Annotated in this window: 52 protein-coding genes, 2 tRNA genes, 2 pseudogenes and 2 riboswitches (2 of these 58 only partly in view); of the genes and pseudogenes, 33 read left to right on the top strand and 23 right to left on the bottom strand. The window is 73.6% G+C overall.

The window, feature by feature from the left end; translation table 11 throughout:
- On the bottom strand, positions 1-77 hold the 5' portion of the coding sequence (locus ET471_RS03050) for a DUF2530 domain-containing protein (RefSeq protein WP_242496494.1). It extends 136 nt beyond the left edge of the window; only the first 77 of its 213 coding nucleotides appear in the window; the start codon lies at positions 75-77; its stop codon lies beyond the left edge, outside the window.
- A gap of 321 nt (positions 78-398) precedes the next feature.
- On the opposite strand from ET471_RS03050, the gene ET471_RS03045 reads away from it, so the two are divergent.
- The 3 genes from ET471_RS03045 to ET471_RS03035 all read left to right on the top strand — a co-directional run bounded on the left by ET471_RS03045 (position 399) and on the right by ET471_RS03035 (position 4,836).
- Positions 399-1,904: a sugar transferase gene (locus tag ET471_RS03045; RefSeq protein ID WP_129186546.1), complete on the top strand. Its 1,506-nt coding sequence runs from the start codon at positions 399-401 to the stop codon at positions 1,902-1,904.
- Positions 1,905-2,001: 97 nt separating this feature from the next.
- Positions 2,002-3,480 (top strand): NCS2 family permease, encoded by a 1,479-nt coding sequence (locus ET471_RS03040; protein ID WP_129186545.1) that lies wholly within the window; start codon positions 2,002-2,004, stop codon positions 3,478-3,480.
- A 369-nt stretch (positions 3,481-3,849) separates the two neighbouring features.
- Positions 3,850-4,836 (top strand): type IV toxin-antitoxin system AbiEi family antitoxin domain-containing protein, encoded by a 987-nt coding sequence (locus ET471_RS03035; protein WP_129186544.1) that lies wholly within the window; start codon positions 3,850-3,852, stop codon positions 4,834-4,836.
- A 6-nt stretch (positions 4,837-4,842) separates the two neighbouring features.
- Here ET471_RS03035 and ET471_RS03030 read toward each other — a convergent pair whose 3' ends face one another.
- Together ET471_RS03030 and ET471_RS03025 are read right to left on the bottom strand one after the other, a co-directional pair.
- Complete coding sequence (locus ET471_RS03030) at positions 4,843-5,265, bottom strand: type II toxin-antitoxin system VapC family toxin (protein ID WP_129186543.1); 423 nt, start codon at positions 5,263-5,265, stop codon at positions 4,843-4,845.
- A complete protein-coding gene (locus ET471_RS03025) occupies positions 5,265-5,516 on the bottom strand; it encodes a type II toxin-antitoxin system Phd/YefM family antitoxin (protein WP_129186542.1) in 252 nt (83 codons plus the stop codon). Before ET471_RS03025 ends, ET471_RS03030 begins: the two co-directional genes overlap by 1 nt.
- Before the next feature lie 93 nt (positions 5,517-5,609).
- On the opposite strand from ET471_RS03025, the gene ET471_RS03020 reads away from it, so the two are divergent.
- The 10 genes from ET471_RS03020 to ET471_RS02975 all read left to right on the top strand — a co-directional run bounded on the left by ET471_RS03020 (position 5,610) and on the right by ET471_RS02975 (position 16,643).
- Positions 5,610-6,125: a mycothiol transferase gene (locus tag ET471_RS03020; protein WP_129186541.1), complete on the top strand. Its 516-nt coding sequence runs from the start codon at positions 5,610-5,612 to the stop codon at positions 6,123-6,125.
- 345 nt (positions 6,126-6,470) lie between these two features.
- Positions 6,471-7,847: a hypothetical protein gene (locus ET471_RS03015; protein ID WP_129186540.1), complete on the top strand. Its 1,377-nt coding sequence runs from the start codon at positions 6,471-6,473 to the stop codon at positions 7,845-7,847.
- Positions 7,848-7,969: 122 nt separating this feature from the next.
- Positions 7,970-8,596 carry a class F sortase gene (locus ET471_RS03010; protein ID WP_165350388.1) on the top strand — a complete coding sequence of 209 codons (627 nt, stop codon included), beginning with the start codon at positions 7,970-7,972 and terminating at the stop codon, positions 8,594-8,596.
- 481 nt (positions 8,597-9,077) lie between these two features.
- A complete protein-coding gene (locus ET471_RS17865) occupies positions 9,078-10,235 on the top strand; it encodes a hypothetical protein (protein WP_165350387.1) in 1,158 nt (385 codons plus the stop codon).
- Positions 10,236-10,270: 35 nt separating this feature from the next.
- Entirely contained in the window at positions 10,271-10,942 is a 672-nt protein-coding gene (locus ET471_RS03000; RefSeq protein WP_165350386.1) for a class F sortase, read from the top strand.
- Between the two features lie 82 nt (positions 10,943-11,024).
- Complete coding sequence (locus ET471_RS02995; protein ID WP_129186536.1) at positions 11,025-12,191, top strand: nucleotide sugar dehydrogenase; 1,167 nt, start codon at positions 11,025-11,027, stop codon at positions 12,189-12,191.
- A 159-nt stretch (positions 12,192-12,350) separates the two neighbouring features.
- Positions 12,351-13,274, top strand: a complete 924-nt coding sequence (locus tag ET471_RS02990; protein ID WP_129186535.1) for a hypothetical protein — start codon at positions 12,351-12,353, stop codon at positions 13,272-13,274.
- A 157-nt stretch (positions 13,275-13,431) separates the two neighbouring features.
- Positions 13,432-13,854, top strand: coding sequence for a MarR family winged helix-turn-helix transcriptional regulator (locus tag ET471_RS02985; RefSeq protein WP_129186534.1), 423 nt, complete (start codon positions 13,432-13,434; stop codon positions 13,852-13,854).
- 74 nt (positions 13,855-13,928) lie between these two features.
- Positions 13,929-15,224, top strand: a complete 1,296-nt coding sequence (locus ET471_RS02980) for an MFS transporter (RefSeq protein ID WP_129186533.1) — start codon at positions 13,929-13,931, stop codon at positions 15,222-15,224.
- A gap of 135 nt (positions 15,225-15,359) precedes the next feature.
- Positions 15,360-16,643, top strand: a complete 1,284-nt coding sequence (locus ET471_RS02975) for an MFS transporter (RefSeq protein WP_129186532.1) — start codon at positions 15,360-15,362, stop codon at positions 16,641-16,643.
- Here the strand turns inward: ET471_RS02975 and serC are convergent.
- Entirely contained in the window at positions 16,640-17,779 is a 1,140-nt protein-coding gene (gene serC, locus ET471_RS02970) for a phosphoserine transaminase (protein ID WP_242496405.1), read from the bottom strand. The genes ET471_RS02975 and serC overlap by 4 nt on opposite strands.
- A 91-nt stretch (positions 17,780-17,870) precedes the next feature.
- Here serC and ET471_RS02965 point away from each other — a divergent pair, with 91 nt between their 5' ends.
- The 5 genes from ET471_RS02965 to ET471_RS02945 all read left to right on the top strand — a co-directional run bounded on the left by ET471_RS02965 (position 17,871) and on the right by ET471_RS02945 (position 23,340).
- Positions 17,871-18,593, top strand: coding sequence for an iron-dependent transcriptional repressor DtxR (locus tag ET471_RS02965; RefSeq protein ID WP_129186530.1), 723 nt, complete (start codon positions 17,871-17,873; stop codon positions 18,591-18,593).
- A gap of 128 nt (positions 18,594-18,721) precedes the next feature.
- Positions 18,722-18,869, top strand: a riboswitch (cyclic di-AMP (ydaO/yuaA leader).
- Positions 18,870-18,917: 48 nt separating this feature from the next.
- Positions 18,918-19,634, top strand: coding sequence for a C40 family peptidase (locus tag ET471_RS02960; RefSeq protein ID WP_242496404.1), 717 nt, complete (start codon positions 18,918-18,920; stop codon positions 19,632-19,634).
- A gap of 250 nt (positions 19,635-19,884) precedes the next feature.
- A riboswitch (cyclic di-AMP (ydaO/yuaA leader) is annotated at positions 19,885-20,042 on the top strand.
- Positions 20,043-20,804 (top strand): C40 family peptidase, encoded by a 762-nt coding sequence (locus tag ET471_RS02955; protein WP_129186528.1) that lies wholly within the window; start codon positions 20,043-20,045, stop codon positions 20,802-20,804.
- Between the two features lie 274 nt (positions 20,805-21,078).
- On the top strand, positions 21,079-22,014 hold the full coding sequence (locus ET471_RS02950; RefSeq protein WP_129186527.1) for a universal stress protein: 936 nt from the start codon (positions 21,079-21,081) through the stop codon (positions 22,012-22,014).
- Positions 22,015-22,062: 48 nt separating this feature from the next.
- Positions 22,063-23,340, top strand: coding sequence for an aspartate aminotransferase type Ic (locus tag ET471_RS02945; protein ID WP_129186526.1), 1,278 nt, complete (start codon positions 22,063-22,065; stop codon positions 23,338-23,340).
- Positions 23,341-23,401: 61 nt separating this feature from the next.
- Here the strand turns inward: ET471_RS02945 and ET471_RS02940 are convergent, their stop codons facing one another.
- Entirely contained in the window at positions 23,402-24,352 is a 951-nt protein-coding gene (locus tag ET471_RS02940; protein ID WP_242496403.1) for a hypothetical protein, read from the bottom strand.
- 2 nt (positions 24,353-24,354) lie between these two features.
- Positions 24,355-24,840 carry an OsmC family protein gene (locus ET471_RS02935; protein ID WP_129186525.1) on the bottom strand — a complete coding sequence of 162 codons (486 nt, stop codon included), beginning with the start codon at positions 24,838-24,840 and terminating at the stop codon, positions 24,355-24,357.
- A 225-nt stretch (positions 24,841-25,065) separates the two neighbouring features.
- Here ET471_RS02935 and ET471_RS02930 point away from each other — a divergent pair, with 225 nt between their 5' ends.
- The 5 genes from ET471_RS02930 to ET471_RS02910 all read left to right on the top strand — a co-directional run bounded on the left by ET471_RS02930 (position 25,066) and on the right by ET471_RS02910 (position 28,511).
- The gene (locus tag ET471_RS02930) at positions 25,066-25,659 is read left to right on the top strand and encodes a hypothetical protein (protein ID WP_129186524.1); all 594 of its coding nucleotides are present in this window, start codon (positions 25,066-25,068) and stop codon (positions 25,657-25,659) included.
- A gap of 49 nt (positions 25,660-25,708) precedes the next feature.
- Entirely contained in the window at positions 25,709-26,512 is an 804-nt protein-coding gene (locus ET471_RS02925) for a thymidylate synthase (protein ID WP_129186523.1), read from the top strand.
- Positions 26,512-27,027 carry a dihydrofolate reductase gene (locus ET471_RS02920; protein WP_129186522.1) on the top strand — a complete coding sequence of 172 codons (516 nt, stop codon included), beginning with the start codon at positions 26,512-26,514 and terminating at the stop codon, positions 27,025-27,027. Before ET471_RS02925 ends, ET471_RS02920 begins: the two co-directional genes overlap by 1 nt.
- Positions 27,028-27,259: 232 nt before the next feature.
- Entirely contained in the window at positions 27,260-27,826 is a 567-nt protein-coding gene (locus ET471_RS02915) for a signal peptidase I (protein WP_129186521.1), read from the top strand.
- A 4-nt stretch (positions 27,827-27,830) separates the two neighbouring features.
- The gene (locus ET471_RS02910; protein ID WP_129186520.1) at positions 27,831-28,511 is read left to right on the top strand and encodes a class F sortase; all 681 of its coding nucleotides are present in this window, start codon (positions 27,831-27,833) and stop codon (positions 28,509-28,511) included.
- A 105-nt stretch (positions 28,512-28,616) separates the two neighbouring features.
- Here ET471_RS02910 and ET471_RS02905 read toward each other — a convergent pair whose 3' ends face one another.
- Positions 28,617-30,098 (bottom strand): xylulokinase, encoded by a 1,482-nt coding sequence (locus tag ET471_RS02905; protein ID WP_129186519.1) that lies wholly within the window; start codon positions 30,096-30,098, stop codon positions 28,617-28,619.
- Positions 30,099-30,249: 151 nt separating this feature from the next.
- On the bottom strand, positions 30,250-31,404 hold the full coding sequence (gene xylA, locus ET471_RS02900) for a xylose isomerase (protein WP_129186518.1): 1,155 nt from the start codon (positions 31,402-31,404) through the stop codon (positions 30,250-30,252).
- 93 nt (positions 31,405-31,497) lie between these two features.
- Between xylA and ET471_RS02895 the strand changes: the two genes are divergently transcribed.
- Together ET471_RS02895 and ET471_RS02890 are read left to right on the top strand one after the other, a co-directional pair.
- Positions 31,498-32,688, top strand: coding sequence for an ROK family transcriptional regulator (locus tag ET471_RS02895; RefSeq protein ID WP_129186517.1), 1,191 nt, complete (start codon positions 31,498-31,500; stop codon positions 32,686-32,688).
- 37 nt (positions 32,689-32,725) lie between these two features.
- A tRNA-Arg gene (locus ET471_RS02890) sits at positions 32,726-32,798 on the top strand.
- A gap of 82 nt (positions 32,799-32,880) precedes the next feature.
- On the opposite strand, the gene ET471_RS02885 is transcribed toward ET471_RS02890, so the two are convergent.
- The 4 genes from ET471_RS02885 to ET471_RS02870 form a co-directional block, all read right to left on the bottom strand.
- The gene (locus ET471_RS02885) at positions 32,881-33,954 is read right to left on the bottom strand and encodes a patatin-like phospholipase family protein (RefSeq protein WP_129186516.1); all 1,074 of its coding nucleotides are present in this window, start codon (positions 33,952-33,954) and stop codon (positions 32,881-32,883) included.
- 88 nt (positions 33,955-34,042) lie between these two features.
- On the bottom strand, positions 34,043-35,401 hold the full coding sequence (locus ET471_RS02880) for an FtsX-like permease family protein (RefSeq protein WP_242496401.1): 1,359 nt from the start codon (positions 35,399-35,401) through the stop codon (positions 34,043-34,045).
- Positions 35,398-36,105: an ABC transporter ATP-binding protein gene (locus ET471_RS02875; RefSeq protein WP_129186515.1), complete on the bottom strand. Its 708-nt coding sequence runs from the start codon at positions 36,103-36,105 to the stop codon at positions 35,398-35,400. The genes ET471_RS02880 and ET471_RS02875 overlap by 4 nt, the downstream gene beginning before the upstream one ends.
- A gap of 150 nt (positions 36,106-36,255) precedes the next feature.
- Positions 36,256-37,521, bottom strand: coding sequence for an MFS transporter (locus ET471_RS02870; protein WP_129186514.1), 1,266 nt, complete (start codon positions 37,519-37,521; stop codon positions 36,256-36,258).
- Positions 37,522-37,808: 287 nt separating this feature from the next.
- Between ET471_RS02870 and ET471_RS02865 the strand changes: the two genes are divergently transcribed.
- Positions 37,809-42,431 (top strand): hypothetical protein, encoded by a 4,623-nt coding sequence (locus tag ET471_RS02865; protein WP_242496400.1) that lies wholly within the window; start codon positions 37,809-37,811, stop codon positions 42,429-42,431.
- The gene (locus ET471_RS02860) at positions 42,412-42,600 is read left to right on the top strand and encodes a transcriptional regulator (RefSeq protein WP_129186513.1); all 189 of its coding nucleotides are present in this window, start codon (positions 42,412-42,414) and stop codon (positions 42,598-42,600) included. The genes ET471_RS02865 and ET471_RS02860 overlap by 20 nt, the downstream gene beginning before the upstream one ends.
- 155 nt (positions 42,601-42,755) lie before the next feature.
- Here the strand turns inward: ET471_RS02860 and mscL are convergent, their stop codons facing one another.
- From mscL to ET471_RS02845, 3 genes are all read right to left on the bottom strand, one after another.
- On the bottom strand, positions 42,756-43,154 hold the full coding sequence (mscL, locus tag ET471_RS02855; RefSeq protein ID WP_129186512.1) for a large conductance mechanosensitive channel protein MscL: 399 nt from the start codon (positions 43,152-43,154) through the stop codon (positions 42,756-42,758).
- A 321-nt stretch (positions 43,155-43,475) separates the two neighbouring features.
- A complete protein-coding gene (locus tag ET471_RS02850; protein ID WP_242496399.1) occupies positions 43,476-44,066 on the bottom strand; it encodes an SAF domain-containing protein in 591 nt (196 codons plus the stop codon).
- Between the two features lie 285 nt (positions 44,067-44,351).
- Complete coding sequence (locus tag ET471_RS02845; RefSeq protein ID WP_129186510.1) at positions 44,352-44,591, bottom strand: FmdB family zinc ribbon protein; 240 nt, start codon at positions 44,589-44,591, stop codon at positions 44,352-44,354.
- A gap of 83 nt (positions 44,592-44,674) precedes the next feature.
- Between ET471_RS02845 and ET471_RS02840 the strand changes: the two genes are divergently transcribed.
- Positions 44,675-47,383 (top strand): penicillin acylase family protein, encoded by a 2,709-nt coding sequence (locus ET471_RS02840; protein ID WP_165350384.1) that lies wholly within the window; start codon positions 44,675-44,677, stop codon positions 47,381-47,383.
- A 7-nt stretch (positions 47,384-47,390) separates the two neighbouring features.
- On the opposite strand, the gene ET471_RS02835 is transcribed toward ET471_RS02840, so the two are convergent.
- Positions 47,391-48,071, bottom strand: coding sequence for a 5-formyltetrahydrofolate cyclo-ligase (locus tag ET471_RS02835; RefSeq protein ID WP_129186509.1), 681 nt, complete (start codon positions 48,069-48,071; stop codon positions 47,391-47,393).
- A gap of 98 nt (positions 48,072-48,169) precedes the next feature.
- Between ET471_RS02835 and ET471_RS02830 the strand changes: the two genes are divergently transcribed.
- Positions 48,170-48,781, top strand: coding sequence for a GNAT family N-acetyltransferase (locus tag ET471_RS02830; RefSeq protein WP_165350383.1), 612 nt, complete (start codon positions 48,170-48,172; stop codon positions 48,779-48,781).
- Positions 48,782-48,851: 70 nt separating this feature from the next.
- Positions 48,852-50,399 (top strand): hypothetical protein, encoded by a 1,548-nt coding sequence (locus ET471_RS02825; RefSeq protein WP_129186507.1) that lies wholly within the window; start codon positions 48,852-48,854, stop codon positions 50,397-50,399.
- A gap of 138 nt (positions 50,400-50,537) precedes the next feature.
- On the opposite strand, the pseudogene ET471_RS02820 reads toward ET471_RS02825, so the two are convergent.
- The 6 genes and pseudogenes from ET471_RS02820 to ET471_RS02800 all read right to left on the bottom strand — a co-directional run bounded on the left by ET471_RS02820 (position 50,538) and on the right by ET471_RS02800 (position 54,894).
- Positions 50,538-51,604, bottom strand: a pseudogene (locus ET471_RS02820) (sulfate/molybdate ABC transporter ATP-binding protein).
- A gap of 249 nt (positions 51,605-51,853) precedes the next feature.
- Positions 51,854-51,985, bottom strand: a pseudogene (locus tag ET471_RS18330) (ATP-binding cassette domain-containing protein); the annotation flags it as partial.
- A complete protein-coding gene (locus ET471_RS02815) occupies positions 51,982-52,788 on the bottom strand; it encodes an ABC transporter permease (protein ID WP_129186506.1) in 807 nt (268 codons plus the stop codon). The pseudogene ET471_RS18330 and the gene ET471_RS02815, both read right to left, overlap by 4 nt.
- On the bottom strand, positions 52,785-53,549 hold the full coding sequence (gene modA / locus ET471_RS02810) for a molybdate ABC transporter substrate-binding protein (protein WP_129186505.1): 765 nt from the start codon (positions 53,547-53,549) through the stop codon (positions 52,785-52,787). Before modA ends, ET471_RS02815 begins: the two co-directional genes overlap by 4 nt.
- Positions 53,546-53,959 carry a TOBE domain-containing protein gene (locus ET471_RS02805; RefSeq protein ID WP_129186504.1) on the bottom strand — a complete coding sequence of 138 codons (414 nt, stop codon included), beginning with the start codon at positions 53,957-53,959 and terminating at the stop codon, positions 53,546-53,548. The genes modA and ET471_RS02805 overlap by 4 nt, the downstream gene beginning before the upstream one ends.
- Positions 53,960-53,988: 29 nt before the next feature.
- Positions 53,989-54,894 (bottom strand): aminoglycoside phosphotransferase family protein, encoded by a 906-nt coding sequence (locus ET471_RS02800; RefSeq protein WP_242496397.1) that lies wholly within the window; start codon positions 54,892-54,894, stop codon positions 53,989-53,991.
- A 125-nt stretch (positions 54,895-55,019) separates the two neighbouring features.
- Between ET471_RS02800 and ET471_RS02795 the strand changes: the two genes are divergently transcribed.
- The 3 genes from ET471_RS02795 (at position 55,020) to ET471_RS02785 (ending at position 55,888) form a co-directional block, all read left to right on the top strand.
- On the top strand, positions 55,020-55,211 hold the full coding sequence (locus ET471_RS02795; RefSeq protein WP_129186502.1) for a hypothetical protein: 192 nt from the start codon (positions 55,020-55,022) through the stop codon (positions 55,209-55,211).
- Positions 55,198-55,743, top strand: a complete 546-nt coding sequence (locus tag ET471_RS02790) for a GNAT family N-acetyltransferase (RefSeq protein ID WP_242496396.1) — start codon at positions 55,198-55,200, stop codon at positions 55,741-55,743. The genes ET471_RS02795 and ET471_RS02790 overlap by 14 nt, the downstream gene beginning before the upstream one ends.
- A gap of 72 nt (positions 55,744-55,815) precedes the next feature.
- Positions 55,816-55,888: transfer RNA gene (locus ET471_RS02785), tRNA-Ala, on the top strand.
- A 143-nt stretch (positions 55,889-56,031) separates the two neighbouring features.
- On the opposite strand, the gene ET471_RS02780 is transcribed toward ET471_RS02785, so the two are convergent.
- A protein-coding gene (locus ET471_RS02780; protein WP_129186501.1) for an OmpL47-type beta-barrel domain-containing protein crosses the window boundary here: on the bottom strand, positions 56,032-57,000 show its end. The gene runs 1,557 nt beyond the window's last position; only the last 969 of its 2,526 coding nucleotides appear in the window; the start codon falls outside the window, past its right edge — the gene reads right to left on this strand; the stop codon is at positions 56,032-56,034.

The raw sequence follows: 57,000 nt of genomic DNA, 5'->3' as shown, positions 1-57,000 counted from the left end.
GCGATCCCGACCAGGACGATGCGCCGCAGGTCGACGCGCTGCGGAGGCGGCGTCGGGCGCCGCGTCTCGGGACGCATCAGGATCTGGAGGAGGGACGGCACGCGCCCATTGTAGGAAGCCGCCACCCGGCGGCGAACGGACGGCACCGAGCGGTCCCGGGGGCGACGCGCCCCGAGGGGACCGGCCGCCCGAGACGGGCGCTTCGCACCGTGCGGACGGGTCGTCCCGGGTCGTGCCATCGACGTCGGGTGACACGCCGGGACGTGCCGGGTGAAGTCTGGGTGACCGCCGGGGTGAAAGGCCTCCTCCAGCCCCTCTCCACCGTTTCTCCACTCCTACAGTCGACGACGACGGGCGCATGCGGCGCCCGTCGCCATCGTCGACGAGGAGGCCCCGCCGTGACCACCACGACCCAGCGCGCCTTCGTCCCCACCCGCCCTGCGCTGCGCGTCCAGGGCCTGACGGCCACGCGGGACGCCTTCCGCGGCGTGCGGTGGCACCTCGACTACCGGCACCGGATCGCCGTGACGGACACGCTCGTGGTCTCGGCGGCGATCACGCTCGCGTCGTTCGTCCGCGCGCTCGAGCTCGGGCCGGCGGCGACGCCAGGCGGCATCGCGGCCCGCGTGACGATGTCGGTGGGCCTGGCGTCCCTGTGGATGCTGGCGCTCGCGCTGGGCAAGGCGTACGACCCGCGCACGTACGGGTCGGGGCCGCTCGAGTACCACCGGGTGTTCGACGCGTCCTGGAAGCTGTTCAGCATCGTCACCGTGACGGCCTTCCTGGTCTCGGCGCCGGCCGCCCGCACGTACATCATCGTCGCGCTGCCGGTGGGGCTCGCGGGCCTGCTCGCCGCGCGCTTCCTGTGGCGGCGGTGGCTGCACCGGCACCGCACCGAGCGGGACATGACGACGGCGGTGCTGGCGATCGGCCTGCGCGACCAGGCGGAGCGCCTCATCCGCGAGCTCAACGGGCGGCCGTCGTCGGGGTACCGCGTCGTCGGGGTGTGCGTGCCCACGGGCACCGTCCTCGCGGGCGAGAAGATCCTGGGCGTCCCCGTGCTGGGCGACCTGAGTGCGCCGGGCACGGTCGCCGCGTCCGTGGGCGCGGACTGCGTCGCGGTCTCCGGCTCGGACGCGATCACCGCCGACGTCGTGCGCCGGCTGGGCTGGGAGCTCGAGCCCGTCGGCGTCGACCTCATGCTCACGGCCGAGCTCGCGGACGTCGCCGGGCCGCGCATCACGGTCACCCCGGCGGCGGGCGTGAGCCTGCTGCACGTGGACGCCCCGCAGTTCGCGGGCCCGAAGTTCTGGGCGAAGGCCGTCATGGACTGGACCGGCGCGGCGCTGCTCACCGTGCTGCTGTCCCCGGTGCTCGCCGTCGTCGCGGTCGCCGTGAAGGTCACGAGCCCCGGCCCGGTGTTCTTCCGCCAGTCGCGCGTGGGGCGCGGGGGCCGCGCGTTCCCCATGCTCAAGTTCCGCAGCATGGTGGTCGACGCCGAGGCACACGTCGCCGCCCTCGCGCAGCAGGGCAACGACGGTGCCGGCGTGCTGTTCAAGCAGCGCAACGACCCGCGCGTCACGGGCGTGGGCCGCATGCTGCGCCGGTACTCGCTCGACGAGCTGCCGCAGCTCTTCAACGTGCTGGCCGGCCAGATGAGCCTGGTGGGCCCGCGTCCGCCGCTCCCGGCGGAGGTCAGCCGGTACGAGGCGCGGATGCGGCGCCGGCTGCTGGTCAAGCCCGGCCTGACGGGGCTGTGGCAGGTGGGCGGCCGCTCGGACCTGTCCTGGGAGGAGACGGTGCGGCTCGACGTGTACTACGCCGAGAACTGGACTCCGTTCGGGGACCTGATGATCCTGGCACGCACCGCGAAGGCCGTGTTCGGCGGGGCCGGGGCGTACTGAGCCGGGTGGTGGCGTCGGTCACCTTTGCGGGCGAAGTCCTCGCATCTTTCCACGCCGCCGGTTACAGGGCCTTCACAGGACTGGCACGATACGGCCCATGGCCAACACGACCACGGCGCCGGCGAAGACCCTGAGCGCCCTCGATCGCTACTTCAAGATCACCGAGCGTGGCTCCACCGTCGGGACCGAGATCCGCGGTGGCCTGGTGACCTTCTTCACGATGGCGTACATCATCGTGCTCAACCCCATCATCCTGGGCGGTGTCCCGGACGGCACCGGCAGCTTCCTCGGCGCGGCGGGCGACGCGACCGCGACCAGCGGCGACTTCGCCCAGATCGCCGCCGTGACGGCCCTCGTCGCCGGTGTGCTGACGATCCTCATGGGCGTCGTCGCGAACTTCCCGCTCGCGCTCGCCGCGGGCATGGGCCTCAACGCCGTCGTCGCCTTCTCCATCGCGACCATCCCGGGCATGACCTGGGCCGACGCGATGGGCATCATCGTGCTCGAAGGCCTGATCATCCTCGTGCTGGTGCTCACCGGCTTCCGCGAGGCCGTGTTCAAGGCCGTGCCGCACGAGATCAAGGTCGCGATCTCGGTGGGCATCGGCCTGTTCATCGCCTTCATCGGGTTCGTCGACTCGGGCTTCGTGCGCATCGGCTCCGGCACGCCCGTGCAGCTCGGCATCAACGGCTCGCTGAGCTCGTGGCCGATCCTCGTCTTCGTCGTCGGCCTGCTCGCCGCCATCATCATGATGATCAAGAAGGTCCGCGGCGCGATCCTCATCGCCATCGTCGGCTCGACCATCCTCGCGATCATCGTCGAGGCCATCGGCGACCTGGGCTCGCAGGGCGCCGGGGACAACCCCGGCGGCTGGGCGCTCAACGTGCCGAGCCTGACAGCCGACTGGGGCCTGCCGAACCTCGGCATCCTCGGCAACTTCTCGCTGCTCGGCTCGTTCCGCAACATCGGCGTCATCGCCGTGATCCTGCTGGTCTTCACCCTCATGCTCGCCGACTTCTTCGACACGATGGGCACCATGGTGGCCGTCGGCGGCGAGGCCGGCCTGCTCGAGGAGGACGGCAACCCGCCGAAGACCCGCCAGATCCTCATCGTCGACTCCATCGCCGCCGCCGCCGGTGGCATGGGCTCGGTCTCCTCGAACACCTCCTACGTCGAGTCGGCCGCCGGCGTCGGCGACGGCGCCCGCACGGGCCTCGCGTCCGTCGTCACGGGCATCGCGTTCCTGCTGGCCATCTTCATCACGCCCGTCGTCACGATGGTGCCGCACGAGGCCGCGACCCCGGCCCTCGTCGTCGTCGGCTTCCTCATGCTCACGCAGGTCACGGGCATCGACTGGAAGAACTTCGAGGTCGCCATCCCGGCGTTCCTCACCATCGTGCTCATGCCGTTCACCTACTCGATCACCGCGGGCATCGGCGCGGGCGTCATCGCGTTCGTGGTCATCAAGCTCGCGGTCGGCAAGGCCCGCGTGGTGCACCCGCTGCTCTACGGCACGGCCGTGATGTTCGTCCTGTACTTCCTCCAGGGGCCGCTGCGGAACTGGATCGGGTTCTGACGCACTCCTCTGCCAGGCCGTCGGCGGCCCGCCCTCTTGGTTGGGGCGGGCCGCCGACGGCGTTCCGGCCGGGGTGCCGGCCGGCGGGGGCGCCGGGGTGCCGGGGTGCCGGGGCGCCGGGTGAGCGTCCCGGTTCGTTCCGTCATCCGGCCTTTGCCGTGACGTACCGGGCCGCTCGACCTCCTCTCCCGGCGGCTGGTGGTGGCGAGCGTCCCAGGTCGTTCTGTTGAGGCGGGTGGTTGCGTGACGTTCCGGGACGCTCCCGCGTCGGCCCGACGTCGGTGGGCCGGCGTCGGTGGGCCGGTGTCGTGAGGAGCTCGTCCTGTGGACAAGCTCTGTCGGGGGTTCCTCGTGGTGTGGAGTCTGGGCGTGAGCCGTCCCCGCCTGCCCTTGCCCGCCGACCTGCTCGAGACCGTCCGCGGTCAGGACGGTCTGGTCAGCACTGCGCAGTGCGTCGCGGCGGGCGTCAGCCGGCAGCGAGTCGGTCGGCTGGTCGCCGGCGGCGCGCTGGTCCGACGACGTCGCCGGGTCTACGAGGTGGTCGGCGCGCTCCCGCCCCCGGCGTCGGACGGCGCAGCCATGGACCGCGCCCGCCTTCAGCGAGCCATCGAGGGCCCGCTGGCCCACGGCCCGACGGCGGTGGCCACCGGCCTGGCCGCCCTCGTCCTGGCGGGCGTCCAGGGCGCTCCGCGGGACTTCGCCCCTGAGGTCGCGTTCCTGCGCGGCAGCTCCAGCTCTGCGACGACGACGGGCGTGCGCATCCGGCGGACTCCGGTGGGCGCCGTCATGAGCCGCCACGGCATCCGCTACATCACCCCGGAGGTCGCGCTTGCGCAGGTGGTCCCCGAGGTGGAGCGGTGGCGGGCGGTCGCCCTGATGGACTCGGCCCGGAGCCAGAAGATCCTGAGCGAGCGGCAGCTCGAACGCGCCCGAGCCAGCACCGCCGGCCGCCGGGGTGCGGCACGGACCCGGGCCTGGTGGGACGAGTGCGACCCGCGCTCGGAGTCGCCGGCGGAGACCAAGGCGCGCCTGGACTGCACAGCGGCGGGCATCCCGCCAGATGTGCTCCAGCTGATGATCCGACCCGGCCCGGCACGCGTCGACCTCGCCTGGCACCTGCCCGACGGCACGTGGCTCCTCGTCGAGATCGACGGCATCCAGTGGCACCAGGACCGCCGCGACGTGCTCCGCGACCTGACCCGTCAGAACCGCATCGTCACGAGCCGCACGCTCCTGCGCCGCTACACGGGCACCGAGGCGATGAACGGCACGCTCGTCCGGGAGGTCGCGGAGATCCTGACCGCCCGCGGGTGGCGGCCCTGCCCTGACGCTCCCGCCGCGTTGGTGGTGGCGTGACTCCCGTCAGGTCTCGAACGGGTTGACGACCGCGACTCCGGTGCGCTCGACGTCGGCGACGTTGCGGGTGACCAGCGTGAGCCCGTGGACCAGAGCCGTCGCCGCCATGAGCCCGTCGATGACGGGTGGCCGATCGGGGGCGGCGTTGAGTCGCCCCCACGTCTCGGCGACGTCCGCGGTGACGGGCAGCACGTGGTCGCCGTAGCCATGAACCAGCCCGGTGAGCCAGGAGTCCAGCGCCTCTGCCTGAGCATGGTCGTTGCGGCCTCGAAGCCGTTCGACACCCAGGCGGATCTCGCCCACCACCAGCGCGCTGATGTACGCGTCGTCTCTGCGCCGTGCGTCCCACCAGGCGACGACGCGGGGATCCGGGCGCGCCTTGCGCAGCTCCGACACGACGTTCGTGTCGAGCAGGAGACCGGCCCCCATTAGGTGGTCAGGTCGATCTCGCGCGGCAGGTCGCGGGCGCGCTCGATCTCGAAGTCGTCAGCCATCGTCCCGTGGGACCCGACGTAGTCGAGGAACGACACCGTCGTCCCGCGGAGCTGTTCGTACACGGCGTAGTCGATCACGACGGCAACCGCCTCCCCATGCTTGGTCACGATCTGCGGCTCGCCCGTGGCGGTCGCACGCAGGAGCTCGCTGAACCGCTGCTTGGCTTCTTGGACTTGCCAACGCATGGACGACACCTCCTGTCTAGTCTGTCCAGATATTACGCCTCACCGTTTCGACTCGGCCGCGCTGCTGGCGGGTCTCCCCGCCAGACTGAGCCCATGAACGCCACGGAGATCCTCCTCGACTCGTACGGGCGTCTGCCCCGCCTCGTCCACGCCGTCGTCGACGACGCCGACAACGCCCTGCTCACGTACCGCGTGGACCCCGGCGCGAACACGGTCGCCTGGCTGGTGTGGCACCTGACGCGGGCGATGTCGGCGCAGCTCGCGGACGTCGCCGGGACCGAGGACGTCTGGACGGCGGAGGGGTGGTCCGAGCGGTTCGCGCTGCCGTTCGCGGCCCGCGCGACCGGGTACGGGATGAGCGCCGACGAGGTCGGGGCCGTCCGGGCGAGCGCCGAGCTGCTGGGTGGGTACTTCGATGCCGCGCACGCCGCGGGTGTCGCGTACGTCGGGTCGCTGGCGGACGGCGACCTCGACCGTGTCGTCGACACCCGGTGGGACCCGCCGGTCACGCTCGGTGTGCGGCTGGTGAGCATCGTCGACGACTGCCTCCAGCACGTCGGGCAGGCCGCGTACGTGCGCGGGGTGTTCCTGCGGCGGGCGGGCGTCTGAGCCCACGGTGCCAGCCATCGGTGCACAGCGCTTCCCGATCATGTTTGCGCAGGTCAGGTGCGCTGGGCCAGGAGGACGGCAGGTGCGGTGGAGGCGGAGTCTGGTTGCCCGCGCCCATCGGCCGGAGGGACGGCCAGCGCCATCTCGGCGTGCATCGAGCGCTGGCCTAGGTCATCGCGCGCCAGCTGTCCGTAGTTTGGTGGGTGCGCGTTCCGACGACGCTTGGTGACGCGACGGTGCACAACCGTGCTGCCATTCCGCGGCGGCCAGCCCTGCGGTGTCTACGGGGCAGGACTTCCTGCCTAGTCACCGCGAGGGATCAACCTACCCAGGAGCTGATGCCCCATGTTCCGACCCCGTCGGATACTCGCCGCCACCGCGGCGGCCGCCGTCCTCTCGGTCGGCGCTGTCGCGCCCGCCGTCGCGGCAAACCAGTATGACCAGAACCCTGGTATCCCTGCCAGCCACGCGTGGGGGGCGACCGGCGCCGCTCGGGCCGGTCTCGACCAGGACGGTCGCGGGTTCGTGCTCGGCCAGAACAGCGACGTGATCCACGTGCTCGCCAACCCGGTGCTGCTGAGCAGTGTCTGGGGCCTGGGGTACGAGGTCCTCGACTCGACTGGTTGGGCGCCGTCCCTCCAGCTCATCGTGACAGACCCGGACAACAATGTCCGCGACGCGCGTCTCGTCTGGGAGCCGTACCAGCAGAACCCTGTGCAGGGTCCCAACAACGGTACGTTTACTGGACTTGAGGGCGGCCGCTGGTGGCACGCCAACGTCTGGGGCAGCAACCCCAGCGGGAACATTCTTCCGCAGAACCAGACGCCGCGAGACCTCAAGGACTTCTGGAGCGCTGGGATCACAGCGACCACCGGCGGGCAGGCGATTTTCGGGGCCAACACCAAGGTCGTTGGCATCGCCCTCCGCCAGGGCTCGACCACCAACGCGACGTCGGTGGTCCCTTGGGTCACCATCAACGGAACCCGTCATGACTTCCGCCCCGGCGGCACCGCGAAGCCCGCCCCGGCGACGGTCTTGGGTGACTGGACGGTCCAGCCCGCTCCCTCGACCGAGCGTGAGACCACGCGGACCCGTGACGTGATGGTCTTCGACCACGTGATCGACTTCTCGACGTGGACCTGGGTGCACGCGGCCACGCCGCTCACCACCACTCCGGAGACCGAGACGGTTGCTAACCCCGCCTGGGTTGAGCCGACGCCGGAGCCCCAGCCCACTCCCGCCCCGCCCGCCCGTGAGGCCGCCGCTCCGCCCGTCGCTGACCTGACGACCGAGCTGCGTTCCGGGACGCTGGTTCCGGCGGGTCAGAACGTCACCGCCGGTGCCGGGCTGAACGTCTACGTCGGTACTCACCTGGCCGGGACGTGGGTTGACGTCTTCCTCTTCTCCGACCCCGTGTTCCTGGGTCGGTTCCTGGTCGCCGCTGACGGCACTGTCGACGTGAAGGTGCCCGCGACGCTCGCTGGGGACCACCGTCTCACCGTGGCGGACGCCGCGACCGGCGAGGTTGTCGCCTGGACGGAGGTCGCGATCGCCGCGGCCCCGGGCACGACTGCTACGGGTGGCGCGGCCAACGCGGTGCCGCGCGGCGCCACCGGATGGGCCGAGGGTGGCGTGGAGCCGCTGCACGTCGCACTTGCAACCCTCGCGGGCCTTGCTGTCGTGTCGCTGGGGACGCTCGTCGTCCGTCGCGTCCGCGCCTGAGCCGATCGTTATCTAGGAGACTGACCGTGCCGGAGACTCTGCCTTCTGTTCCGTGGCGGGGTCCCCGGCACGGTCGTCGTGTCGGGACCGACCCGCGACGGGGCCCTCAGCGCCGCCGCTTCGTGACCCTGGCGGCGTTGCTCGCGTTGACGGTATCGGCCCTCAGCGCGAGCGCGCCGTTCGATCTGGCTTCCTCGGGTAGCGATGTAGCGGTCGAGGTGCCGGATCCGGCGCCTGTCGCCACGCCCGAGCCGGAACCGGAGGTCGAGGCGCCACTCGTGGTCCCCGCAGCAACACCAGTCCGTGTGCTCATCCCCGCCATCGGGGTCGATGCGCCCATCGAGGTCTACACCGACGCCATGGTGGCAGCGGCGGACGGCTGGATCGACCCGACCACGCACGACGTCGTCTCCTGGTGGCAGGGGGGCGGGACACCGTCATCCGACCCCGACAACACGGTGTACCTCTACGGGCACGTCTCGCGGCTCGAGGCGGTCTTCAACTATCTCCATAGCGTTGTGCCTGGCACCGAGGTCACCGTCGTGACGGAAGCCGGGGAGATCGTTTACGTCGTGCAGGAGGTTCTCGAACCCGTCGGCAAGGAAGCGCTGCCCGACGATCCCCGGATCAACGCGCAGGTTCCCGGGCGTCTCGTCCTCATCGGCTGCTACCGCGAGCCCGACCAGGGTCGCCGGCGGACGACGCACAACATCGTGGTTATCGCCCATCAGGTTGATTCCGCGAAGTGATCAGATGCTGAAGAAAGCGCGACGCTGCAGGGTGCGTCGCGCTTTCTCTGTCTGATACCCGATACGTCGACGTGGGTACCCGACGTGCGCGAAGCAAAGCGCCACCTGCGCGAGGGTCGTCGTCATGACCAGACCGAACGTCGAAGCCGCGCCGGCTGTTGAGCTGGCGGGTGGATCGGTCTGTATGGGTGGACCATTCGGTTGGAGCGAACAGACACGATGACGTGGGTTCGATCTGGCAACCAGAACCGGCCGCGCTCCCCGCTCACTGCCTGAGGCGCCGAGAAGAGTTTGCCTCAGAAACCACGCGCAGATCAAGATCGAGTCCATACAAGGCATCGAAGGGTAAACCTGTTAGTGCAGGCAACGATCACTGCGTGCCAGAGCAGCGGACGCTGGGCTATCTCTCCTAGGGTCGGCGCATCAGAAAACCACTGCTTCGACGACCTTCTGAGAAGTCGGGCAATGAAGGAGACTGACTATGAAGACGATCAACCGCCGAGTAGGCGCACTCGTAGCACTTGCTGCTGCGGGTGCAACGGCGCTCGCTGTCGCTGCACCCGCACAGGCAGCATCTACCGTTCACACCACCGATATGAGCACTTGGAACACTGCCGACACGCGGGCGAACGGGCACTACGAGCTTCTGGAAGGTAGCGGACTTCGCATCTGGACCGACGACAACTCGAGTCTGGCGAAGGTCGCGGCATACTACACGGTGGACATCCCGTTGGCGGACATCGGGACGCCCGCCATCGACTTCACCCAGAACTCTGGATCTGTGGCGCCAGGCAAGCAGCTCGTGGTCTCGCTTGACGGAAACCGGCTCGGCATTCTCGTGGGCGAGTCCGTCTACGGCGACAACTGGTGGACCCCTGATACGGACGCGAATGCGGGACTGCGGAACGCAGCTCCGCATACTGGAGGCGGGCAGGGATCGAACTACTGGGGCACTCTTGCCGAGTGGAGTAGCAAGATCCCTGGGGCCAAAGTCACCGCGGTCGGCTTCTCGCTGGGATCAGGTATTCACGCCGACGGCGTGATCAACAGCATGTCGTTCGGCAACCTTCGTTTCACGTTCGCCGCGCCGACTCCGACGCCGGACCCCACGCCTGACCCGACGCCGGACCCCACGCCGGACCCGACGCCTGACCCGACGCCGGACCCCGCGCCGGTCCCGCCGTCGGACGCAGCGATCGGCGCAGTGCCGACGAACCCCACCCTGGTTGCCGACAATGATGCGACCGTCGGACAGTCCCTCACTCTGCAGGTGGGCGCCGAGCACGCGGGGACGTATGTCGATGTCTGGCTGCGTTCGGAGCCGGTCTTCCTCGGCCGCTTCATGGTTGCGGCGGATGGCACCGTCAACGTGACGGTGCCCAAGGACGCGGTGGTCGGTGCGCACCGTCTCGTCGTCAGCGATCTCACGGGTGAGGTCCTGACATGGGCACCGATCACTATCGCAGCGGCGCCTACGGCACCCGCACAGACCGGAACGACGACCAATGCCGTGCCTCAGGGTGCGACTGGCTACGCCGAAGGTGGCATCAACCCTGCCGCCCTGACCGTGCTCGGCCTCGCCCTCGGCGCTGCCGGCGTCGGCGTCGGTCTGCTCCGTCGTCAGCGCTCCCGCGCCTGACCCGCGGCACACCGATAACGCACCAGCACCAGACGATGGCCCGGCACGCACGCCTGACGGCGCGGCGGCCGGGCCATCGCCTGCCCTGGCTCGTGGTCGGCCTGGGGACAGTGTTGGCGGCTGCTGGTCTCCTGCTCGACCGAGCCGAGATGGCGGCGCTCGCGTATCCGCCGATACCTACTCCGACGATCTCTGTGCCACCTCCCGAGCGGACGGCTCCCGAGTTCTCTCCGATCCCTGCCGCGACCCCTTTGAGGCTGCTCGTGCCCGCCCTCGGGATCGACGCGCCGATCGAGGTCTACACCGACGCCATGGTCACCGCTGCGGGCGGCTGGATCGACCCGACGACGCACGACGTCGTCTCCTGGTGGGAGGGCGGTGGCACACCGGCCTCTCCGGCCGAGAACACCGTCTATCTCTACGGGCACGTCTCCCGGTTCGAGGCGGTCTTCAACGACATCCACATCGTCGAACCTGGCACGATCGTCACGATCGTGACCGAGGCCGGCTCGATCGACTATGCCGTCGAGGAGGTTCTCGAGCCCATCTTGAAGGACGCACTCCCGGACGACCCCCGAGTCAATGCCGTGGTTCCGGGGCGACTCGTCCTGATCGGTTGTCACCGAGAAGTGGACCAGGGCCGTCGCCCGACGACGCACAACGTCGTCGTGATCGCTCAGCAGGTCGTGGCCGACGCATCGCACTGAGCCACCCGACGGCAGGATGTGCTGCCTGTCTGTCGGGTGCACCCGCGCGCGCCGTCAGCGCACAGGCGCCTAGCATCGGCACGTGAAGATCGCCATCGCCGGTACCGGTTACGTGGGCCTGTCCAACGCCGTCGTGCTGGCGCAGCACCACGACGTCGTCACGGTGGATCTCGACCCGCGCAAGGTAGCTCTCATCAACGACGGCGTCTCGCCGATCGTGGACCCGGAGATCGAGCGGTACCTGCGGGAGGTGCCGTTGTCGCTCAAGGCGACCACGGACGGTGACGCGACATATGCCGACGCCGAGCTCGTCGTCGTCGCGACGCCTACCAACTACGACCCGGTGACGCAGTACTTCGACACGTCGTCGGTCGAGGGCGTCGTCGACCAGGTCCTCGCGGCCAACCCGGCGGCGCTCGTCGTGGTCAAGTCCACGGTCCCGGTGGGCTTCACGGCCCGCATGAACGAGGAGCACCCCGACGCCGCGATCGTCTTCTCGCCGGAGTTCCTGCGCGAGGGCCGCGCCCTGCACGACAACCTGCACCCGTCGCGCATCGTCGTCGGCGACCGGGGAGAGCGCGGGCGGCTCTTCGCCGACCTCATGCTCGAGGGCGCGATCGACACGGACGTGCCGGTGCTGCTGACCGACCCGACCGAGGCCGAGGCGATCAAGCTGTTCGCCAACACCTACCTCGCGCTGCGCGTCGCGTACTTCAACGAGCTCGACACCTACGCCGCCACTCGCGGCCTGGACACCGCGCAGATCATCGAGGGCGTCGGCCTGGACCCGCGCATCGGGTCGCACTACAACAACCCGTCGTTCGGGTACGGCGGGTACTGCCTGCCCAAGGACACCAAGCAGCTCCTGGCGAACTACCAGGACGTACCGCAGAACCTCATCTCCGCGATCGTGGACGCCAACACCACGCGCAAGGACTTCATCGCCGCCGACATCCTGCGTCGCGGCCCCCAGGTCGTGGGCATGTACCGGCTGATCATGAAGGCCGGGTCGGACAACTTCCGCGCTTCCTCGATCCAGGGCGTCATGAAGCGCCTCAAGGCCAAGGGCATCGAGGTGGTCGTCTACGAGCCCACCCTCGACGACGCCGAGTTCTTCCACTCCGAGGTGATCCGGGACCTGGACGAGTTCAAGTCCCGCGCCGACGTCATCGTGGCCAACCGCCGCACAGACGCCCTGGCGGACGTGGCGGACAAGGTCTACACCCGCGACATCTACGGCCGGGACTGACGTCCCCCGGGCGTCTGCCGGGCAGTTCGTCGTCAACCCGTGCCCCCGGGCGCACGGTCTGACGACGAACTGCCGGGCAGCCACCCCGATCCACAGGGTTACCCACAGGAGGCTCCGGGGTAGCGTCCGGAGGCAGGGGCCGCGCGGCAGGGTGGGCGCATGAGCCGGAGCGCCGAGGTGATGATCGCCCGCGAGCACAACCGGGACGCCCTGCGGCGCGACCTCGCCGCCGGCGTCCTCCTGCGGACGCGGCGGGGCGCCTACGTGCGCGCCGCGGACCTCGACGCCCGCGAGAAGGAGATCGCCCGGATCCGCTCCGTGAGCCGGCAGCTCGCCGCCCCGCACACGGTAGGTTTCGCATCGGCCGCGGTCGTCTACGGCGCGCCGCTCTGGCAGCCGCCGGGCCGGGTGCACGTGTACGTGGCCTCGTCCGGCTCGAGCCGCAGCGCGAAGGACGTCGCCCGGCACGTCACCGACGTCCCGCCGGAGCAGGCCGTCGTGCGCGCGCTCCCCGTGACGACGGTGATGCGCACCGTCGTCGACTGCGCCCTGACGATGCACCCGCTGGAGTCCCTCGTCATCGCCGACTGGGCGGTGGGCCGGCGCGGGCTCGACCGGGAGGAGGCCCTCGAGCTCGTGCGCGCACGACGCCGTCCCAACGGCAAGGCCACCGCCGAGCTCGTGCTGCGCATGGCGGCAGCCGGGGTGCGCTCGCCGCGCGAGACCTGGCTCCGGTACCTGACGCAGCGCGAGGGCCTCCCCGTGCCCGTGGTCGAACCGCCCATCGCCACACGACTCGGCGTCTTCCACTGCGACCTGGGCTGGCCCGAGCACGGCGTCTACGCCGAGTTCGACGGGCTCGTGAAGTACCGCGACGACGGCGTCCGTCCCGGCCACAGCGGCGCGAAGGAGCTCATCGAGGAGAAGCGCCGCTTCGACGCCATCCGCGAGACGGGAGCGAACCCGATCCGCGTCACGGTCAAGGACGACCCGAGGCAGGCGATGGCCCGCCTCAAGTCAGCCTTCCCCCCGGAGCTCCGGGCAACGTTCCGGCCCCACCCCAGGCTCCCGTGGCCGCCGTGACCCGGGCCGCCGTGACCCGGGCCCCGGGCGTCTGCCCGGCAGTTCGTCGTCAACCCGTGCCCCCGGGCGCACGGTCTGACGACGAACTGCCGGTCTGTGGCCCGCCAGACAAGAGAAAGGGTCGTTGCCCAAGGTAAGGATGTAGTAGCCTGAGGCAATGACATCCGCTCCTGCTCTCGCCTCCGAGCTGCGGGTGGGGACCGGCCGGTTCCTCCGGCGCCTGCGCGCCGAGCGTGGTGACGCCGACCTGCCCGCCGCCCAGTTCGGCGTCCTGACCGAGCTGACCCGGCGCGGCCCGCTCACCCCGGGCGAGCTCGCCCACTCCGAGGGCGTCCGGCCGCCGGCCATGACGCGCACGGTGAGCGCGCTCGTCGACCTGGGCTTCGTGACCAAGTCCGAGCACCCCACCGACGGCCGCCTCGTCGTCGTCGACCTCACCGACGCCGGACGGCGCGAGGTCGCCGAGACCCGACGGCGCCGCGACGCCTGGCTGTCCCTCCGGCTCGGCGCCCTCACGCCGCAGGACCGGGCCACCCTGGCCCGGGCCAACGACCTCCTCCAGACCCTGGCCTCGGGCTGAGCCCGCGGGCCCGCCCGCCGACGTACCCCCGCACGCAACGCACCTGACGACACGAGACGAACCGACAAGACGACATGGCCTCGACCTTCTCCTCGCTCCGCTACCCCAACTACCGCATCTGGTTCGGCGCCGCCCTCGTGGCGAACGTCGGCACCTGGATGCAGCGCGTCGGGCAGGACTGGGTGGTGCTCACCCAGCTGACCCACAACTCGGGCACCGCCGTCGGGTTCACCACCGCCCTGCAGTTCCTGCCGTTCCTGCTGCTATCGCCCTACGCGGGCCTGCTCGCGGACCGCCTGCCGCGCCGCAAGCTGCTCATGGCGACGCAGGGGGCCATGGGCCTGCTGGCGTTCGTGCTGGCCGCGCTCACGCTGACAAACACCGTCCAGCTCTGGCAGCTCTACGTGCTCGCGTTCCTCACGGGCGTCGCCTCCGCGATCGACTCGCCCGTGCGCCAGACGTTCGTCGCGGAGATGGTCCCCGCCGACAAGCTGCCCAACGCCATCGGGCTCAACTCGGCGTCGTTCAACGCGGCCCGCCTCATCGGGCCGGGCGTGGCCGGCCTGCTGGTGGCGGCCGTCGGCGCCGGCTGGGTGTTCCTCATCAACGGCATCAGCTTTGCCGCCACGATCGCCGCCCTCGCCGCGATGGACGCGAGCACGCTGCGCACGCTCCCCGTCGCGCCGCGCAGCAAGGGGCAGATCCGCGAGGCCGTCCGGTTCGTGCGCGGGCGGTCCGACATCGTCCTGGTCATGACCGTCATGGCCGTCGTGTCGATGTTCGGCCTGAACTTCCAGCTCACGTCCGCGCTCATGGCGCGCGTCGAGTTCGGCAAGGGCGCGGGGGAGTACGGCGTGCTCGGCTCGGTGCTCGCCATCGGCTCGCTCGCGGGCGCGCTGCTCGCTGCCCGCCGCGACCGGCCGCGCGTGCGCCTGGTTCTCGGCGCCGGGTTCGCGTTCGCCGCCGCGACGACGCTCAACGCGCTCATGCCCACGTACGTGGCCTTCGCGGTGACCGCGATCCCCGTGGGCCTCGCGTCGCTCACGATGATGACGGCGGCCAACGCCACCCTCCAGACGTCGGTCGACCCCGTGATGCGCGGCCGCGTCATGGCCCTCTACATGATGGTGTTCCAGGGCGCGACGCCGATCGGCTCGCCGCTGGTGGGATGGATCGGCCAGGTGGCCGGTCCGCGCTGGGCGATCCTCTCGGGCTCGATCGCCACGTTCGCCGTCGTCTCGGCCGTGACCGTGTGGGCCGTGCGGAACTGGAAGGTCAAGCTCGAGCCGCACCTGCACCCGCGCCCGCACCTCGACGTCGTCCACCCGGTGCGGACCCCGGTCGCGATGCCGGACGTCGTGGCGGCCTGACCGGCCCAGGCCACCCGCCCAGCCCGGCCCAGGAGGCCCCGGCCACGGCGCGCCAAGCAACGAGCGCCGTGCCGCCGGGCCTCGCACGCCCTCCCCAGGTCGTTACCCCGGGCAAGGACCTACGGTGGGAAGGCCATGGCCTCCGCGACGTTCGCCTCCCTCCGCTTCCCCAACTACCGCCTGTGGTTCGCCGCTGCCCTCGTCGCCAACGTCGGCGCATGGGCGCAGCGCGTCGGCCAGGACTGGATCGTCCTGACCCACCTGACCGACAACTCGGGCACGGCCGTCGGCTTCTCCGTGGCGATGCAGTTCCTGCCCGTGCTGCTCCTGTCCCCGTACGCGGGCGTGCTCGCCGACCGCCTGCCGCGGCGTCGTCTGCTCATGACGACGCAGGCCCTCATGGGGCTCAACTCGGTGGTCCTGGCCGTGCTCGTGCTCACGGGCGCCGTGCAGCTGTGGCACATGTTCGCGCTGGCCCTGGTGGGCGGCTGCGTCTCGGCGATCGACAACCCGGTGCGCGCGACGTTCGTCTCCGAGCTCGTGCCAGAGGCCAACCTCACCAACGCCGTCGGCCTCAACTCCGCGTCGTTCAACGCGGCCCGGCTCGTCGGGCCGGGCATCGCCGGCCTGCTCATCGCCGCCGTGGGCCCGGGCTGGGTGTTCGCCATCACGGCCGCCACGTTCGCCCTGTCGATCACGGCGATGGCCGCGATGAACCCCCGGACGCTGCACCTGCTGCCGCAGGCGCCCCGCGCCCGCGGGCAGCTGCGCGAGGCCGTCGCCTACGTCCGCGGCCGCGGCGACATCCAGGTGATCATGCTGGTGGTCGGCGTCGTGACGATGTTCGGCCTGAACTTCCAGCTCACCAGCGCGATGATGGCGCGCGTCGAGTTCGGCCTGGGGCCGGGGGAGTTCGGCATGCTCGGCTCGGTGCTCGCCGTCGGGTCGCTCGCCGGCGCGCTGCTCGCCGCGCGACGCAAGGAGCCGCCGCGCGTGCGGGTCGTGCTCGGCGCGGCGCTCGCCTTCGGGATCGCGCAGGGCGTCTCGGCGCTCATGCCGTCGTACCTGACGTACCTGCTGCTCGCCGCGCCCATCGGGTTCGCGTCGCTGACCATGCTCACGGCCGCGAACGCCGCCCTCCAGACGTCGGTCGAGCCGGCGATGCGCGGCCGCGTCATGGCGCTCTACATGATGATGTTCCTGGGCGGCGCGCCGATCGGCTCCCCGCTGGTGGGCTGGGTCGGCGAGACCTTCGGCCCCCGCGTCGCGATCCTCGTGGGTGCGGTCGCCACGCTCGTCGTCGTCGTGGCCGCCTGGACGTGGGCGCACCGCCGCTGGCGGGTCCGCTACCGCGTCACGCGCCCGGCGACCTTCCCGCAGCTCGAGATCGTGCACCCCGAGCGGGAGCTCGCGGCTTAGGCCAGGTGCTCGACGACGTAGTCGACCGACTGCGTCAGCGCCTCGACGTCGGCCGGGTCGACGGCCGGGAACATGCCCACGCGCAGCTGGTTGCGTCCCAGCTTGCGGTACGGGAAGACGTCGTAGACGCCGTTCTCGCGCAGCGTCTTCACGACGGCGGTCGCGTCGATCGACGCGTCCAGGTCGATCGTGCCGACGACGGTGCTGCGGTGCTCCTTTTCCGCGACGAACGGCGTGGCCCACGCGCGGGCCTCGGCCCAGCCGTACAGGATCTCCGCGCTCGTGCGGCTGCGCGCCACCGACCACGCCAGGCCGCCCTGCGCGAGCAGCCAGTCCACCTGGTCGGCGAGCATGACGAGCGTCGCCACGGCCGGCGTGTTGAGCGTCTGGTCGGCCCGCGAGTTCGTCAGCGCCGTCGTGAACGACAAGAACTCCGGCACCCAGCGGCCCGACGCCGCCGCGCCGGCCTCGACGCGCTCCGCCCGCTCGATCGCGGCGGGCGACGCGACGGCGAGCCACAGGCCGCCGTCGGCCGCGAACACCTTCTGCGGCGCGAAGTAGTACACGTCGGTCTCCGCGAGGTCGACGGGCAGCGCCCCCGCGCCCGACGTCGCGTCCACGAGCATCAGGCCGGTCGAGCCGGGCACGCGCACCGGGGTGACCATCGCACCGGTCGAGGTCTCGTTGTGCGGTGTGGCGTGCACGTCGACGGGGTCGTCCTTCGGCGACGGCTCCAGCAGCGCGACCGACCCGGCGTCGGCGCTCAGCACCTGCGGCGCGCGCAGGAACGGCGCCCCCGCCGTCGACGCCGCGAACTTCGCCCCGAACTCGCCGAACGCGGCGTGCTGCGCGCGACGCTCCACCAGGCACGCGGTGGCGACGTCCCAGAACGCCGTCGAGCCGCCGTTGCCGAGCACCACCTCGTACCCGTCGGGGGCGTCGAAGAGCGTGGCCAGCCCCGCTCGGATGCGGCCCACGAGCTGCTTGACGGGCGGCTGACGGTGCGACGTCCCCAGCACGGCGGCCCCGGCGGCGGCCAGCGCCTCCACCTGCCCGGGGCGGACCTTGGACGGCCCGGCACCGAACCGGCCGTCAGCAGGGAGCAGGTGAGCGGGGATCGTCAGCGCCATGCCCATAGACTAAGCGGGCCCGCTGCCCTGCCCCGTGCCGTCTCGGCGCGGGTCGCCGGGGCGACGGGTCGGCCCCGGGCGACCGAGAGGGAGAGTCGTGACTGACCTGATCGACACCACCGAGATGTACCTCAAGACGATCTACGAGCTCGTCGAGGAGGGCATCACGCCGCTGCGCGCCCGCATCGCCGAGCGGCTGGGCCACTCCGGCCCGACGGTGTCCCAGACCGTCGCCCGCATGGAGCGCGACGACCTCGTCGTCGTCACCGGCGACCGGCACCTCGAGCTCACCGACCGCGGCCTGCGCAAGGCGCGCCGCGTCATGCGCAAGCACCGCCTCGCCGAGCGCCTGCTCACCGACGTCATCAAGCTCGACTGGGAGCAGGTCCACACCGAGGCCTGCCGCTGGGAGCACGTCATGAGCGAGGACGTCGAGCGCCGCCTCGTCACGCTGCTCGACCACCCGCACTCCGACCCCTACGGCAACCCCATCCCCGGCCTGTCCGAGCTCGGCGACACCGAGCGCGAGGTGCCCTACCTCGCCGGCGTCACGCCGCTGCCCGGCGTGTTCGAGGCGCTCGCGGCCGTCGCCGCGCCGACCGCCGACGGGCCCGTCGCGATGACCCTCCAGCGCATCGCCGAGCCGCTCCAGACCGACGTCGAGCTCCTCGGCCGGTTCGAGGCCGTCGGCCTCGTCCCCGGCGTCGCGATCACCGTGACCCCCGGCGACGGCGAGTACGCCGTCGTCGTCGACGCCGCCGAGCACGGCATCGACCTCGCCGACGACGTCGCCCGGCACCTCTTCGTCACGACCCGCTGACCTGACGCGTCTCCGTCGGGTCTCGTGACCGGAACGTGACACACGCCGTCCGGTCCGCTACGGTCGGTGACGCACTCAGGGTTTCCCCTGAGCGCGTGCGGTCGGACGCCGAACCCTGCCACCGGCCGCGCCACGGACTGACGACCCGAAGGCAGGGACGGGGGAACCACCACCGGGCACCGCATGCGGTGCCCTCGGGGTGAAGCCGCGCGAGCGGCCGGGCGTACTCCTGCCCGAACCCGACAGCTCACCTCGTAGGCGACCAGGAGAGGTAGACCCGTGAGCGCTGGTAACGCAGCGCGGCATCGTGCCGCGCGCCGACCCGTGACCCCCCTCACCGAGATCGCCCAGACCGTCGGAGGCGCAGGCAAGCGTGCCGCCGTCGTCGCCACGGCGGGCGGCCTGATCATCTCGACCTTCGGCGCCACCGCCGCGCAGGCCGCCCCGGCCGCCAGCGGGGTCAGCACCGTCGACCTCGGCGCCCTGACCCAGCAGGCGCGCGAGGCGCTCGCGGCCGCGCCGGTCGTGACGGTCGCCCCGGACGCGCAGGTCCAGGTCGAGACGGTGTCCGCCGACACCGCCGTCCAGGTCACCCCCGCGCCGCGCCCTCGCGTCGCGACCCCCGCCCGCACGACGACCGCCTCGCGGTCGGCCGAGCGTGCCGCCCCCGCCGCCGCGTCCATCGGCGCCCCGGCCCCGGCGTTCGCGAACGGCTCCGCCGTCATCGAGATCGCGGCCCGCTACGTCGGCGTCCCGTACCTCGCCGGCGGCTCGACGCCCGCAGGCTTCGACTGCTCGGGCTTCACCTCCTACGTCTTCGCGCAGGTCGGCATCAGCCTGCCGCGCACCTCGAGCGCCCAGCGCGGCGTCGGGACCGTCGTCTCGCGCGCCGACGCCCAGCCGGGCGACCTGATCTGGTCCCCGGGCCACGTGGCCATCTACGCCGGCAACGGCATGCAGATCGACGCCCCGCGCCCCGGCAAGACGATCCAGTTCCGCTCGATCTGGCAGTCCAACCCGGTGTTCATCCGCGTGGGCTGAGCGCCACCCCAGCCTCTCCTCGACGTCCCGTCGCGCGGCCGCGCGGCGGGACGTCGTGCTGTATCGCACGCGCTCCCGGCGCTGACGCGTTTTGGCGCGAGGTCTGCGGCGCCGAGGCGTCGCAAAGTTGTCCGAGACTGATCCAGCTGTGATCCAGTCGTGACATTTGGTCGAGTGTCCGATAACGTTCCACTCGCCTGGCGCGGAAGCCTCCGCCCAGGCCCACGACCGGACGCCGAGCCCTGTCACCGGTCCGTGGTCGACGAGGATCCATGACAGGGACGGGGGACCCACTTCCGGGTTCCGCTCGCGGAGCCCTTGGGGTGAAGCCGGGTGTCACAGCCCGGCCGGGTACTTCTCCTACCCGAACCCGACAGCTCACCTCGCAGGCGGCAGGAGAGGGAACACGTGACCGCACGCACGACGAGCGCCCGGCATCGCGCCGCGCGCCGCCCGTTGACCCCGCTGAGCGCGATCAACCAGAACGCTGTTGTCGTCGGCCGCCGCGCCGCCGTCGTCGCCACCGCCGGTGGCATCCTCGTCTCGACGTTCGCGGGCACCGCGCACGCCGCACCGGTCCAGACGTCGGGCGCCACCAAGCTCAGCGCCGTCGACCTCGGTGCCCTCACCGAGCAGGCGCGCGAGGCCCTCGCGGCCGCGCCCGTCGTGACGGTCGCCCCCGACGCGCAGATCCAGGTCGAGGCGGTCTCCGCCGACACCGCCGTCAAGGTCACCGCCGCCCCCGTCGCCAAGAAGGTCGTCGCGACGCGGACCGCCGCCGCCTCGCGCACCGCCGACCGCGCCGCGGTCAACGCGCCGGCCGCCGCCTACAGCTCGCAGGCCGCGTCCATCGCGCTGCGCTACGTGGGCGTCAAGTACGTCGTGGGCGGCTCGACGCCCGCGGGCTTCGACTGCTCGGGCCTCGTCGCGTACGTGTACGCGCAGCTCGGCATCGACCTGCCGCACCAGTCGAGCGCGATCCGCGACTCGTCGCACACCACCCAGATCTCGCGCTCCGAGGCCCGTCCTGGCGACATCATCTGGTCGCCCGGCCACGTGTCGATCTACCTCGGCGACGGCATGCAGGTCGAGGCGTCCCGCCCGCAGGGCTGGACCGTCGGCGTCCACTCGATCTGGCAGTCCAACCCGGTGTTCCTGCGCGTCTCCTGACGCCGCACCGCGTCCCCCGGACGCCGCGTCACGCCTCCCGACGCCCCGGTTCGCTCCCCGAGCGGACCGGGGCGTCGTCGTGTAGACGTTCGACAACGTTTCAGCACGGGTTGTTGTCGCCCGATGCGCGACGACGTGCGCAGATACGTCACATCCGGGCTCCGGCAGCCCGGGACGGACCTATGCTTCTTTGCCAGGGCATTCGCTACCCTTTAAGGAGCGAGCACGCCCCGGCGCCGAGGATTCGGCGCACCTGCGAAGACGGAGGTGAACGATGACCCGACCGGAGATCGTCCTGGTGGGGGTGGACGGCTCGGCACCGAGCCTGCACGCGCTCGACTGGGCGGCCGCCTATGCCAAGCGCGTCGGCTGGGCGCTCCACATGGTGTGCAGCTACTCCCTCCCGTCGTTCACGGCGGCGTCTCTCGACGGCGGGTACGCCGCGCTCGACGACACGGCCATCCAGGAGGGTGCCAAGGCCGTCCTCGTCGAGGCGCAGGAGCGCGTGGCGGGTCACGGCCTGCCCGTGACGGCGTCGGTGGCGACGGGCGACGCGGCCGGGGTGCTGGTCGAGATGTCGAAGGACTACGGCCTCGCCGTCGTCGGGACGCGCGGGCGCGGCGGGTTCACCGAGCGGCTGCTCGGCACGGTCTCCTCCGCGCTGCCCGCGCACGCGAAGTGCCCCGTGGTCGTCGTGCCGCTGCGCACCCCGAAGTCCAACGGTGCTCCGGAGGCCGACCGGCGCGACGGCGACGTCGTGCACGAGGTGCGGCGCATCATCGTGGGCGTCGACGGGTCACCCTCGGCGGAGGCGGCGCTCAAGGTCGCGATCACGCAGGCGAAGGTGTGGGACGCAGAGCTCGTCGCCGTGGCGGGCGTGCCCGTGGGCAGCGGCGCGGGCGTGCTGGCCTGGCTGCCCGCGCAGATCGACCACGAGCAGGTGCTCGCCGACATCAAGGCCGGGCTGGACGTCATCGTCGACCGGTACGAGGCGGCGAACGACGGGCTGAAGATCAAGCGGATCGTGCTGGACGGCACGGGCGCGGAGCTGCTCACCGAGTTCTCGACGGCGGCCGACCTGCTTGTTGTCGGGTCGCGCGGACGCGGCGGCTTCCGGGGCCTGCTGCTGGGCAGCACCTCGCAGGCCGTGCTCCACCACGCCGCCTGCCCCGTCCTGGTGGTCAACCGGAAGAGCGACCCTGACGAGTAGGGTCAGGCGGCCCGAGGAGGGGTGCCGCGGCGCGCTAGCCTTGGCGCCGTGAGCATCCCTGCACCGTCGTCCGGACCCCGCACCGACCTCGCCGACCAGCTCCCCGCCCTGCGTGAGCAGTACGCCGCGCTGACGGAGCTGGGCCTCCGGCTCGACCTCACGCGCGGCAAGCCGTCCGCGCAGCAGCTCGACCTGGCCGAGCCGATGCTCGCGCTGCCCGGCGAGGGCGTGCACACGGACGCCGACGGCGTCGACGTGCGCAACTACGGCGGCCTCGACGGCCTGCCGCAGCTGCGCCGCATCTTCGCGGAGCTGCTCGACGTGCCCGTCGACCAGCTGCTCGCCCTCGGCAACGCCTCGCTCACCCTGATGCACGACACGTTCGCCTACGCGTTCCTGTGGGGCCCGCCGGGCTCGCCGCGGCCGTGGGGCCGCGAGGAGAAGGTCAAGGTCGTCTGCCCGGTGCCCGGGTACGACCGGCACTTCAGCGTCTGCGAGGCCTTCGGCGTCGAGATGGTCACCGTGCCGATGACGCCCGACGGCCCGGACGCCGAGGCCGTCGCCGCGCTCGTGGCCGACGACCCGACGGTCAAGGGCCTGTGGGTGGTGCCCACCTACGCCAACCCGGACGGTGCGGTCGTCTCGGAGGCCGTGGCCCGCCGCCTCGTCTCCATGCCGACGGCCGCCCCGGACTTCCGCATCCTCTGGGACAACGCGTACGCCGTGCACCACCTGACGGGCGACGAGGTCAAGTCCGCGAACGCGATCGACCTGGCCGCCGCGGCCGGCAACCCGGACCGCGTGCTCATGTACGCCTCGACGTCGAAGATCTCCTGGGCCGGCGCGGGCGTGGCGTTCCTGGCGTCGTCGCCGGCGAACATCGCCTGGTACAAGTCGCACCTGAGCGTGCAGTCGATCGGTCCCGACAAGGTCAACCAGCTGCGGCACGCGCTGTTCTTCGGGTCGGCCGGGGGCGTGCGCGCTCACATGCGCAAGCACCGCGACATCCTCGCCCCGAAGTTCGACGCCGTGAACCGCATCCTCACGCAGCGCCTGGGCGACCTCGGCGTCGCGCACTGGACCGTGCCGCAGGGCGGCTACTTCGTCTCGCTCGACGTCGTGCCCGGCACGGCCGCGCGCGTCGTCGAGCTGGCGAAGGGGGCGGGCATCGCCCTGACCCCGGCCGGGTCCACGCACCCGTACGGCAAGGACCCCCTCGACGCGAACATCCGCCTGGCCCCGTCGATGCCGCCGCTGGCAGAGGTGGAGCAGGCCATGGACGCGGTCGCGACGTGCGTGCTCCTGGCGGCGGCGGAGAGGGCCTGACGCCGGTCACCCGCGTCAGCCGCGTCATCCGGGTGAGCCGCGTCAGACCGGCAGTCCGTCGTCAGACCGTGCCCTCGGGCGCACGGTCTGACGACGAGCTGCCGGTCTGAAACCGCGCCGGCGGCGCGCCGAACGCCCGCCGCGACTGCGCGACGACGCCGTGGCCCAGCGCCCGGCCGCCGGCCAGGCCGACCGCCGCGCCGATGCCGAACGGGACGAGCCTCCCCAGCGCGAGCGTGCCGTGCTTGGCGAGCTGCTTCTTGAGGAACGTGCTGGTCAGCGCCTTGTTGACGCGGCGCACCGAGCCCTGCGGCATCGTCGTCAGCAGCACCTTGCCCCACGCCGTAGACGAGCCGCCGACGGCGGACTCGACGTCCTTCGCGCCCTTGGCGCCCAGGACGGAGGCCAGCAGCAGCGCCCGACGCCGCGGGACGTCCTCCGACCGCACGCCGTGCACCTCGGCCACGGCGAGCGAGAACGCCGCCGACGCCGCGAAGAACGTCGCCACGTCCGCGGTGGTCAGCGCGACGCCCGTCCCCGTGCCGACGGCGGGGATCGCGGCGGCGGCGCCCACCGCACCGCCCGCGGCCGCGACGACGCGCAGGTACTCCTTCTCCAGGAGCTGGATCACCTGCGCGGGGGATGCCTCGGGGTTGCGCCGGCGCACGGTGTCCACGTGCCTGCGGATGGTCGATGACGGCACCGTGACGGCCTTGTCGACGAACGCGTCGAGCAGCGACGCCGGCTTGTACGCCTCCCACCGCGACGGGTCGTCGTCGTCGCCCACCACGACCGTGGCGGGGTCCGAGGTCGACACGACGACGGCGCCCGGACCCGGCGGCACGGCGGTGGCGGCGCCGGGACCTGGCGGCACGACGGCCGCGGCGGCGTCGTCCGGCGGGACGACTCCGCCCGCGGCGTCCCGGCGTGACGACCTGCCGTCGCGCGCCGGCAGGTCGTCGCCTGCCGGCAGGTCGTCGCGCGCCGGCGTGGGCCGCCCCCAGCGTGGCACGGTCAGGCCTCGGACGCCGGGGGAGCGTAGGCGACCGGCGGCACGACGGCGCCGGCCTTGAGCGTGTTGCCGACCGTGCAGGCCCGGTCGATCGAGCGCTGCGCGAGCATGAGCGTCTTCTCGCGCGCGGCGTCGTCGAGCGACGACAGGTCGATCTCGAACGTCTCGTGCAGCTCGGGGTAGCGGTCCTCGGTCTCGTGCTTGGGGCCCTTGACCCGGATGACGAGCTCGTAGTCGTCGCCCAGCACGCGCGCGAACTTCGAGTCGGCGCTCATGCCGGCGCATGCGGCGAGCGCGACCTTGAGCAGCTCGCCCGGCGTGAACACCGCGCCGGCCTCCGCCGGGCCGATCGCGACGCGTGCCCCGCGCCCGGAGATGCCCGTGTACGTGCGGACGCCGTTGCGCTCGACCCACAGCGGGTCGGTCGGCACGGGGCTCATGGGCGCGGCGTCGTCGCTCGTCAGGGTCTGGTTGCTCTGCTCGGTCATACCCGAATCCTCCCATCCGCGGCCCCCGACGGACCGCACCGTCCGGTGCCAACCGCCGTCGGCGCCGGAGGCTTCCCGTCAGCCCGGCAGCTCGTCGTCACACCGTGCCCCCGGGCGCACGGTCTGACGACGAACTGCCGGGCTGCCGGCCGGCTGCCCGCCGGCTGCCCGCCGGGCTGCCCGCCCGGCGCGCGGGCCGCCGCGGGCGCTGGGAGGATGCGGCTCATGAGCGGCAGCGAGCCCGACGGCGGTGCGGTGGACCCGGAGCGGCGGCGCGCGAAGGTGCGCAACCGGATCATCCTGTGGGTCGCCCTCGCCCTCGTGCTGCTCGCGGGGGCTGCCGTCGCGGCGTCCGCCGTGCCACGCTGGTGGTCGCAGCAGATGGGCGAACTGTCCGACGGCGGGCTGGTGCGCTCGGCGCTGTGGGGCCTCGCGTTCGGGTTCGTGTTCACGTTCCTGCCCGCGCTCGTGATCTCGAGGACCGTGCGCCGGTGGAAGGGCTGGAAGGCGCCGCTCATCTGGATCGCGGTGGCGATCGTGCTCGCCGCACCGAACCTGTTCACGGCGTGGATCGTGTTCGGCACCAGCGGCGCCGCGCACGGGGCGGAGCGCACGCTCGACGTCCGCGCCCCCTACTTCACCGCCTGGACCGGCGTCGGCGCGGTGCTCGGCCTCGTCGTCGCCGTCGGGGGAGACATCTTCTGGCGCTCCTGGCGGCGGCGTGGCAAGAAGCTCAAGGAGCTGCGCGACGGCGAGGCGCCCGGCGGCGGGACCCCGCCCGCGCCTCCCCGCGGCGCCACGCCGCCGGGCGGACGCTGACGCGGCCTCCGCCGTCGCCTGTCAGAGGGCCCGGCCTAGAATCGCGGCCATGAGCGCCGTGCCCACCCCGTACGAGGACCTCCTCGCCGACGTCCTGAAGAACGGCACGCACAAGGAGGACCGCACCGGCACCGGCACCACGTCCGTGTTCGGGCGCCAGCTCCGGTACGACCTCGCGCAGGGGTTCCCGCTCGTCACCACCAAGCGCGTGCACCTCAAGTCGGTCGTGTACGAGCTGCTGTGGTTCCTGCGCGGCGAGTCCAACGTCCGCTGGCTCCAGGAGCACGGCGTCTCCATCTGGGACGAGTGGGCCTCGCCGTCCGGGGAGCTCGGCCCCGTCTACGGCGTCCAGTGGCGCTCCTGGCCCACGCCCGACGGCGCCCACGTCGACCAGATCCAGCAGGTGATCGAGCAGATCCGCGCCAACCCGGACTCGCGGCGGCTCGTCGTCAGCGCCTGGAACGTCGCCGAGATCCCGGACATGGCCCTGCCGCCGTGCCACCTGCTGTTCCAGTTCTACGTCGCCGACGGCAGGCTGAGCTGCCAGCTCTACCAGCGGTCGGCCGACCTCTTCCTCGGCGTGCCCTTCAACATCGCGTCCTACGCGCTGCTCACCCACATGGTCGCCGCACAGACCGGGCTCGACGTCGGCGAGTTCGTCTGGACCGGCGGCGACTGCCACGTCTACGACAACCACCTCGAGCAGGTGCGCGAGCAGCTCTCGCGCGAGGCGTACCCCTACCCGACGCTGTCGCTGGCGCCGCGGGGCTCGATCTTCGACCACGAGTACGAGGACGTCGCGGTGCTCGGGTACCAGCACCACCCCGCGATCAAGGCGCCCGTCGCCGTCTGATGATCGCCCTCATCTGGGCCCAGGCCCGCGACGCCGCCGGACGCCCCGTCATCGGGGCCGCCGGCGACATCCCGTGGCGGGTGCCGGAGGACTTCGCCCGCTTCAAGGCGCTCACCTCCGGGCACCCGGTGGTCATGGGCCGGGCCACGTGGGACTCCCTGCACCGCCGGCCCCTGCCCGGGCGCACCAACGTCGTCGTCACCCGGCAGCACGGCTGGTCCGCCGACGGCGCGGCCGTCGCGCACGGGCTGCACGAGGCGATGGCGCTCGCCACCGCCGCACCCGGTGGCGACTGCGTCTGGGTGATCGGCGGCGAGCAGGTGTACGCCGAGACGGTCGCTCTCGCGGACCGGCTCGAGGTCACGGAGATCGACCTCGAGGTCGAGGGCGACGCCGTGGCCCCCGCGATCGACCCCGTCGTCTGGCACGAGTCCGAGCACGGCCGCGGCGGCTGGGCGGGGTCCGCGCGGGACGGGTCGCCCCGGTACCGGTTCCGGACGTACGTGCGGCGCTGAGCCGCGCGACATCCGGGGCGCCCGGCGCCACGGCGCCCCGGCGGCACGGTGCGTCGCCCCGAGGCGCGTCGTGCGCCCGAGGAACCACGCACGCGGGCCGTGCTTCCCGGTGTCACGTGACGTCCGCCCCGGTCCCGCGGGCGAGGCTGGTCGTCCGACAGGCGTGCCCTCCACCGGCGCGCGCCGTCCGCCGACCCGCACGACCGCCGAGTACCCGGAAGGACCCGACCGCATGGTGCACGCCCCCGCACGGCCGAGCAGCACGAGGCCCGCGCCCGCGCTCGGCTCGGTCGCGCTCACGCTGCTCCTCGTGGCGCTCCTCGGGCTCGTCGCCGCCGTCACGGTGGCCCCGCGGCTCGTGGGAGCCGTGCCGCTCGCCGTCGCGAACGACTCGATGCAGCCGTCGATGGCCCGCGGCGACCTCGTGGTGGTGCGGCCCGTGCCCGCGGAGCTGCTCGAGGTCGGCGACGTCGTCGCCTACCGTCCCGTCCCGGGGTCGGGCGAGGTCGTGACGACCCGTGTGACCGACGTCGTCGTGCGTGACGGCGCGGTGGTGCACCTCCAGACGCAGGGCGACGCCAGCCCCTACCCCGACGGGCCGATGGACCGCGAGCAGCTCAAGGGCCGCGTCGCCTACGCGGTGCCGCTCGTGGGGCGGGTCGCGCAGCAGCCGTGGCTGCTGGCGGCGGTGACGCTCGGTGGTGCGGTGCTGGTCGGCGCGACGGCGCTGGTCCTCGTCGGCCCCGCCGCGCCGCGCCCCACCTGGACCCGCCGCCTCGTGACCGCGGACGGGGTGTGATCCCATGAGCGCGCCCGCACCCGAGGCTCCTCGCCGTCGTCGGCCGTCGGCGGGGCGCGTGGTCGCGCTGCTCTTCGCTGCCGCGTGCCTGGTCGGGGCCGGCGTGCTCGCCTCCATGGCGCTGCGGCCCGCACCCGGTGGCCTCGTCGACCTGTCCGGCAACCGCGTGGTGCTCGACGACGTCCCCGACGTCGCCGCGGCCGACCCCGTGGCGCTGCCCGAGGAGGGGTCCGACGGCGCGGGACGCTTCGTGGCCCCGCGTCAGGGGCTCGACGTGCCGCTCGTCGCGATGAACGTCGTGGACGGCGTCATCAACCCGCCCACCCTCACCGACGCCTTCCTGGTGCGCGGGCACGGGACGCCGCAGGAGCCCGGGTCGGGGCTCGTCGTCCTCGCGATGCATGCCGTCCGCGGCGGGAACGCCCCCGGGAACGCGTTCTTCGCGATGGAGGCCGCGGAGTCGCCCGTCACGGTCGAGGTCGGTGACGTGCTCCTCGTCGACGGCGTCGCCTACACGGTCACGGGCCACCGGGTGATGTCCAAGGACGACGCGGCGTCGTCGGCGGAGGTCTGGGGGGACCCGGCCGGGCGCGACGGCGAGCTCGTGCTGATCACGTGCCTGCAGCGCCAGGGCGAGAGCGGCTCGGCCACCGACAACCTCGTGGTGTTCGCGCGCGCCTCCTGACGTGGTCCATGCCGTTGCCCCACCTCCGCGAGCACCACGGACCCGGGACGCAGCAGAGCCCGTGACCGCCGAGGCGGTCACGGGCTCTGCTGCGTGCGGGGTCGGTCAGACCAGGTCGCGCACCGCCGCGTACTGCTCGCGGACCACCGGGACCGGGTTGGCCGGGAGGGTCTTGCTCATCTTCGTGGCCCACGCGGGCTGCGGCGCCTCGGCGCCCAGGGTGGCCGAGGCCAGGACCCAGGCGGCCTGGCGGGCCGCGCCGTCGGCCACGTACTCGCCGGGCTCGGGGATGGAGATCGGCAGGCCGAAGATCTGCGGGGCGATCTCCTGCACGGCCGGGCTCTGCGCGGCGCCGCCGATGAGCATGACGCGCTCGACCGGCACGTCGAGGGCGCGCAGGGCGTCCATGCCGTCCGCGAGGCCGCACAGCATGCCCTCGATGTAGGCGCGCGCGACGTGCGCCTGCGTCATGTTCTTCAGGCGGATGCCGTGCAGCGTGCCGGACGCGTTGGGGCGGTTCGGCGTGCGCTCGCCCTGGAGGTAGGGGACGAGCACGAGGCCGTCGGAGCCCGCGGGGGCCGCCAGCGCCAGGTCGGCGAGCTTGCCGAAGTCGGCGTCGAGGACGCTGCGGGCGGCGTCGAGCACCTGGGCCGCGTTGAGCGTCACGGCGAGCATGAGCGCGTTGCCCGTGCAGTCGGCGAAGCCGTTGATGGCGCCCGTGCCGTCCTGCGTGCGACGCGGCGCGACGGCGGAGACGACGCCGGAGGTGCCGATCGAGATGGCGATGTCGCCGGGCTGCATGCCGAGGCCGATCGCGGCGCCCGCGTTGTCCCCGGCGCCGGGGCCGATCAGCGCCGCGCCGTCGCCCGCGATGGTCGCGTGGGCGACCGCGCCGGACTCGGTGGAGCCGATGACGCGGGGCAGCACGACGTCGTCGCGGCCGAAGGCCAGCGCGAGCAGGTCGCGGCGGTACCCGTCGCCCGAGGTCGCCTGGGCGTCGTAGTAGCCCGTGCCGGACGCGTCGGAGGCGTCGGTGAACAGCTTGTCGAGCTGCGGGCCGAGGGGCGCGGTCGGGTCGCCCTCGGGGCCGTAGCCGGCGATGCGCCACGACAGCCAGTCGTGGGGGAGCGCGACGGCGGCGACGCGCGCGGCGTTCTCCGGCTCGGCGTCACGCAGCCAGCGCAGCTTGGTGATCGTGAGCGAGGCGACCAGCACGGAGCCGACGGCGTCGGCCCAGGCCTGGGCGCCCGCGGCGCGGTCGCCCTCGCCGAGCTCGACGATCAGGTCCTCGGCGGCCTGCGCGGAGCGGGTGTCGTTCCACAGCAGGGCGTCGCGGACGACGTTGCCCTGGGCGTCCAGGGCGACCATGCCGTGCTGCTGCCCGCCCACGGCCAGGGCGGCGACGTCGGCCAGCCCGCCGGCCTTCTGCGCGGCCTCGAGGAAGGCGTCCCACCAGAAGCGGGGGTCGACGGACGTGCCGTCGGGGTGCTTCGCGGAGCCGGAGCGCACGAGGGCACCGGTCTCGGCGTCGCGGACGACGATCTTGCAGGACTGGGTGGACGAGTCCACGCCGGCGACGAGGGCCACGGAGCTACTCCTAGTGCGTTGAAGTTCGGTCGTCCGGCATCCTGCGCGACGTCGCGCAGCATGCCGGTTCGTGCATGAGGCGAGCCCCGTCGTCGTGCATCGAGATGCCGACGACGGGGCCCGCCATGGTGCTGCTGCTTCAGCTGATGGCTCAGCCGAGGATGTGGTTCAGCGCGAGCTGGTGCAGGTGCACCAGGCCCTCGTGACGCTTGCCGAGCTCGGCGATGTCCTCGTCGGCCTCGGCGAGGAACGACTCGAACGACTCGCCCTCGGCGAGGGTCGTCGAGGCGTCGAGCACGCCGGCCTTCTCGAACGCGGCCTGGACCTCGGCGTCGGCACGGTACGACTTCGACGCGGCGGCGAGGAGCTCGTACGTCTTGATGTTGGCGGCAGCCGACTCCCAGATGCCGTCGACGTACTCGGTGCGCGAGGGCTTGTAGTCGAAGTGGCGGTAGCCCTGGTAGGGGGCGATGGTGCCGTTCGGCGAGCCGTTCTCGAGCAGGTCGACCGTGAAGAAGGCCGAGAGCAGGTTGCCGTGGCCGAACACGAGGTCCTGGTCGTACTTCGGGCCGTTCTGACCGTTGAGGTCGATGTGGAACAGCTTGCCGACGTACAGGGCGAGGGCGAGGCCGTGGGTGTAGTCCAGGCCGGCCATCTGCTCGTGGCCCGTCTCCGGGTTGACGCCGACGATGTCGCCGTTGTCGAGCGTGTTGATCAGCGCGATGGCGTGACCGATCGTCGGCAGGAAGATGTCGCCGCGGGGCTCGTTCGGCTTCGGCTCGAGGGCGACGCGCATGTCGTAGCCCTTCGACTTGATGTAGGCGGCGACGGTGTCGATGCCCTCGGCGTAGCGGGCGTGGGCGGTGCCCAGGTCCTTCGAGTTCGCGTACTCGACGCCCTCGCGGCCGCCCCACATGACGAACGTGGTGGCGCCGAGCTCGGCACCGAGGTCGACCTGCTTGAGGATCTTGCGCAGGCCGTAGCGGCGGACGTCGCGCGAGTTCGAGGTGAACGCGCCGGCCTTGAAGACGGGGTGCGAGAACGTGTTGGTCGTGACCATCTCGCAGACGAGACCGGTCTCGGCGGAGGCCTTCTTGACCGACTCGATGGCGGCGGCACGCTCGGCCTCGGTGGCGTCGATCGGCCACACGTCGTTGTCGTGGAACGTGAACGCGTGCGCGCCGGTCTCGGCGAGCTTGCGGATGTTCTCGGCCGGGTCGAGGTGGGGACGGGTCGCGTCGCCGAACGGGTCGACGCCCTGCCAGCCGGTGGTCCAGAGGCCGAACGAGTACTTGATGTCGCTCACGGGTTGTCTTCTCCTCATCGAGCCGCGCAGCAACCCCACGCAGCATTAGTTGTTCGGCTGAACTATTGCTGAAGCCTCCGCTACAGTCAACACGTGCTAGCCGATCCGCAGACAGCGTCGCCCCGATCCGCAGCGCGTCAGCACACGTTGCGGGAACGCAATCTCGAGCTGGTCGCGCGGGCAGTCTTCGAAGCGCCGGAACCACTGTCCCGCGCCGATGTCGCCACGTCCACCGGACTGGCGCGAGCGACCGTGTCCACCCTCGTAGATCGACTGGTAGCGGGCGGATTGCTCGCCGAGCTGGCGCCGGTCAGCGCACAGCGCGCGGGCAGGCCGGCGGTCCCGCTCGTCCCCGCGTCACGTTCCGTCGTCGGCATCGGGCTCGAGGTCAACGTCGACTACCTCGGCGCGAGCGTGATGGACCTCACAGGCGAGGTGGTCGACGAGCGCGTCGAGCCTGGAGCATTCCACGACAGCGACCCGTCGGTCGTGCTCCCGCGCGTCGGCGTGCTGGCCCGCGAGCTGGCCGCGACCGCCGCCGCGGAGGGCATGCGCGTCGCCGGCGCCCGGCTCGCGCTGCCGGGCCTCGTCGACGCCCGCAGCGGGCTGCTGCGCGTCGCTCCCAACCTCGGCTGGTCGTCGCTCGACCCCGTGCCGCTGCTCGGGCTCGGCGACCTGCACGTCGGCGTCGCCAACGAGGCCAAGCTCGCCGGGCTCGCCGAGCTCACCGGCGACGTCGCCCCGTCCTTCCTCTACGTGTCCGCCGACGTCGGCATCGGCGCCGCCATCGTCGTCGACGGACAGCTCTTCCTCGGCGAGCGCGGCTGGAACGGCGAGATCGGCCACGTGCGCGTCGACCCGCAAGGGCCGCGCTGCGGCTGCGGCTCGTTCGGCTGTCTGGAGCAGTACGCGGGCAAGGAGGCCGTGAACCGGGCGGCCGGGCTGCCGCTCGAGTCGCCCGTCGAGGCGCTCGTCCGCGCGCTCGAGGCGCGCCAGCCGCAGGCGGAGGCGGCCCTGCACCGCGCCGGCACCGCGCTCGGCTCGGCGCTCGCGGACTTCGTGAACCTCGTCGACGTCGGCACGGTCGTGCTCGGCGGCGCCTACACGACGCTGCTGCCCTGGATGCGCGACGACGTCGGAGGCGTCCTCGCGGACCGCGTGCTCTCGGCACCCTTCTCGCCCGTGGAGCTGCGCCCGGCCGTGGCCGGGCCGTACGCGGCCATGGCGGGCGGGGCGCGCGAGGTGCTGCGCGACGTCCTGGCGTCGCCGGCGGACTGGGTGTGAACCTGCCCGGACGGCCCCGGTAGGCTGGGGTCCGCTAGCGCCTGTAGCTCAGTGGATAGAGCGAATCTCTCCTAAAGATTAGGTCGCACGTTCGAATCGTGTCAGGCGCACTTCGGTAAAGAGCAAGGCAAGATCCCTGGTCACGGCACGAGCAATGGGCCGGGACGCGAGGCCCGGCATCAGCACCGCCAGTCAGGCGACCCGTTCCGTCGCCGGGCGCCGACGGGTGCCCCGCACCACGCGGTTCACCGACGACCGCACCGAGCGGGCGGCTTCCGTGGTCGCCGCGGCGGCAAGGCTCGGCAGGCGCCGGGCCGTCAGCCGCAGGGTGTCCGCACGGGTGACGTCCACGTCAGGCACCAGGGTCGTCGGGGTGGGCGCCACCTCCGCAAGGTCCGGCGTGCTCACCGTCGCCACCGCCAGGCCCGCGGCGTCGAGCACCGCCTCCGCCGCCTCCTCGCCCATCCGCACGAGCTCGCTCGTGTGCCCGAAGTTGAACGGGAACCCGGTGTCGTAGTCGCGGTCGAGGACGACGCGGTGCAGCGTCACGTCGGCGGGGAAGTCGAGGACGCTGTTGTGCGCGATCGACGAGCCGGCCACGATCATGAGCGCGTCCCACGGCGACCGCATGCGGGCGGGGATGGGCGCGCGGTTCACCTCCATCGACCAGACGACGTCGCCGGGCCGCACCATGGCGACGGCCGCGTCGGTGGGGACGCTGAACCGCACGCCGTAGTCGACGTGCAGGTGCCCGTCGAGCTCCACCGGCGGGTAGATCGCGGGCAGCGCGCACGAGGCGGCGACGACGTCGACGACGTTCCCGGCGTCGTGCCACGTGAACCGGCCGTCGTCGACGTCGAACGTGGCGACGCGGACGGGGCGGGTCAGGTCCTCGATCCGTTCCACGGGGACGCACGAGGCGATGAACTCGCGGATGCGGCGCCCGGACGCCAGCGAGGGCCGGTGGCGCAGCACGTTCATGACCATGAGGTGGGGCGGCCCGATGAGGTCGAAGCTGCCGAGCCTGCGGTAGATGTCCTCGAGGCGGTCGACCTGCTCCAGGGTGACGTCCTGCGCGAGGAAGGCCGCGTTGAGCGAGCCGACCGACCCGGCGACGAACGCGTCGGGGACGACGCCGCGGCGCAGCAGCGCCCGCATCATGCCCACCTGGGCGGCCCCGCGGGACGCCCCGCCGGAGAGCACGAAGATGTTCCTCCCGGGCACCGGCTCGGGAGACGCACGGCGCTTGAGTCGGGCGAGGTCCATGATCCTTTCGAGGTTACTCACGCCCGGGGGCGTCGGCGCGGGCGAACGCCGGGTTCACCCGCACCGGAACTCCCAGCGCCGGCCGCCCCTACAGCGCCCGGTCGGGCCGTGCCAGGATGCCCGGCACGAGCCGTGCCGCGACCGACGCGCCCCCGCGCACCAGCAGCACGCCCAGCGCGAAGACCGCGAGCACCGTGCCCACGGCGAGCGGCCGGAGCAGCACCGCGGCCCCCACCAGCGGGAACACGAGCACGGCCGACGTCGCCGCGGAGCCCACGAGCACCGTCCACAGCACCGACATCACCGAGCGCCGCGAGGCGTCGGCCAGCATGGTCGGCGGCACGCCGAGCCGGTCGAGCGATACGTGCACGCGCGCCCGGTCGAGGGTCGCCGCCGCCTGGTTGACCGCCACCGTGCAGGCCACCATGAGGAACGAGATCACCAGGGTCACGAGGACGCCCGTCTGCATGTCGGCCGTCAGCCACGCCTCCTCCGGGCTGGACGTCCCGCCCGTGCTCGCGAACGACAGCCCGGCGCCTGCGACGACGCCGACGAACGTCGTCACGGCGATGCCCGCGACCTGCCGCCAGGCGGCCTTCGGGTCCTCCAGGATCATCCGGCTCGCGAGCAGCGAGGCCACGCCGTCGGCGCGCCGGTGCAGCCGCGTGGCCCGGACGCGCACGTACCAGGGCCCGACGGCGTCGAGCGCGAGCAGCGCCAGCCCGAACGCAGCACCGAGCGCGACGACGATCCCCACGAACCCGAACGTCTGTCCGAGCTGCTGCAGCCCGGACAGCGCGAGCCACGCCACCGCGACGATGACGGCCGCCGCGACGGCACGCCGCCCTCGCGCCACGCCCGGCTTCTGCCGTGTGCGGACCCCGAGCGGGGTGACGACGACGGCGCGCAGCCCGACGGCCGCCGACCCGGCAGCGACGAGCGCGACGCCCAGCCAGACGAGCGGGACGACCCACCACGGCAGCCACATCTGCGACCCGATCGGCTGCCCGACGAAGCGGAGGAGCCCCACGAGCGGGGCCGCGGCCGCGTACAGGACCGTGCCCAGCACGGCACCGGCCAGCGCGACCGCCGCGGCCTCCAGCACGGTCAGCAGCGAGACGGTCGACGTCGTCGCGCCCAGCAGGCGCAGCGCGGACAGGCGGTCGTCGCGGCGTCTCGCGGACAGCTTCGCGGCCGCCGAGCCGAGCGTGACGAGCGGCACCACCAGCAGCGCGAGCGCGACGACGGCGAGCGCCGTGTAGAAGCCGGCGTTGCCGCCGCGCACCCCGAAGAACACCTGCGAGCCGCCGACGACGATCAGCAGCAGGCCCGTGACCAGGGCGAACGAGACGAGCGGGAGCGCGGCGGCGAGCCGGTCGCCGTCGCGGCGGCGCGCGAACAGCCGGGCCAGCGCGAGCGTGGTGCGCAGCGAGGTCGCGGGGGTCATGCGGTCGCCCCGGCGCTCGCGGCGCGGCGCGTGTCGGCCACGACCCGCCCGTCGCTCAGCGTGACGACGCGGTCGCAGCGTGCGGCGACACCGGCGTCGTGCGTGACGACGACGAGCGTGCGCCCCTGCGCGACGGCGGCGAGGAGCAGGTCGAGCACCTCGGCCCCGGTGCGCGAGTCGAGGGCGCCGGTGGGCTCGTCGGCGAAGAGCAGCCGGGCCCCGGTGACCTGGGCGCGCGCGATCGCGACGCGCTGCGCCTGCCCGCCGGACAGCGCGCCGAGGCGGCGGTCCTCCAGCCCGGCGAGGCCCAGCGCGGCGAGCCACCGCGCGGCCTGCTCGGACGCGGCGGCGCGCGGCACGCCGTTGAGCATGAGGGCGACGGCGACGTTCTCGAGCGCGGTGAGCTCGTCGAGCAGCAGCCCCTGCTGGAACACGAACCCGAGCTGCTCGCGTCGCAGCCGCGACCGCTCGGCGTCGTCGAGGGCGTGCACGCCGACGGGCCCGGCGGGCGTCGCGAGCGTGACGGTGCCCGCGGTGGGCCGCAGGATCCCGGCCAGCAGGTGCAGCAGCGTCGTCTTGCCGGAGCCGGAGGCTCCCATGACGGCGACGGACTCGCCGGGCAGGACGTCGAGGTCGACGCCGTCGAGGGCACGGACGCCGGGGTACGCCATGGACAGGCCGCGGGCGCTCAGGAGGGGACTCATGCCCCCACCACACCAGGAGAGCGGCCCGGCTGTCGTCGGACCTGGGCGGGACCCGGCCTCATCCCCGGGGATGAGGCGGCCCGGCAGTCCGTCGTCGGACCGTGCGCCCGGGCTGCCGGGATGACGACGAGCTGCCGGGCCGACGGCGCCTCAGGCCGCCGCCGCGTCCGCGTGCGCGATCGCGCCCAGCGAGCGCCAGATGAGGGCGAGCGTGATCCCGCTGCCCACGAACGCGAACCAGAACGGGGCAGTCAGGCCCCAGTGCTCGGCGATGACGCCGCCGAGGCCCTGCCCGGCCACCATGCCCGCGAACACGCAGATCATGTAGACGGACCCGACGCGGCCCTGGAACTCCTGCGGCACGGCGCGCAGCCGGACGGCCTGGGACACGGTGCCCCACACGAACGCGTACGCGCCGAACCCGAACATGACCGCGATGGCGACCCACCCGGCGGTGGTGTTCGCGAGGGCGAGGTGCATGAGCACCTCGAGCAGCAGGCACGTGCGCATGATGGTCGCGAGCGTGAAGCGCCGCTCGATGCGGGAGAACAGGGTGGTGCCGAGCAGCCCGCCGACGGCCGCCGCCGTGGTCAGCAGGCCGAAGCCGACCTCGCTCATGCCCAGGTGGTCGCGGGACCACAGCACGAGCACGGACCAGGCCGCGGCCCAGGTGACGTTGAAGACGAGGATGACGACGGCGAGCATCCGCACGGCGGGGCTGCCCCACAGCCAGCGCAGGCCCTCGGCGATGTCGCGGCGCATGTGGGTCGTGGCCTCCGCGCGGGGCACGAGCAGCCCGGGGGCGTCGTCGGGCGCGGGGTGGTGCGCGATGCGGGCGACGAGGACGACGGCGAGCAGCGCGCAGACCACCTGGACGACGAACGGCAGCACGGAGCCGAGCGCGAACAGGAACGCCCCGACGGGCGGCCCGACGAGCTGGTTGCACGTGAGGTACCCGGCCTGGAGGCGGTGCGTGCCCGTCGAGAGGTGCTGCCGGGGGACGAGCGCCGGCAGGAGGGTGCCGGCGGTGGTGTCGACGAACACCTCCGCCGTGCCGTACAGGAACATCGTGACGAGGACGACGCCGATGCTGACCGTCCCGGTGAGGATCGCGACGCACAGCACGGCCACGACGACGGCGCGCAGCACGTTGCCGACGATGACGACGCGACGCCGGTCGGCGCGGTCGGCGAACGCCCCCGCCCACAGGCCGAACATCAGCCAGGGGAGGCGCTGGAGCAGCCCTGCGAGCGCGACGAGCACGGGCGACGTCGTCTGCGACGCGACCAGCAGCGGGCCGGCGGCGAGCGCGATGCCGTCGCCGACGTTGCTCGTCCACGACGACGCCAGCAGCCACCGGTAGGGCTGCCCGAGACGACGCGGGACCATCACCTCGAGGAGCCCGTTCACGGGCATGGGAGCCTACGTCGCGGACGTCCGGGATTGCGCCCCTTTTCGGCAACCTGGACGGATGTCCGAGTTCGGTTGACTCGCCGTGCGCCAGGCGCAACACTCTGCGTTAGCAGTGCGTGCCGCCCGCCCCCTGCGCGGCGCGCACTGTGCTCTGACCGGGTCCGCCCCGGCAACGATGCCCTTCGGACCCCCTGCCGGAGGGCATCGTCATGTCCGGGCGGCCGTCACATCCCGTCCAGGCCCGGCGTGCCGCCACGAACCGCGCGCGGGCGGTGCGTAGCGTGGCGAGGGTGAACGCTGTCCGACGCACCACCGCCGCGCGCGAGGTCCAGCCGTCGGTCGCGTCGCCGGCACCGGACGCCGGCGCCGCGCCGACGCGGCCGCACCTCGTCGCCCCGCCCACGTCCGAGCAGATCGTGGCCGCCGCCGTCGAGCGGTGGCGGGCGAGCCTCGTCGCCCAGGTCGGCGGGTCCAGCCTGGCCGACGTGGGTCTGCTGGGCGAGGCCGTCGTCGACCTGACGTCCGCCCACCCCGGTGGCGTGGCCCAGCTCTTCGCCGGGCGGCCCACCCGCCTGTCGAACCTCATCCGCGAGGGTGCGACGCTGCCGGCCGCGCGCCGTCGGGCGCGAGCCGTCTCGGCGCGCTCCGCCGAGCACGCCCAGCGCTTCGGGCTCGCGCCCACGTACCTGGCCATCGGCGTGGCCACCTGGACCGAGCCGGCCGGGTCGCCGCCGCCGTCCGGGCGGCCGTCGCAGGACGTCGCCGCGCTCGCGCGCGTCGCCGCGTGGCGCGACCCGCGGCCCGCGCCGGAGCCCGAGACCGCGACCGAGCCCGCGACCGCGCCGGACGAGGCGCTCGAGGACGCCGGCGTCCTGGCTCCTGCCGCGGACGCCGACGACGACGGCGAGCTCCTGCTCACGCAGTCGCTGCCCGTGGTCACCATGACCGCGCCGCGCCCCGACGCCGTCCGCCGCCCGGCCCCCGCCGAGGCCGCCCCGGCGTCCGCCTCGGTGTCCGCCTCCGTGGACCAGGCGGCCGACGACGAGGACGAGGACGTCGAGGCCGTCCGCGTCGTCCACGCGCCCGTGCTGCTGCGGCCCGTCACGCTGACCCCGCGCGGCGACGGCGAGAGCGACTACGAGCTGACGCTCGAGGCGACCGCCGAGATCAACCCCGTGCTCGCCCGCACGCTGCGCGCGCACGGCGCCCTGCTCGACCCGGTCACGCTCGCCGCGTCGACCTTCTCCTCGCACGGGTTCGAGCCGAGCGACGTGCTCGACCGCATCGCCGCGCTCGGTGACGCGGTGCTCGACGACTTCCAGCTCGACCGGCGCATGCTCGTGGGCACGTTCGTGCACCCCGGGCAGGCCCTCGTCGACGACCTCGACGAGCTCGCCCCCGCGCTCGTGCGGCACGAGGTGGTGGCGGCGCTCGCGGGCGTCGACGCCGCGGCCGACGCCGTCGGCGCGCTCCAGGTGCCCCCGCCCGCGGAGGGCGACCCGTCGCCCGCGTACGAGCGCGGCGTCGGCGACCTGGACCCGCACCAGCGGCACGTGGTCGACGCGCTCGCCACCGGCGGGCACCTGTACGTGGACGCGCCCGTCGGGTCCGACGTCGCCGGGACGGTCGCGGCGGTGCTCGCGGAGGCGACCGCCGCAGGCCGCTCCGTGCTCTACGTGACGGGCCACCGCCGGGCCGCGGACGCGCTCGGCGCGCGGCTCGCGTCGCTCGACCTGGACGGCCTGCTGCTCGACGTGCCGCCCGTGCCGACGTGGCGGCAGGACGTCTCGCGCCGCCTGCTCACCGCGATGGCGTCCGAGCCGGAGCCCCTCGACGAGGACGGCATCGCCCGCCTGCGCGACGCGCTCATCGGGTCGCGCGCCCAGCTCGCCGCGTACATCACCGCGCTGCACCAGAGCCGCGTGCCCTGGCAGGTCTCCGCGTACGACGCCCTCCAGGCGCTCGCCCGGCTCACCGCCGAGCGCCCCGCCCCGTCCACGACCGTGCGCCTCGCGCCGGGGACCGTCGTCGCGCTCGACGCGACCGCGCGTCGCGCCGCCGTCGCCGACCTGGAGCAGGCCGCCGAGCTCGGGGCGTTCACGCTGCGGGCGACGTCGACGCCGTGGTTCGACGCGCACCTGCTCACCGACGAGGAGGCGCGCACCGCCCTGGTGCGCGTCAACCGCCTCAAGGACACGACCCTGCCGCAGCTGCGCCGGCAGGTCGCCTACGTCATCGACGTCACTGGCCTGACCCCGCCGACGACGGTGACCGCGTTCGGGCAGCAGCTCGAGATGCTCGGCGGGATGCGCGGCACGCTCGACCTGTTCCACCCCATGGTGTTCGAGCGCACGGCCGCCGACATGGTCCAGGCGACCGCGACGCGCCGGTGGCGCGCCGAGCACGGCGTCGAGATGGGCGGGTTCACGCGGCGCCGGCTGCGGAAGCGGGCCAAGGACATGGTGCGCCCCGGCGTGCGCGTGCCCGACCTGCACGCCGCGCTGTGCGAGGTGCAGGCCCAGCGGGAGGTGTGGGCGCGGCACGCCGACCGCGGCGGCTGGCCCACCCTGCCCGAGGGCCTCGCCACCATCGAGGACACGCACGAGGCCGTGCGCATCGACCTCGACGCGCTCGAGCCCGTGCTCGGCCCGACGCCGCTGGGCGGCGGCCTGGCCGACCTCGACCTCGACGCGCTCGCCGAGCGCCTCACGCGCCTGTCCGCCGACGCCGACGCGCTGGAGTCGCTGCCCGCGCGCACCGCCGCGACCCGCCGGGTGCGCGCCGTGGGCCTGGGCGAGCTGGTCGACGACCTCGCCGCCCGCCGCGTCGACGCGGAGCTCGTCGGGCCCGAGGTGGAGCTGGCGTGGTGGAGCTCGGTGTTCGAGCAGCTCCTGGCGGCCGACCCGGCCCTCGCCGGGCAGGACGGCGCCGGGCTCGACGCCCTGGCCCGCCGCTTCCGCGAGCTCGACCGCCGCCACGTCGCCGCGCTGTCCGGCCCCGTCCGCGCCGCCGTGCGCGCGCACCTCGGCGCCGCGATGCGCGACGAGCGCGACGACGCCGAGTCTCTGTTCACCGAGCTCGTCGAGGGACGGCTGACGTCGCTGCGCGAGCTCGCCGTCCACCACGGCGACGTGCTGCGCCGCCTGCGGCCCGCGCTCGTGTCCACCCCGACGCTCGTGCCGCACCTGCTGCCCGCCACGCGCACCGTCGACCTCGTCGTGCTCGACGCGGTCCAGCACGTGCCGCTCGAGTCGGTGGTGCCGGCAATCGCCCGCGCCCGGCAGGTCGTCGTCGTCGGCGACGTGCGCTCGGCGTCGGGCACCGCCGTGCAGGAGCTCGCGGAGCTGCTGCCGAACGTGACCGTGCAGCCGCGCGAGTCGCAGCGCGACCCCGAGCTGACCCGCCTGCTCGCCCGGCACGGGTACCACGGCCTCGTGCGCCCGGCCCCGCTGCCGCGCGCCGAGTCGATGGTGCACCTCGACGTCGTCGACGGGTCGGGCATGCCCGACCCCGAGTCCGGCACCGTCGAGTCCACGCAGGCCGAGGTGGACCGCGTCGTCGAGCTCGCCATCGAGCACGCGCTGACCCGGCCCGAGGAGACGCTCGGCATCGTCACCGTCACCGCCGTGCACGCCGACCGCATCCGCGAGGCGCTGCTCGCCGAGGTGCGCGCCAACCCCGCGCTCGCCCCGTTCTTCTCCGGGTCGCGACCCGAGCCCGTCGTCGTCGCCGACGTCACGGGCGTCGCCGGGCTGTCACGCGACGCGATCGTGCTCTCGCTCGGGTTCGGGCGCACGCCGCACGGCCGCGTGCTGCACCGGTTCGGCGTGCTCAGCGAGGCCGGCGGCGAGGCGATGCTGCTCGGCGCGCTCGGCGCGACCCGCCGCCGCCTGCGCGTCGTGACGTGCTTCCTCGCGGGCGACCTCGACCCCGAGCGCCTGCGCGGCGACGGGCCGCGCCTCCTCGCCGAGGTGCTCGAGTTCGCCGAGGCCCGGTCCGACGTCGCCGACCAGGTCCAGCTCGGCAACGGCGTCGACGTCGCCCGCGCCCCCGACCGCCTCGTCGTCGACCTGGGCGAGCGGCTGTGGCGCCTCGGCTACCTCGTGGAGACCGACTACGGCCTGCCCGACGGCGACCGCATCCCGCTCGTGGTCGGGCACCCCGACCTGCCCGGCGAGCTGCTCGTCGCCGTGCTCACCGACGACGCGTCGTACGTCGCCGAGACCTCCGTGCGCGTGCGCGACCGACAGGTGGCCGAGCGGCTCGAACGGCTCGGCTGGGTGGTCACGCAGGTGTGGAGCGCCGCGGCGTTCCTCGACCCCGACTCCGAGGCCGACCGCGTGCGCCGGCTCGTCCAGGCCGTGCGCGACGACCGCGTCGGCACGGTCGGCGGGGTCGTGCCGCCCCGCGAGGTGGTGGTCCCGATCCTCCCGGACGAGGACGACGACGAGGACCTCGGCGCCGGCGAGCCCGCGCCGCTGGACGACGTCGTGTTCGCAGACCCGGCAGGGGCGGCAGGCCCGGACGGGCTGTCGGGTCAGGCCGGGGTGTCGGATCGGGCCGTGCCGTCGAGCGGGGCCGGGGTGTCGGACCCGGACGGGCTGTCGGGTCGGGCCGTGCCGCCGGATCAGGCTGGGCTGTCGGACCTGGACGGGCTGTCGGGTCAGGCTGGGGTGTCGGACCGGGACGTGCCGTCTGATCGAACCGGGCGGCCGGATCGGGCCGGGTCGTCGGATCAGGTCGCGCCGTCGGGCGGATCCGACGCGGGCGAGCCGGTACCGGCGGGCCAGGTCGATGCCGCTGCGGCCGCCGAGCCTGCGCCGCGCGTCGTCGCGGCCGACCAGCCGACGTTTGACGACGTCGTGGCCGACGGCGCCGAGGGACAATCGACGGGTGACGGAGACCAGGCCTGAGCCCGACAAAGCCCCCGACGCGGCCCCGAAGCGCCGGAACCGGCGCGTGGTGCGGCCCGGCGCGGAACGGGAGCAGATCGCGGGCGTGACGGCCGACGAGCGCGGCGGCCACGGCGACAACGACGAGCGCCTCCTGCAGGACGTGCCGCCGCACTGGGGCCGCCGCTAACCAACCTTTCGATGTCGTACTTCCTTGCGTTCTGGCCCGGATAACGCAAGGAAGTACGACATCGAAAGGGCTGGTCACGGATGTGACCTCACGGATGTGACCGTGGCCCGGTCCCTTGTCGGGGCCGGGCCACGGTCGGAGCGTCGGCGTCAGGTTCAGCGCGTGGACTCGCGCGACGCCAGCAGGTCTCGGATCTCCTGGAGCAGGACGACGTCGGCGCTCGGGACCTCGGGCTCGGGTGGCGCCGCGTCGCCGCGCTTGATGCGCTCCGAGAGGTGCTTCACCGGCACGACGACGACGAAGTAGAGGACCGTCGCGACGATCAGGAAGTTGATGACGGCCTGGAGGAACAGGCCGACCGGGAAGGTCGTTCCGCCGATCGGGAACGCGACCTTGCTGACGTCCGGCTGACCGAAGATCAGCGCGATGAGCGGGCTGAGCACGCCGTCCATGAGGCCGTTCACGACGGCGGTGAAGGCGGCACCGACGATGATGCCGACGGCGAGGTCGAGCACGTTGCCGCGCAGCAGGAAGTCCTTGAAACCCTTGAGCATGATGCCCCCTGAATGAAGTCGTGGCCGAGGAGTCGTGGCCGGATCGCCGGTCGTTCGACAACGGCTCTCGGGATTCTGGGTGCTCGCTCAGCGGTGTGCAAGGGCGGCGCGCGGAGCGCCGCGGCACAGGCGGGACCGCACCCGCGGCCCGCCCGACGTGCCGGGCTCGTGACGTGCCGGGCTACTGACGTACCGGGTCTCGATGTACCGGGTCTCGACATGCTGGGCTTCTGACATGCCGGGTCTCGACGCGCCGGGTTCCTGGCGCGTCGGCGTCTCGGCGGGTCGGTTTCCGGCAGGCCGGCTTCCCCGCTTCCCGGGTCAGGGCACCAGCACCGCCGCGAGCGTGCCCGCACCCGACGCTGCCGAGAGCCCGGGAGCCTCTGCCGGCGCCACCGCTAGCAGCGTGACGGCGGCCGGGGCTGCCCGCGTGGCACCGCCGAGCAGCCCGGGCGGCCCGCCGTCGTCGATGGCACGCGACCCTGCGGGCAGCACGAGCGCCCGCCGCGCGAGGTACACGGCGCCGCCCTCGGCCGGGGCTGTCGACACGAGGTCGACGTGGTCCCCGGCGCGCAGCAGCACGGCGGTCGCGTCGTCGAGCCGCACGGGGACGACGACGGTGCCGTCGGGTGCGAGCGCAGCCACCTCGCCGCCCGCCATGAGCGACGCGGACAGCGGCAGCCCCGCGGCCAGCGTCACGGCGGGCACGCGCCCGACGGCGTCGGACGGGTCGACGAGGGCCTCGTCGGGTGCCAGATCGTTGGGCACGGCCACGACCTGGAGGTCGGTGGCCGCCACCGCGACGCCCGCGGCGAGCTCATGGACGGGCACGACGACGGAGCGCGTCGGCGGGGGAGCGGGCCGCAGCGCCTGCACCGTGGAGGCGGCGGCGATCCCGCAGCACACGGCCACGAGAAGCCAGCGTCCGCGCCACAGCCAGCGCCGAGCGGCGCGCCCGCGTCGTCGTCGGGCCACGGTACGGGGGGACGGGGCGCGGGAGGAGGGGACGGCAGCGGGGCTCACGGGCCGCGACGCTAGGGGAGCGGGTGACGGCGCGCCGCGGGCGGACGGCTCAGCTGTGGACGGCAAGCACTCACGGCGACCTGTGGTCGCCGCCGGAGCCCCGCGCCGGCGTCCGACGGGCGGTGCGGCCGTCGACGTGCCCCGGGGCCGCCCAGGGACGTCGTCACGTGGCCGTCAGGCGGTCTTCTTCGCGCTCGTCGACGCGGCGGGCGCGGACGACGTCGTCGACGACGAGCCGCCGCGCGAGTCGGTGCGGTAGAAGCCCGACCCCTTGAACGTCACGCCGACGCTGCCGTACTGCTTGCGCAGCGGGCCGCCGCACTCGGGGCACACGGTGAGCGCGTCGTCCGAGAACGACTGGTGGATGTCGAAGGCGTGACCGCAGGCAGCGCACCGGTAGGCGTAGGTGGGCACGGTTTCTCCTTGGGGCAGGTCGGGCGGGCGGCGGGTGCCGCGCACGCCTCGCGGCGACTGGCACTCCGGCTTACCGAGTGCCAATGATACGCGCGCGCCCGGCATTCCCGTCCGGGCCGCCCGGTCCCGCCGGACGGCCAGGGCGTCGCGGTAGTCTCGCCTGCGTGTCTGAGCCCGTGACCGCTGCCCCGTCCGAGCAGCCCAGCCGCCCTCGTCGTCGCCGGTCCCGGCTGCGGCGCCTCGTCGTCGGCGTCGCCGTGGTGGTGGTGCTGGCGCTGGTCGCAGCCGCCGCGTTCACCACCGTCGTCGTGCGCCGGCCGCTGCCGCAGACGACGGGGAGCGTCCAGCTCGCGGGCCTCAGCGGCGACGTGCGCGTGGTGCGCGACGAGCGCGGCGTGCCGCAGATCTTCGCCGACACGGCCGAGGACCTGTTCCGCGCCCAGGGCTTCGTCGCGGCGCAGGACCGGTTCTTCGAGATGGACTACCGCCGGCACGTCACGGCGGGCCGCCTCGCGGAGCTGGTCGGCGACGTCCCGGCCGCTATCGAGGCCGACAAGGTGATCCGCACGTTCGGCTGGCGTCGCGTCGCCGAGCAGGAGCTGGACCTCGTCTCGCCGCAGACGCGCGCGTTCCTCGAGGCGTACGCCGACGGCGTCAACGCCTACCTCGCCTCGCGCGACCCCGAGCAGATCGCCGTCGAGTACACCGTGCTCGGCCTGAGCGTCGACGTCGGCCGCCCCGAGAAGTGGGACGCGGTGGACTCGCTCGCCTGGCTCAAGGCCATGGCCTGGGACCTGCGCGGCAACTACGACCAGGAGCTCGAGCGGGCGCTCGCCTACTCGACGCTCCAGGACGTCGGCATGGTCGACGAGCTCTTCCCGTCCTTCACCACGGGCGGCAACACCCCGATCCTCCAGCCCGGCGACCTGCCGGCGGAGCAGACCGCCGCCCCGGCCACCCCGGCCTCGGCCGCGACGACGACCGCGCTCGGCTCGCCCGCGCTCGACGCCGCGCTGTCCTCCGCGCGCGACGCGCTCGCGGCCGTCCCCGTCCTCGTGGGCCGCGGCGAGGGCACGGGCTCGAACTCGTGGGTCGTCTCGGGCGACCACACGGCGTCGGGCAAGCCGATGCTCGCGAACGACCCGCACCTCGCGCTCGGCGCGCCGAGCATCTGGGCGCAGGTGGGCCTGCACTGCACCACCGTGTCGAGCGCCTGCCCGTTCGACGTCGCCGGCTTCTCGTTCGCCGGGTTCCCCGGCGTGATCATCGGCCACAACGGCCAGCTCGCGTGGGGCCTGACGAACATGGGCGCCGACGTCACCGACTTCTTCATCGAGCGCCTGCGCGACGACACCGTCCAGCGCGGCGACGAGTGGGTGCCGGTCGAGACGCGCACCGAGACCATCCGCGTGGCGGGGTCGGCCGCGATCGACCTCACGGTCCGCACCACGAGCCACGGCCCGATCATCTCGGACGTCCTCGACGTCGGCCCGGTCACGAGCGCCCCGACGGCGCAGGGCACGCTCCTGGGCAGCTACGGCGTCGCGCTCGCCTGGACGGCGCTGACGCCGGGCCGCACGGCCGACGCCGTCTTCGAGCTCAACACCGCCAAGAACGCCGACGACGTCCGCGCCGCGGCCGCGCTGTTCGACGTCCCCGCCCAGAACATCGTGTTCGCGACGGCGGACGGCCACATCGGCTACCAGGCCCCGGGCCGCATCCCGGTGCGCGGCGACGTGCCCGGCTCGCCCGTGCCGTCGAACGGCACGTGGCCGCGCGACGGCCGCGACCCGCGCTTCGACTGGCAGGGCTGGGTGCCCGCCGACCAGATGCCGCGCGCGCTCGACCCGGCCAGCGGGTTCATCGTCGCCGCCAACCAGGCGGTGCTGCCCGAGGGCGTCGGCCCGTACCTCACGAGCGACTGGGACTTCGGCTTCCGCTCGGAACGCATCCGCACGCTCCTCCAGGAGCAGATCGACGCGGGCGAGAAGCTCACCGTCGACGACTTCAACACCATCCAGAACGACACGTGGAGCCCGTTCGCGCAGGTGCTGGTGCCCGCGCTGCTCGACGTCCGCATCGACGACGACTACGACGCCGCCGGGCAGCGGCTGCTGCGCGACTGGGACGGCCGCATGGACGCCGACTCGCCGGCCGCGGCCTACTTCGCGGCCGTGTGGCGCAACCTGCTCCAGGACACGTTCTGGGACGACCTGCCCCCGGACATGCGCCCCGACGGCGGCAGCAAGTGGCTCGTGGTGCTGCGCGCCATGCTCGACACCCCGGACGACCCGTTCTGGGACGACCGCTCGACCCTCAACGTCCGCGAGTCGCGCGACGAGATCCTCCGGCAGGCCATGGTCTCCGCGCGGCGCGACCTGACGGTCGAGATGGCGAAGAACCCGGCCGACTGGCGCTGGGGCACGCTGCACCAGCTGCGGCTCGAGCACCCGGTCCTGGGCGGCTCCACGATCCCCGCCCCGGTCCGCCGGCTCATGAACCCGGCGCCCATCGGCGTCTCGGGCAGCTCGTCGGTGGTCAACGCGACGTCGTGGGACGCCGGCACGGGCAGCTTCGAGGTGACGGCCGGCCCGTCGATGCGGATGGTCGTCGACCTGGGCGACGTCGACGCCTCGACGTGGGTGACCGTGACGGGCACGTCCGGCCACCCCGGCTCGCGCCACTACACCGACCAGCTGCGCGCCTGGGTGGAGGGCCGCACGTTCCCGTTCCCGTTCACGCGCGACGCCGTCGAGCGTGCGGGCAAGGACGTGCTGACGCTCACGCCGTGAGGCGTGCCTAGCGGGCGGTCCGTGCCCTCTCGGCGGTCTCGGTGACGCCGAGCCGGCGCCAGCCCTCCGTCGTCGCGACGGCGTGCACGGGCAGGTCGTGCGGCTCCGTCGGCAGCGGGCGCACGGCGCCGTCGTACACCTCGTCGGGGAACACCATGGCGACGACGGTGACGCCGTCGGGCACCAGGCCCAGCACGCGGTCGTACCAGCCGCCGCCCTGCCCGAGGCGCCGGCCCGTCGTGTCGACGGCGAGGGCGGGCACGACGACGACGTCGGCCCGGGCGACGGCGGCCGCGCCGAGGGTGGGGCCGCCCGGCTCCGGCGGGCGGCCGGGGGCGCGCTCGCGCAGCTGCTCGCCCGCCTCGTAGTAGGCCCAGTCGCGGGCCAGGCCCGTGCCGAGCACGGGCAGCAGGACGCGGGCACCGCGGGCGGCGAGACGCTCGAGCAGCACGTGCGTGCCCGGCTCACTGGACCGCGCGGCGTAGGCGGCGACGTATGCGGCGTCGCGCACGGCAGGGACCGTCTCGAGGACGTCGGCGAACGCGACGGCGGCGTCGAGACGCTGGCGGGGAGTCCGGGTGGCGCGGTGCGCACGGATCGCCTTGCGCAGCTCCTCCTTGGCGTCGGCGGGGTCGCCCAGACCGCCTCCGGGGTAGGGCTGGAACGCGCCGCTGGAGTCGCCACTCATGCCGTCATTGTGTCAGTGTCCCTCCCACACGATGTCGACGAACGCAGGGGGCCGCGGTGACACGTTCGGCACAGACACGCGCGAGAGGACTGACGACGGTGACGAGGGCGTGGCCCGTGACGCTGCGCGAGGACGACCAGCAGGGCTCGGTGACGCTGCGCCCGCTGCACCGCCGCGACGCGAACGACTGGATGCGGCTGCGGGCCGCCAACCAGGACTGGCTCGAGCCGTGGGAGGCCACCACGCCCGGGGGGTCGGCCGGCGCGGCGACGTTCGGCGAGTACGTGCGCCTGCTCACGCAGCAGGCGCGCTCCGGCACGACGCTCCCGTTCGCCGTCGACCTCGACGGCGCGCTCGTCGGGCAGCTCACCGTCTCCTCGATCACGTACGGGTCGCTGTGCTCCGCCGCGATCGGCTACTGGGTGTCGCGGCAGGTCGCGGGCCGCGGCGTCATCCCCACGGGCGTCGCCATGGCCACCGACTACTGCTTCCAGGTGCTGGGGCTGCACCGCGTCGAGATCAACATCCGGCCCGAGAACGACCGCAGCCTGCGCGTCGTCGAGAAGCTCGGCTTCCGCGACGAGGGCACCCGCGTGCGGTACCTGCACATCCAGGGCGACTGGCGTGACCACCGCACCTTCGCGCTCACCACGGAGGACGTCCCCGGGGGTCTCCTGGCCCGCTGGCAGCGGGTCCGCTCGGGTCTGTGACGCGGAGGTCTTGACAGACACGCCGAGAGCACTGCGCGCCGACGGCGGGTGGCTCACCTAACGTCGTGGCGTGGCAACCTCGGCAGCAGGTCTCGCAGCGCTCGCGCTGTTCGTCCTGGTGCTCGGGTACTGGGTGCCCCTGCGGGTGCGGCAGCGTCAGGAGCTCGCGGAGGCGCGCGTCGACGACCGGTTCTCCGCCGGGCTGCGCGTGCTCGCCGTCGCCGCGCGCGGACCCGTCCCGGCCTCTGGCGCCGCGACGCCGGAGCCGCTTGCGGCGGGGCTGTTGACCACGGGTGCCGAGCCCGTCGCGCAGGTCGCCGGACTCCTGGAGATGGCCGCCGGGTCGAGGCCTGCCGCGGCCGGTGCAGGTTCACGCAGCGCACGAGAGGAGACACCGATGGCCCAGGCGCAGGACGCCGCCCGCTCGTCGCGCCGCGCTCTCCTGGAGGCGCGCGCCCAGCGCGCCCGCCGTCGTGCCGCCGTGACCCTCCTGCTGTTCGTGGCGACGGCCGGTGCCTGGGCGGCCGTGCCGTTCACGACCCTGCTCTGGTACGGCGCCCTCGTCCCGACGGTGCTGCTCGTGGGCGTCCTCGCGCTGGGGCGGGCGGCGGCCTCCGCGGCGCGCCGGTCGGACCTGCGCTGGGCCGCCGAGCTGCGCGCGGCCGAGCGCCGCGCCCTCCACGCGCGTGCCCTCGCCGCCGGGGGACCGCGGGCGCCGAGGAACCGCGTCCGGGTCACGGGCCGCGCGGTGCACGGGTCCTCGACGATGACGCAGATGATCCCGCGGGTCGACGCGCCCGGTGCGGGCCGCCCGACGAAGGCCGACGGCGTGGAGGCTGGCGGCGCGGTGGCCGGTGGCATGGGCGGCGCGGTGGCCGGAGGCTCAGGCGCTGCGGTGACCGAGGGCTCGGGTGCTGCGGTGACCGGGGGCTCGGGCACCACGGTGAGTGGCTTGGGTGCCGCGATGGCCGGGGGTTCGGTTGCGGCCGCGGTGGCGGGCGGCCCGAGTGCTTCGGGTTCGGCTGGCGGCGGTCCCGCGGACGCGGGCGCTCCGCGGGCCACGTCGGGCGCGTTGTCGTCGGTGGCCGTTCGATCGGCGGCGGCGCGCGCGCAGTTGGCCTTGTACACCCAGCCCGCCTCGGTCGTGCATGCCTCCTCGGCCGTGCAGCCTGCCTCGGACACGCAGCCGGGGTCGCGCGCCGTGCCCGCGTCCGCCGACGTCGTCGTCCCGGTGTCCGCGTCGCCCGCCGACGTCGGCGCCCCTGCGCCGGGGACGGCCTGGGAGCCGCGGCCCGTGCCGCTGCCCACCTACGTGACCAAGCCGGCCGCGCCGCGCCGCGAGCCGCGGCCGTTGACGGGTGCCACCCCCGCGGTCTCGACCGGCTGGTCGAGCTCGCCCTGGCAGCGGGTCGACGACGCGGGCGAGGAGGTCGGCGAGGCCAACACCTCATGGTCCCTCGGCGTGACGCAGTCCGCCGCGCTCGGCCCGACGGCCACGCCGGCCCCTGCGTCGGCGGGGGCGACGGACCCGGTCGCGACGCCGGAGCCGCGCCCGAAGACCGAGACCCTGGGCCTGCCGCTCGAGCAGATCCTCGCCCGCCGCCGCGCGGCCGGCTGACGGTCGACTGGTCGCCGTCCGACCGCCGCCCGACGCTCTCCGGCCGGCCCGGTCTCGGGCCACCCCCTCCCTTTCGATGTCGTACTTCGTTGCGTTATGGCGTCCAGAGCGCAACGAAGTACGACATCGAAACGGGGGTTAGGCCGGGTAGATCCGGACCTCGACCGCCTTGACGACCAGCTGGACCCGCATCCCCGGGACGAGCGCGAGCTCCGTCGCGGCGGCGGGGGTGATGTCGGCGGCGAGGTCGCCGCAGCGGACGCGGACCACGTCGCCGTGCGGCTCCAGCACCGTGACGGCGCGCGCGAACGTGTTGCGCGGCGAGCCCGTCACGGGGGACGTGTGGACGGCGACGGAGGCGGGGCGGAACACAGCGACGGCGGGTGCCCCAGCCGCGAGCGGTGCGGCGAGAGGATCGTGGGCTTCGCCGGCGCGGGCGTCGCGTGGGCCGGCGTTGCGTCGACCGACGTCGTCCGGCTCGGCCCCCCACGGGCCCACGTTGCGCGGTCCAGCCTCGCCCGGACCCCCGTCGTCCGGACCCCCGTCGCCCGGCTCTCCGGCGGTCGGCTCTCCAGCGGCCAGCGCCTCGCCAACGGCCGGTGCCTCTCCCAGCAGGCCCTGGACGTGCAGGCCCTCCGTGGTGCGCAGCCCGGTGCCGTCCCAGGTGCCGGTGAGCAGGTTGAGGCCCGCGATGCGGGCGGCGAACGCCGAGCGGGGGCGGCGCAGCACCTCGTGCGTCGGGCCGTGCTCGACGACGCGGCCGCCGTCGAGCACGGCGACGTCGTCGGCGAGCAGGAGCGCGTCGAGGACGTCGTGCGTGGCGACGACGGCGGTGCGGCCAGCCAGCACGCGGTGCAGGAGGTGGCGGACGGCGGGGCAGCGTCGACGTCGAGCGCGGCGAGCGGCTCGTCGAGGAGCAGGAGCCGCGGCTCCGCGGCGAGCGCCCGGGCGATCGCGACGCGCTGCGCCTGGCCGCCGGAGAGCTGGGCGGGTCGTCGCTCGGCGAGGTCGGGGACGCCCACCTCGGCCAGCCAGCGGTGCGCCGCCGCGCGGGACGCGGCGCGGGTGGCGCCCGTGCTGCGCGGGCCGAAGGCCACGTTGTCCAGGACGGACAGGTGCGGGAAGAGGCGCGCGTCCTGCGCGAGCAGGGCGACGCCGCGCGCGTGCGGCGGCACCCAGGTCCGCGCGGCGCCGGGGCGGGGCACGCCGCGACGCTCGTCGCCGTCGCCGTCGCCGTCGCCGTCGCCGTCGTCGTCGTCGCGACGACGAACCGCTGCGCCGCGAGGCACGGCGTCGCCATCGCCATCGCCATCGCCGTCGCCGTCGTGACGACGAGCCGCGACGCCGCGACGCCCGGGTCGGGCCGTGTCCGCCCGCCGCGGACCAGCGGACTCGACGGCCAGGGCGCGCCCGTCGAGCACGATGCGCGCCTCGGCCGGCCGCAGCAGGCCCGCCGCGGCGGCGAGCAGCGTCGACTTGCCGGCGCCGTTCGGGCCGAGGAGCGCGAGCGTCCGCCCGGCGGGCACGTGGAGGGCGACGTCGAAGCCGCGCTCGGGGATGGTGGCGGCGAAGGCGAGGCCGCTCATGCGTCGGCCCGACGGCGGTAGGTCAGGAAGATGACGGCCGCGGCCACGACCACGAGCACGAGGGACAGCGCGACGGCGGCGTCGGGGTCGGTCTCGCGCTGGAGGTAGATCTCCAGCGGCAGGGTGCGCGTGACGCCCTGGAGCGACCCCGCGAAGGTGAGCGTCGCGCCGAACTCGCCCAGCGCGCGGGCGAAGGCGAGCACCGTGCCGGACGCCAGCGCCGGGGCGACGAGGGGGAGCGTGACGCGCAGCAGCACGCGCGAGGGCCGCGCGCCGAGGGTCGCGGCGACCACCTCGTACCGGTCGCCGGCGGTGCGCAGCGCGCCCTCCAGGCTGAGCACGAGGAACGGCAGGGCGACGAACGCCTGCGCGAGCACGACGGCCGTGGTGGAGAACGCGACCTGGACGCCGAGCACGTCGAGCGTGTGCCCCAGCAGCCCGCGGCGCCCGAACGTGTACAGCAGCGCGAGGCCGCCGACGACGGGCGGCAGCACGAGCGGCAGCAGCACGAGGGCGCGGACGGCGTCGCGGCCCGGGAACCGCGTGCGGGCCAGGACGAGCGCCATCGGCACGCCGAGCAGGACGCACAGGGCCGTCGCCGCGAGCGAGGTGCGCAGGCTCAGGACCAGTGCGGTGAGCGACGACTCGCTGGTCAGCAGCGTCCCGAGGTCGGCCCACCGGACGCGCGTGAGCATCGCGACGAGCGGCAGCACGACGAGCGCGGCGCCGACCGCGGCCGGGGCGTAGGCCCAGGTGGGCAGGGTCGTCGCCGTCGTCGTGCCGCGCGGCCGCGCTCGGGTCATGGCGCCCCGAACCCCGCCTCGGCCAGCGCCTGCTGCCCGGCGGGGCTCGTCACCAGGTCGACGAACTGCCGCGCGAGCGTGGGCTCCGCGGCGTCGTCGAGCACGGCGATCGGGTAGGTGTTGACGGCCGACGCCGACTCGGGGAACGGGACCCCGGTGACGCGGTCGCCCGCGCCCTGGACGTCGGTGACGTAGACGAGGCCGGCGTCGGCCTCGCCGGCGATCACCTTGGTGAGCACGTCGGTGACGGACTGCTCCTCGCTGACGGGGTGCAGGTCGAGGCCGGTGGACTCCTCGACCTTCGTGGTCGCGCGCCCGCAGGGCACCTGCGGGGCGCACACGACGAGCTGGACGCCGTCGGCGGTCAGGTCGGCGAACGAGGCGATCTTGGCGGGGTTGCCGGGCGGGACGGCGATCGTGAGCGTGTTGGTGGCGAAGTCGACGGGCGCGGCCACGAGGGAGTCGGCGACCACCTTGTCCATGTTCGCGGTGTCCGCGGAGGCGAAGACGTCGGCGGGGGCGCCCTGCTGGAGCTGCGCGACCAGGTCGGAGGATCCGGCGAAGCTGAACGCCACCGTGACCCCGGGGTGGTCGGCCTCGAACGACGCGCCGAGCTGCGTGAACACGTCCTTGAGGGACGCGGCGGCGAAGACCGTCAGGGTGGCGGGCGAGTCCGCCTCGGCGTCGGCGTGAGCACACCCCGCGGTGGAAAGGGCCACGAGGGCCGTCGTCGCGACCACGACCGCCACGCGCCTGCTCATGCCGCGCCCCTGTCGTCCTTGGTCGTCTCGACCACCACGTGGGTCGACTTGATGGTCGCCACGGCCGCCGACCCGAGCTCGAGGCCGAGGTCGCGCACCGACTCGCTGCTCAGCAGCGAGACGACGCGGAACGGGCCGCACTGGAGCTCCACCTGGGCCATGACGGTGTCCGTCCGGATGTCCGTGACGAGGCCGACGAACCGGTTGCGGGCCGAGCTCGCGAGGCCGGCCGGGAGCTCCGGGGGCGTCGCGTGCTGCCGTGCGACCATCGCGACCTCGTAGCCGTCGACGACCATGCGCCCGGCGTCGTCGGTGGTGGTGGCGAGCAGGCCGCGGTCGACCCACCGCCGCACCGTGTCGTCGCTGACCCCGAGGTGCATGGCGGCATCCCTGATCCGCATCGTCGGCATGGTGCGAACGATACTCCCGTGAACGCGGGTCAGGACGCGGTGAGAGACCGCATCTGCGGAGAGTCCGCCAGGATCTCCCGCAGCGCCCGACGCTGCTCTCGGACACGGTCCCGGCCCGACGTGGGGTCGGCGAGCGTGATGGCCGCCTTCCACACGGCCCAGCCCCGCGCCCGGTCCCACGTGGCGTCGTCGAGGCCGACGGCGTCGCGGAACACCCGCCGGGACGCGGCGTCGAGCGCTGTCCACGCGATGACGAGGTCGCAGGCCGGGTCGCCGACGCCGCTGCACCCGAAGTCGAGCACGCCCGCGAGGTGGCCTCCGGCGACGAGCAGGTTGTCGGGGGCGACGTCGCCGTGGAACCAGACGGGACCGCCCTCCCAGCGGGAGACGAGGGCGCGGTCGAGGACCGCGCGCAGGGCCACCGGGTCGTGACCCGCCGCACCGAGGACCGCGATCGCCGCTCGGGCCTGGTCGGCGTAGACGGCCAGGTCGGCGCCCCGGTAGAAGGTCCGCGGTCCGGCGGGTGGCCCGTCGTCGGCGGCGACGCCCCGTAGCGCCACGAGGAACTGCGCGAGCTCGCGCGCGACGACGACGCGGTCGACGGCGTCGGACCGCGAGAGCACCTCGCCGTCGAGCCAGGCGTTGACGGACCACGCGAACGGGTAGCCGCGCCCCGGGCGTCCCAGGCCGAGCGGCCGCGGGACGGGGACCGGCAGCCGGGACGCGAGCAAGGGCAGCCAGCGATGCTCCTGCGCGACCTGGTGCGCGTAGCCGGGCGCGCTGGGCAGGCGCACGCCGAGCGCGTCCCCGAGACGGAACGTCCGGTTGTCCCACCCCTGCGGCGACGCCGCGACCACGGGAAGGCGGGCCCACTGCGGGAACTGGTCGGCGATCAGGCCGGCGACGAGGGCCTCGTCGATCGAGGGGACGGTCACGCGTCCCACTGTGCCCGCCCGGGGTTGTGGAGGGCACCTCATTCTGGGGGATGCGAGGTTCGCGCTGCGATGTCGCACGCCCCGATCCATGGCTACCGTGGGAAGACGAGACGAGGGGGTCCACGATGGGCGGGAACGGGACGGAGCAGGACGAGGTCACCGAGGTCGTCATCACCGCGACCGAGGTGGTGGTGACCGAGGTGGTGGAGGAAGAGAGCTTCGTCGAGAAGATGGAGCGCGCCGCACGCGGCGAGCTGGGCGCGTCCCCCGTGGACGACCCGGACCGGACCGGCGAGGACAGGTTTGACGCCGGCTGAGCCCGCGCTCGTGCCGTCGACCGGCGGCGACGCGACGACCGTCGCCGTCCGGCCGCTCGCGCCCGCCGACTGGCCCGCCGTCGAGGCCGTCTACCGCGAGGGCATCGCCGGCGGCCACGCCACCTTCGAGGCCACTCCGCCCACCTGGGCGGAGTTCGACGCCGCCAAGCACCCTGCCCTGCGGCTCGTCGCCACGACCGGTGACGACGTCGTCGGCTGGGCCGCGGCCGGACCTGTCTCCAGCCGAGAGGTGTACCGCGGCGTCGTCGAGCACTCCCTCTACGTCGCGCGCGCCGCCCGCGGACGCGGCGTCGGCGGCCTGCTGCTCGACGCGCTCGTCGCCGCCGCCGACGACGCCGGAGCCTGGACCCTCCAGTCCGGCATCTTCCCCGAGAACACCGCCAGCCTGCGGCTGCACGCCACGCACGGGTTCCGCGTCGTCGGCCGCCGCGAACGCATCGGGCTCATGACCTACGGGCCCCTGGCCGGGCAGTGGCGCGACACGATCCTTGTGGAGCGGCGCGCGCCGTGACCGCCCGTGCGCGCGGCGTCGCAGGCGATTTGGAGAACCCGGGCCGTCGGGTGTTAACCTAGGGCGCACCTTGGGGCTATGGCGCAGTTGGTAGCGCGTCTCGTTCGCAATGAGAAGGTCGGGGGTTCGAATCCCCCTAGCTCCACTCCTTGGAAGGCCGTTGGTCAGGATGAAAGTCCTGGTCAGCGGCCTTCGACGTTCCCCGGAGGTCCTCCAGCGAGAGGGCCTGAACGACCGTGATTCCACGTGAGATTCTCCCTGCACGCCGAGAACGGCGTGGAGGGAGCGCTACTCGAGCACGTGCAACCGCCCGTCCTCGGACATCACGTGCAGCACGAGCAGTCCCCGCAGGTCGGTCTCGGACACCACGGTCGGGCCGCACGGTGCATCGGCGCTGTCGCTGCCGCCGTGGTCGCTCCCGTCCTCGTCAGCCCCTTCGTCACCGTCGCCCTCGTCGTCGCAGCAGCACCCGGACCGACGACGCTCCCGCTCGCGCTCCTCCTGCTCGCGCTCGTCCCGCTCCCGGCCCTGTCGGCACGGCCCGCACGACCCCGTGCCGGACTCGCGGACGAGGATCGTGTAGTCGTCGAGCGCGTCCCAGCGAGCCTTCACCGTCCGGCGCGCATCGCCCTCGCCGATGGCGACGAGCTGGCGCACCCCCAGCAGCGGAACCGCCGCGCTCCGCCCGACCAGCCGCTCGAACACCATCGTGTTCCGCGGTGCTCGCGAGCTGTTTCGGTCCTCCAGGCGAGGCTCGGCCACCTCCGCCAGCGGCTGCTCCTCGCGTGCGTGGCCGCGACGCCGGTCGTCGTCGTACCGCAGCGCGAGCACGCTCGCCTCGTACGCGAACGGCGAGCACCGGATCTTGAGGTAGAGCGTGGTGACGTTGTCGGCGTGGTCGCGCACCTCGTAGACCCGGAGCTCGGCGACGTCGGAGCCGAACGGCGTCCACTCGACGTCGGACCGACTCACGGGCACGACCGGGCTCGTGACGACACCCGACAGGCCGTCGCGACCCTCGACGACCACATCGTCGGCGTGCGGGTCGTAGCTGATCACCACCTCGGGCGCGGTGAGGTCCAGGCTGACCGTGGTCTCGTGCCGCGTCTCCGCGTTCTGGGAGTGGTCGATCGAGGAGAACCCCAACGGGTGCACACCCTCGGCGCCGATCGGCACGGGCGAGATGTACGTCGTCGGCCCGACGCCGTCGACGTCGTAGACGGTGCGCGCGACGCCTGAGATGTCGTCGGTCGCCGT

Origin of the sequence: Xylanimonas protaetiae, from assembly GCF_004135385.1 — a bacterium.
Taxonomy (GTDB): Bacteria; Actinomycetota; Actinomycetes; order Actinomycetales; family Cellulomonadaceae; genus Xylanimonas; species Xylanimonas protaetiae.
Note: the sequence above shows the minus strand (reverse complement) of the source record. Positions and strands in the feature narration are given on the sequence as shown.

Coding starts and splice junctions, on each gene's coding strand:
- ET471_RS03040 (WP_129186545.1), top strand. CDS start 2,002: ATGGCCAACACGACCACGGCGCCGGCGAAGACCCTGAGCGCCCTCGAT.
- ET471_RS03030 (WP_129186543.1), bottom strand. CDS start 5,265: ATGGGGGCCGGTCTCCTGCTCGACACGAACGTCGTGTCGGAGCTGCGC.
- ET471_RS03025 (WP_129186542.1), bottom strand. CDS start 5,516: ATGCGTTGGCAAGTCCAAGAAGCCAAGCAGCGGTTCAGCGAGCTCCTG.
- ET471_RS03020 (WP_129186541.1), top strand. CDS start 5,610: ATGAACGCCACGGAGATCCTCCTCGACTCGTACGGGCGTCTGCCCCGC.
- ET471_RS03015 (WP_129186540.1), top strand. CDS start 6,471: ATGTTCCGACCCCGTCGGATACTCGCCGCCACCGCGGCGGCCGCCGTC.
- ET471_RS17865 (WP_165350387.1), top strand. CDS start 9,078: ATGAAGACGATCAACCGCCGAGTAGGCGCACTCGTAGCACTTGCTGCT.
- ET471_RS03000 (WP_165350386.1), top strand. CDS start 10,271: ATGGCCCGGCACGCACGCCTGACGGCGCGGCGGCCGGGCCATCGCCTG.
- ET471_RS02990 (WP_129186535.1), top strand. CDS start 12,351: ATGAGCCGGAGCGCCGAGGTGATGATCGCCCGCGAGCACAACCGGGAC.
- ET471_RS02985 (WP_129186534.1), top strand. CDS start 13,432: ATGACATCCGCTCCTGCTCTCGCCTCCGAGCTGCGGGTGGGGACCGGC.
- ET471_RS02980 (WP_129186533.1), top strand. CDS start 13,929: ATGGCCTCGACCTTCTCCTCGCTCCGCTACCCCAACTACCGCATCTGG.
- ET471_RS02975 (WP_129186532.1), top strand. CDS start 15,360: ATGGCCTCCGCGACGTTCGCCTCCCTCCGCTTCCCCAACTACCGCCTG.
- serC (WP_242496405.1), bottom strand. CDS start 17,779: ATGGGCATGGCGCTGACGATCCCCGCTCACCTGCTCCCTGCTGACGGC.
- ET471_RS02950 (WP_129186527.1), top strand. CDS start 21,079: ATGACCCGACCGGAGATCGTCCTGGTGGGGGTGGACGGCTCGGCACCG.
- ET471_RS02935 (WP_129186525.1), bottom strand. CDS start 24,840: ATGACCGAGCAGAGCAACCAGACCCTGACGAGCGACGACGCCGCGCCC.
- ET471_RS02930 (WP_129186524.1), top strand. CDS start 25,066: ATGAGCGGCAGCGAGCCCGACGGCGGTGCGGTGGACCCGGAGCGGCGG.
- ET471_RS02925 (WP_129186523.1), top strand. CDS start 25,709: ATGAGCGCCGTGCCCACCCCGTACGAGGACCTCCTCGCCGACGTCCTG.
- ET471_RS02920 (WP_129186522.1), top strand. CDS start 26,512: ATGATCGCCCTCATCTGGGCCCAGGCCCGCGACGCCGCCGGACGCCCC.
- ET471_RS02915 (WP_129186521.1), top strand. CDS start 27,260: ATGGTGCACGCCCCCGCACGGCCGAGCAGCACGAGGCCCGCGCCCGCG.
- ET471_RS02910 (WP_129186520.1), top strand. CDS start 27,831: ATGAGCGCGCCCGCACCCGAGGCTCCTCGCCGTCGTCGGCCGTCGGCG.
- ET471_RS02885 (WP_129186516.1), bottom strand. CDS start 33,954: ATGGACCTCGCCCGACTCAAGCGCCGTGCGTCTCCCGAGCCGGTGCCC.
- ET471_RS02880 (WP_242496401.1), bottom strand. CDS start 35,401: ATGACCCCCGCGACCTCGCTGCGCACCACGCTCGCGCTGGCCCGGCTG.
- ET471_RS02875 (WP_129186515.1), bottom strand. CDS start 36,105: ATGAGTCCCCTCCTGAGCGCCCGCGGCCTGTCCATGGCGTACCCCGGC.
- ET471_RS02870 (WP_129186514.1), bottom strand. CDS start 37,521: ATGCCCGTGAACGGGCTCCTCGAGGTGATGGTCCCGCGTCGTCTCGGG.
- mscL (WP_129186512.1), bottom strand. CDS start 43,154: ATGCTCAAGGGTTTCAAGGACTTCCTGCTGCGCGGCAACGTGCTCGAC.
- ET471_RS02840 (WP_165350384.1), top strand. CDS start 44,675: ATGATACGCGCGCGCCCGGCATTCCCGTCCGGGCCGCCCGGTCCCGCC.
- ET471_RS02835 (WP_129186509.1), bottom strand. CDS start 48,071: ATGAGTGGCGACTCCAGCGGCGCGTTCCAGCCCTACCCCGGAGGCGGT.
- ET471_RS02815 (WP_129186506.1), bottom strand. CDS start 52,788: ATGACCCGAGCGCGGCCGCGCGGCACGACGACGGCGACGACCCTGCCC.
- modA (WP_129186505.1), bottom strand. CDS start 53,549: ATGAGCAGGCGCGTGGCGGTCGTGGTCGCGACGACGGCCCTCGTGGCC.
- ET471_RS02805 (WP_129186504.1), bottom strand. CDS start 53,959: ATGCCGACGATGCGGATCAGGGATGCCGCCATGCACCTCGGGGTCAGC.
- ET471_RS02795 (WP_129186502.1), top strand. CDS start 55,020: ATGGGCGGGAACGGGACGGAGCAGGACGAGGTCACCGAGGTCGTCATC.